The sequence below is a fragment of the Comamonas endophytica genome (assembly GCF_023634805.2).
Classification (GTDB): Bacteria; Pseudomonadota; Gammaproteobacteria; order Burkholderiales; family Burkholderiaceae_C; genus Comamonas; species Comamonas endophytica.
The window spans coordinates 344,873-401,691 of record NZ_CP106881.1 but is presented as its reverse complement, the minus strand read 5'-3'; the positions used below and the strand labels follow the sequence as shown (position 1 = coordinate 401,691).

Annotated in this window: 49 protein-coding genes and 2 tRNA genes (2 of these 51 running past the window's edge); 29 read left to right on the top strand and 22 right to left on the bottom strand. The window is 67.3% G+C overall.

Features of this window, described 5'->3' with window-relative positions; translation table 11 throughout:
• The 9 genes from M9799_RS01750 to M9799_RS01710 form a co-directional block, all read left to right on the top strand.
• Positions 1-2,755: the final stretch of a VCBS domain-containing protein gene (locus M9799_RS01750; RefSeq protein WP_263725581.1), read on the top strand. It extends 15,632 nt beyond the left edge of the window; the window shows 2,755 of its 18,387 coding nt (coding positions 15,633-18,387); the start codon falls outside the window, past its left edge; it ends in the stop codon at positions 2,753-2,755.
• 188 nt (positions 2,756-2,943) lie between these two features.
• Entirely contained in the window at positions 2,944-3,651 is a 708-nt protein-coding gene (locus tag M9799_RS01745) for a transglutaminase-like cysteine peptidase (protein WP_231042727.1), read from the top strand.
• 10 nt (positions 3,652-3,661) lie between these two features.
• Positions 3,662-5,638: a bifunctional diguanylate cyclase/phosphodiesterase gene (locus M9799_RS01740; protein ID WP_231042690.1), complete on the top strand. Its 1,977-nt coding sequence runs from the start codon at positions 3,662-3,664 to the stop codon at positions 5,636-5,638.
• 69 nt (positions 5,639-5,707) lie between these two features.
• Positions 5,708-5,784 (top strand) — tRNA-Val (locus tag M9799_RS01735).
• Between the two features lie 232 nt (positions 5,785-6,016).
• Complete coding sequence (locus M9799_RS01730) at positions 6,017-7,111, top strand: efflux RND transporter periplasmic adaptor subunit (protein WP_231042689.1); 1,095 nt, start codon at positions 6,017-6,019, stop codon at positions 7,109-7,111.
• Between the two features lie 15 nt (positions 7,112-7,126).
• A complete protein-coding gene (locus M9799_RS01725; protein ID WP_231042688.1) occupies positions 7,127-10,231 on the top strand; it encodes an efflux RND transporter permease subunit in 3,105 nt (1,034 codons plus the stop codon).
• A gap of 166 nt (positions 10,232-10,397) precedes the next feature.
• The gene (locus M9799_RS01720; protein WP_231042687.1) at positions 10,398-11,603 is read left to right on the top strand and encodes a TolC family protein; all 1,206 of its coding nucleotides are present in this window, start codon (positions 10,398-10,400) and stop codon (positions 11,601-11,603) included.
• A 36-nt stretch (positions 11,604-11,639) separates the two neighbouring features.
• Entirely contained in the window at positions 11,640-12,332 is a 693-nt protein-coding gene (locus tag M9799_RS01715) for a response regulator transcription factor (protein ID WP_184277816.1), read from the top strand.
• Entirely contained in the window at positions 12,329-13,729 is a 1,401-nt protein-coding gene (locus tag M9799_RS01710; protein WP_231042686.1) for a sensor histidine kinase, read from the top strand. Before M9799_RS01715 ends, M9799_RS01710 begins: the two co-directional genes overlap by 4 nt.
• Here M9799_RS01710 and M9799_RS01705 read toward each other — a convergent pair.
• Positions 13,701-14,036: a hypothetical protein gene (locus M9799_RS01705; protein ID WP_231042685.1), complete on the bottom strand. Its 336-nt coding sequence runs from the start codon at positions 14,034-14,036 to the stop codon at positions 13,701-13,703. The two genes, M9799_RS01710 and M9799_RS01705, sit on opposite strands and share 29 nt — an antisense overlap.
• Before the next feature lie 203 nt (positions 14,037-14,239).
• Here M9799_RS01705 and M9799_RS01700 point away from each other — a divergent pair, with 203 nt between their 5' ends.
• Positions 14,240-15,742 (top strand): aminotransferase-like domain-containing protein, encoded by a 1,503-nt coding sequence (locus M9799_RS01700; RefSeq protein ID WP_231042684.1) that lies wholly within the window; start codon positions 14,240-14,242, stop codon positions 15,740-15,742.
• 172 nt (positions 15,743-15,914) lie between these two features.
• On the opposite strand, the gene M9799_RS01695 is transcribed toward M9799_RS01700, so the two are convergent.
• A complete protein-coding gene (locus M9799_RS01695) occupies positions 15,915-16,697 on the bottom strand; it encodes an IclR family transcriptional regulator (RefSeq protein ID WP_231042683.1) in 783 nt (260 codons plus the stop codon).
• Between the two features lie 174 nt (positions 16,698-16,871).
• Between M9799_RS01695 and M9799_RS01690 the strand changes: the two genes are divergently transcribed.
• Genes M9799_RS01690 through M9799_RS01675 form a run of 4 tightly spaced genes read left to right on the top strand, consistent with a single transcriptional unit; the run spans position 16,872 to position 20,209 of the window.
• The gene (locus tag M9799_RS01690) at positions 16,872-17,873 is read left to right on the top strand and encodes a TRAP transporter substrate-binding protein (RefSeq protein ID WP_231042682.1); all 1,002 of its coding nucleotides are present in this window, start codon (positions 16,872-16,874) and stop codon (positions 17,871-17,873) included.
• A 14-nt stretch (positions 17,874-17,887) separates the two neighbouring features.
• Positions 17,888-18,331, top strand: coding sequence for a type II 3-dehydroquinate dehydratase (locus M9799_RS01685; RefSeq protein ID WP_231042681.1), 444 nt, complete (start codon positions 17,888-17,890; stop codon positions 18,329-18,331).
• Between the two features lie 25 nt (positions 18,332-18,356).
• Positions 18,357-18,932: a TRAP transporter small permease gene (locus M9799_RS01680; protein WP_231042680.1), complete on the top strand. Its 576-nt coding sequence runs from the start codon at positions 18,357-18,359 to the stop codon at positions 18,930-18,932.
• Positions 18,929-20,209, top strand: a complete 1,281-nt coding sequence (locus tag M9799_RS01675) for a TRAP transporter large permease (protein WP_231042679.1) — start codon at positions 18,929-18,931, stop codon at positions 20,207-20,209. The genes M9799_RS01680 and M9799_RS01675 overlap by 4 nt, the downstream gene beginning before the upstream one ends.
• A gap of 25 nt (positions 20,210-20,234) precedes the next feature.
• On the opposite strand, the gene gabT is transcribed toward M9799_RS01675, so the two are convergent.
• On the bottom strand, positions 20,235-21,506 hold the full coding sequence (gabT, locus tag M9799_RS01670) for a 4-aminobutyrate--2-oxoglutarate transaminase (protein WP_231042678.1): 1,272 nt from the start codon (positions 21,504-21,506) through the stop codon (positions 20,235-20,237).
• Between the two features lie 219 nt (positions 21,507-21,725).
• Here gabT and phaR point away from each other — a divergent pair, with 219 nt between their 5' ends.
• Positions 21,726-22,259 carry a polyhydroxyalkanoate synthesis repressor PhaR gene (phaR, locus tag M9799_RS01665; protein ID WP_231042677.1) on the top strand — a complete coding sequence of 178 codons (534 nt, stop codon included), beginning with the start codon at positions 21,726-21,728 and terminating at the stop codon, positions 22,257-22,259.
• 69 nt (positions 22,260-22,328) lie between these two features.
• On the opposite strand, the gene M9799_RS01660 is transcribed toward phaR, so the two are convergent.
• Positions 22,329-23,237 carry a LysR family transcriptional regulator gene (locus tag M9799_RS01660; RefSeq protein WP_231042676.1) on the bottom strand — a complete coding sequence of 303 codons (909 nt, stop codon included), beginning with the start codon at positions 23,235-23,237 and terminating at the stop codon, positions 22,329-22,331.
• Between the two features lie 70 nt (positions 23,238-23,307).
• Between M9799_RS01660 and M9799_RS01655 the strand changes: the two genes are divergently transcribed.
• A complete protein-coding gene (locus M9799_RS01655; protein WP_231042675.1) occupies positions 23,308-24,405 on the top strand; it encodes a mandelate racemase/muconate lactonizing enzyme family protein in 1,098 nt (365 codons plus the stop codon).
• Positions 24,406-24,434: 29 nt separating this feature from the next.
• The gene (locus M9799_RS01650; RefSeq protein WP_231042674.1) at positions 24,435-25,421 is read left to right on the top strand and encodes a tripartite tricarboxylate transporter substrate binding protein; all 987 of its coding nucleotides are present in this window, start codon (positions 24,435-24,437) and stop codon (positions 25,419-25,421) included.
• Between the two features lie 5 nt (positions 25,422-25,426).
• Here M9799_RS01650 and M9799_RS01645 read toward each other — a convergent pair whose 3' ends face one another.
• Positions 25,427-26,431: a LacI family DNA-binding transcriptional regulator gene (locus M9799_RS01645; RefSeq protein WP_377007040.1), complete on the bottom strand. Its 1,005-nt coding sequence runs from the start codon at positions 26,429-26,431 to the stop codon at positions 25,427-25,429.
• Positions 26,432-26,698: 267 nt separating this feature from the next.
• On the opposite strand from M9799_RS01645, the gene M9799_RS01640 reads away from it, so the two are divergent.
• The 4 genes from M9799_RS01640 (at position 26,699) to M9799_RS01625 (ending at position 31,062) form a co-directional block, all read left to right on the top strand.
• Entirely contained in the window at positions 26,699-27,679 is a 981-nt protein-coding gene (locus tag M9799_RS01640) for a Bug family tripartite tricarboxylate transporter substrate binding protein (protein WP_377007038.1), read from the top strand.
• 70 nt (positions 27,680-27,749) lie between these two features.
• Entirely contained in the window at positions 27,750-29,096 is a 1,347-nt protein-coding gene (gene gudD / locus M9799_RS01635; protein WP_231042672.1) for a glucarate dehydratase, read from the top strand.
• Between the two features lie 253 nt (positions 29,097-29,349).
• A complete protein-coding gene (locus tag M9799_RS01630) occupies positions 29,350-30,393 on the top strand; it encodes a methionine ABC transporter ATP-binding protein (RefSeq protein WP_231042671.1) in 1,044 nt (347 codons plus the stop codon).
• 3 nt (positions 30,394-30,396) lie between these two features.
• Complete coding sequence (locus M9799_RS01625; RefSeq protein WP_231042670.1) at positions 30,397-31,062, top strand: methionine ABC transporter permease; 666 nt, start codon at positions 30,397-30,399, stop codon at positions 31,060-31,062.
• Positions 31,063-31,128: 66 nt separating this feature from the next.
• Here M9799_RS01625 and M9799_RS01620 read toward each other — a convergent pair whose 3' ends face one another.
• The gene (locus M9799_RS01620) at positions 31,129-32,136 is read right to left on the bottom strand and encodes a bile acid:sodium symporter family protein (RefSeq protein WP_231042669.1); all 1,008 of its coding nucleotides are present in this window, start codon (positions 32,134-32,136) and stop codon (positions 31,129-31,131) included.
• A 112-nt stretch (positions 32,137-32,248) separates the two neighbouring features.
• Between M9799_RS01620 and M9799_RS01615 the strand changes: the two genes are divergently transcribed.
• Both M9799_RS01615 and M9799_RS01610 read left to right on the top strand, forming a co-directional pair.
• Entirely contained in the window at positions 32,249-33,184 is a 936-nt protein-coding gene (locus tag M9799_RS01615; protein ID WP_231042668.1) for a LysR family transcriptional regulator, read from the top strand.
• 97 nt (positions 33,185-33,281) lie between these two features.
• Positions 33,282-33,358: transfer RNA gene (locus M9799_RS01610), tRNA-Arg, on the top strand.
• Between the two features lie 11 nt (positions 33,359-33,369).
• On the opposite strand, the gene M9799_RS01605 is transcribed toward M9799_RS01610, so the two are convergent.
• From M9799_RS01605 to M9799_RS01595, 3 genes are all read right to left on the bottom strand, one after another.
• Positions 33,370-34,401 carry a patatin-like phospholipase family protein gene (locus tag M9799_RS01605; protein ID WP_231042667.1) on the bottom strand — a complete coding sequence of 344 codons (1,032 nt, stop codon included), beginning with the start codon at positions 34,399-34,401 and terminating at the stop codon, positions 33,370-33,372.
• 14 nt (positions 34,402-34,415) lie between these two features.
• Complete coding sequence (locus M9799_RS01600) at positions 34,416-36,200, bottom strand: M14 family metallopeptidase (RefSeq protein WP_231042666.1); 1,785 nt, start codon at positions 36,198-36,200, stop codon at positions 34,416-34,418.
• 166 nt (positions 36,201-36,366) lie between these two features.
• A complete protein-coding gene (locus tag M9799_RS01595; protein ID WP_231042665.1) occupies positions 36,367-38,190 on the bottom strand; it encodes a DEAD/DEAH box helicase in 1,824 nt (607 codons plus the stop codon).
• 253 nt (positions 38,191-38,443) lie between these two features.
• Between M9799_RS01595 and ettA the strand changes: the two genes are divergently transcribed.
• Positions 38,444-40,105, top strand: coding sequence for an energy-dependent translational throttle protein EttA (gene ettA / locus M9799_RS01590; RefSeq protein ID WP_231042664.1), 1,662 nt, complete (start codon positions 38,444-38,446; stop codon positions 40,103-40,105).
• Between the two features lie 102 nt (positions 40,106-40,207).
• On the opposite strand, the gene M9799_RS01585 is transcribed toward ettA, so the two are convergent.
• Complete coding sequence (locus M9799_RS01585) at positions 40,208-41,281, bottom strand: P1 family peptidase (protein ID WP_231042663.1); 1,074 nt, start codon at positions 41,279-41,281, stop codon at positions 40,208-40,210.
• Positions 41,282-41,360: 79 nt separating this feature from the next.
• Between M9799_RS01585 and rlmD the strand changes: the two genes are divergently transcribed.
• Positions 41,361-42,818, top strand: a complete 1,458-nt coding sequence (rlmD, locus tag M9799_RS01580) for a 23S rRNA (uracil(1939)-C(5))-methyltransferase RlmD (RefSeq protein WP_231042662.1) — start codon at positions 41,361-41,363, stop codon at positions 42,816-42,818.
• A gap of 45 nt (positions 42,819-42,863) precedes the next feature.
• Here the strand turns inward: rlmD and M9799_RS01575 are convergent, their stop codons facing one another.
• Together M9799_RS01575 and M9799_RS01570 are read right to left on the bottom strand one after the other, a co-directional pair.
• Positions 42,864-43,235, bottom strand: a complete 372-nt coding sequence (locus tag M9799_RS01575; RefSeq protein ID WP_231042661.1) for a hypothetical protein — start codon at positions 43,233-43,235, stop codon at positions 42,864-42,866.
• A 114-nt stretch (positions 43,236-43,349) separates the two neighbouring features.
• The gene (locus M9799_RS01570) at positions 43,350-44,042 is read right to left on the bottom strand and encodes a Bax inhibitor-1/YccA family protein (RefSeq protein WP_231042660.1); all 693 of its coding nucleotides are present in this window, start codon (positions 44,040-44,042) and stop codon (positions 43,350-43,352) included.
• Positions 44,043-44,230: 188 nt separating this feature from the next.
• Here M9799_RS01570 and M9799_RS01565 point away from each other — a divergent pair, with 188 nt between their 5' ends.
• Complete coding sequence (locus M9799_RS01565) at positions 44,231-44,638, top strand: GlcG/HbpS family heme-binding protein (RefSeq protein WP_231042659.1); 408 nt, start codon at positions 44,231-44,233, stop codon at positions 44,636-44,638.
• 255 nt (positions 44,639-44,893) lie between these two features.
• Here the strand turns inward: M9799_RS01565 and hemP are convergent, their stop codons facing one another.
• The 9 genes from hemP to M9799_RS01520 all read right to left on the bottom strand — a co-directional run bounded on the left by hemP (position 44,894) and on the right by M9799_RS01520 (position 52,261).
• Entirely contained in the window at positions 44,894-45,043 is a 150-nt protein-coding gene (gene hemP / locus M9799_RS01560) for a hemin uptake protein HemP (RefSeq protein WP_231042725.1), read from the bottom strand.
• A gap of 244 nt (positions 45,044-45,287) precedes the next feature.
• Entirely contained in the window at positions 45,288-45,698 is a 411-nt protein-coding gene (locus M9799_RS01555) for an ExbD/TolR family protein (protein ID WP_231042658.1), read from the bottom strand.
• A 2-nt stretch (positions 45,699-45,700) separates the two neighbouring features.
• Entirely contained in the window at positions 45,701-46,426 is a 726-nt protein-coding gene (locus tag M9799_RS01550; RefSeq protein ID WP_231042657.1) for a MotA/TolQ/ExbB proton channel family protein, read from the bottom strand.
• A 15-nt stretch (positions 46,427-46,441) separates the two neighbouring features.
• Positions 46,442-47,152: an energy transducer TonB gene (locus M9799_RS01545; RefSeq protein ID WP_231042656.1), complete on the bottom strand. Its 711-nt coding sequence runs from the start codon at positions 47,150-47,152 to the stop codon at positions 46,442-46,444.
• A 98-nt stretch (positions 47,153-47,250) separates the two neighbouring features.
• Positions 47,251-47,517, bottom strand: a complete 267-nt coding sequence (locus tag M9799_RS01540) for a (2Fe-2S)-binding protein (protein WP_175504295.1) — start codon at positions 47,515-47,517, stop codon at positions 47,251-47,253.
• Positions 47,518-47,640: 123 nt separating this feature from the next.
• The gene (locus M9799_RS01535) at positions 47,641-48,756 is read right to left on the bottom strand and encodes an alpha-hydroxy acid oxidase (RefSeq protein WP_231042655.1); all 1,116 of its coding nucleotides are present in this window, start codon (positions 48,754-48,756) and stop codon (positions 47,641-47,643) included.
• Between the two features lie 13 nt (positions 48,757-48,769).
• On the bottom strand, positions 48,770-49,459 hold the full coding sequence (locus M9799_RS01530) for a Fe2+-dependent dioxygenase (RefSeq protein WP_231042654.1): 690 nt from the start codon (positions 49,457-49,459) through the stop codon (positions 48,770-48,772).
• Positions 49,460-49,477: 18 nt separating this feature from the next.
• Complete coding sequence (locus tag M9799_RS01525; protein WP_231042653.1) at positions 49,478-51,712, bottom strand: TonB-dependent receptor; 2,235 nt, start codon at positions 51,710-51,712, stop codon at positions 49,478-49,480.
• A gap of 246 nt (positions 51,713-51,958) precedes the next feature.
• Positions 51,959-52,261, bottom strand: a complete 303-nt coding sequence (locus M9799_RS01520; protein WP_175504292.1) for an SWIB/MDM2 domain-containing protein — start codon at positions 52,259-52,261, stop codon at positions 51,959-51,961.
• Between the two features lie 466 nt (positions 52,262-52,727).
• Here M9799_RS01520 and rimO point away from each other — a divergent pair, with 466 nt between their 5' ends.
• The 3 genes from rimO (at position 52,728) to M9799_RS01505 (ending at position 56,475) form a co-directional block, all read left to right on the top strand.
• Positions 52,728-54,107: a 30S ribosomal protein S12 methylthiotransferase RimO gene (gene rimO / locus M9799_RS01515; protein WP_377007027.1), complete on the top strand. Its 1,380-nt coding sequence runs from the start codon at positions 52,728-52,730 to the stop codon at positions 54,105-54,107.
• 116 nt (positions 54,108-54,223) lie between these two features.
• Positions 54,224-55,540 (top strand): NTP/NDP exchange transporter, encoded by a 1,317-nt coding sequence (locus tag M9799_RS01510; protein WP_231042651.1) that lies wholly within the window; start codon positions 54,224-54,226, stop codon positions 55,538-55,540.
• Between the two features lie 29 nt (positions 55,541-55,569).
• Complete coding sequence (locus M9799_RS01505) at positions 55,570-56,475, top strand: aldo/keto reductase (RefSeq protein ID WP_231042724.1); 906 nt, start codon at positions 55,570-55,572, stop codon at positions 56,473-56,475.
• A gap of 59 nt (positions 56,476-56,534) precedes the next feature.
• Here M9799_RS01505 and efp read toward each other — a convergent pair whose 3' ends face one another.
• Positions 56,535-56,819, bottom strand: the 3' portion of a protein-coding gene (gene efp, locus M9799_RS01500; RefSeq protein ID WP_231042650.1) for an elongation factor P. It continues 270 nt past the right edge of the window; only the last 285 of its 555 coding nucleotides appear in the window; its start codon lies off the right edge, out of view; its stop codon occupies positions 56,535-56,537.

Sequence of the window (56,819 nt, the reverse complement as noted above, 5' to 3'; positions counted from 1 at the left end):
GAGCAGCTTCAAGGCCGGCGCCGCCTTCACCGGCAGCACCGCGGCGAATGGAGCGCAGCTGGGCGCGCTGGTATTCAACACCGACGGCACCTACAGCTACTCGGTGGACAACAGCAAGGTCCAATACCTGAAGGCCGGCCAGTCGGTGGTGGAAACCTACACCGTGACCAGCAAGGACAACTCGGCCACGACGACCATCACCATCACCATCAACGGCGCCAACGAAGCTCCGGTGGTGCAGGCCGTGACCGCGGCGACTCCGGAGGACACGATGGTGGCCGTCGCGCTGCGTGGCACCGATGCGGACGGCAACATCGTCAGCTTCCAGATCTCCAGCCTGCCCGACGCGCGCTATGGCCTGCTGTACAAGGATGCCGCCGGCAAGGTGCTGCTGACCACGCAGGACGTGATCGCCGCAAGCAACAATGGCGCCACGGTCTACTTCAAGCCGACGCCCGACTGGAGCGGAACGACGACCTTCGGCTACAGCGCGAAGGACAACGAGGGCCTGGTTTCCGCCAGCAACGCCACGGGCACCGTCACGGTGACACCAGTGGCCGACACGCCGGTGGTGAACCTCACGGTGGGCGCGGGCTCCAACCCGGTGACGACGGTGATCGATACCACGACGGTGACGGCCACCAACACCGGTCATACCGTGACCGCCACCAATGCCGATGGCACCAAGGGCGTGGTCAGTGTCGTCACAGGCACGAATCACGACGGTTTCGGCGTGAGCGGCAACGTGGCCAACAACGGCGGCGCGGCTTCCACAGAAGTGGCCGGCAACGGCACGGTCTCCGAATCGGTGACCGTGGCCTTCAAGGTGCCGGTGACCAAGATCACCGTGCAGTTCGCCTGGCTGGCGGCCACCGAGCAGGCGCGCTACCGGATGTACGACGAGGCCGGCAAGCTGATCAAGACGGACATCATCCAGGGCCGGACCGACACGGTGGAGGAGCAGTTCACGCTCACCACGCCAGTAGGATCGACCATCGGCAAGATCGTGTTCGATGCGCCGCGCAATGGCGACGACTATCTGGTCCACAAGGTGACGTACACGACGGCAACCACCTATCCGCTGACGATCACCGCCGATCCGCGCGACCTGGACTACTCCGAGTCGATCACCCGGGTCGTCGTCGAAGTGCCGGTGGGCGTGACGCTGTCCGCGGGCACACAGGTCGATGCCACCCACTGGTCGCTGCCATTGACCAGCACCGGCAGCTACTCGGTGAACGTGGATGCCACCACCAAGGCCGTCACCATTACCGGTCTGAACATGACCGTGCCGGAGAACGTCACGGTGGGCGAGCTGAAGGTGGTGGCCACGGCCGCCGATGGCAGCAGCACGGCGGATGCGTCCTTCACCTATCGCGACGTGCCGGTGGCCAGGGACGATAAGGCGACGGCAACGTTGACCTCGACGACCACTCCAGCGAAGCAGGACACCCTGGCGGCATTCTCCAGTGGTGAAACCACCGCCTGGCGTTTCAACAGCGGCACGACGGTGGACAAGGACACCGCCAGCTTGGCGACCCAGACGGTTCTTCGTTCGGATCAGGGCAAATGGCTGACCACGTCGCTACAAGGTACGACACTGGATGCCCAGAACAGCGCGTCGAAGCTGATCTTGACGGATAACGGTGGCTCCAGCTCGACTGATGCACAGGTAGTGACGCCGGTCTACACTCCGACGGTGCAGGGAACCACGCTCCAGTTCGACGTGGTCAACGCAAGCAATATCGGCGCATACGATTCAGCGACGTGGCAACTGGTCAGGAGCACCGATGGCGGAAACACATGGACTTCGGCGCAGGTCGGCTCCCTGACAGCCGGCTCGATGGTTACGGGGCCACTGGATGCGGGTTCAAGCTATCGAATCATCCTGACGGTCAATGACCGAACCAGCTTCAACGGCAACTTCAGCGTGGAGTTCGACAACTTCGTGGCCAATGTGCCCGCGACATCCGACATCGTCTGGTCCAGCGCGGCGCTCAATGGCTCGGTCTCGGACAACGACAGCTGGGGCACGCTGGGCAACACCTCGACGCTGGCGGTGAACGTCAACGGCGCGTGGGTCAATGCGTCGGCCGGGGGCACCACCGTGGCTGGCGACTACGGCACGCTGGTCCTCAAGAGCGATGGTTCCTACACCTACACGCCGACGGCCAGCGCCGCGGGCGCGGGCAAGGTCGATCACTTCGAGTACCGGCTGACCCAGGCGGATGGCGATACCGATACCGCCAACCTGGATATCACCATCAACGCGACCGGCCCAGGTGCCGTCACCGCTTCGGCGATGTCGCGGATGGCGAGCACCGTGGAAAGCGAGAATGCGCACGAAGTGCACAGCACGTCCGGCAACGACACGCTGATCGGCACCGCGGAAGACGACCTGTTCGTCTGGCACCAGGCCGATGCCGGCACCGCCGCGCGCCCGGCCGTCGATGTGGTGAAGAACTTCGACGCCGAGGGCAACGATGTGCTGGACCTGTCGGACCTGCTGCAGGGCGAGGAGGCATCGACCGATCTGAGCAAGTTCCTGCACCTCGAGACCCGCACCGAGGCCGATGGCACGACCATCGACACGGTGCTCAAGGTGTCGACCGCGGGCACGCTCGATGCGCATGGCAACGGCTTCAACCAGCAGATCCTGATCGAGGGCGTCGATCTGACCGGCGCAAGCCACGACCAGAACGCCATGATCAAGGACCTGATCGACCAGGGCAAGCTCAAGGTCGACCAGAGCTGATGCAGGCACGGGGCAGGGCGGTTGGCGACAACCGCCCCACGGGCCGCGACGGGCGCAGAAATTGCACCCGCAGGTCCATGCGATTGGTTACAGTGGGGCGCAATCCACGCCGCTGTTCCACAACTTCCATTGGCGCCCGTGCCATGCGCCGGGTGCCGGATTCCGAGGGTGCAGTTCATTTGAGCTCTCTGCCTTGTCCACCGCCGCCACGCCCGCCGCGCCTGTCGCGCCGCGCGTGGCTGGGCTATGGCGCGGCGGTGGCGGGGCTCGGGGCGCTGCGCCAGGGCAGGGATGCGCTGGCCTTCGATTTCGACACCGGCCGGCTGCAGGCCAGCATGCAGTCGCGCTATGGCGCCAAGGGCGCGCAGGCGCTGCGGCAGTGGCTGGAGATGCTGCAGCAGCAGGCGGGCAGGCCGCTTGCGCAGCAGCTTTCCGGCGTCAACCAGTTCTGGAACCGCGCAGTGGTGCAGGCCGAGGACAGCATGCTCTGGTCGCAGCCCGACTACTGGGCGACACCCGTGGAAACGCTGGGCCGGGGCGCGGGCGACTGCGAGGATTACGTGATCGGCAAGTATTTCTCGCTGCTGCGCGTGGGCGTGCCGGCGGAGCATCTGCGGCTGATCTACGTACGCGCGCGCATGGGCGGCATCGGCAGCACGCAGAGCATCGCGCACATGGTGCTGGGCCATTACGAAACGCCGTCCGCCGAGCCGCTGGTGCTGGACAGCATGGTGGACACCATCCTTCCCGCCAGCCAGCGCAAGGACCTGACCCCGGTGTTCAGCTTCAACGCGCAGGGCGTGTATGTCGCGGGGGCGCAGCCCTCGCCAGTGGACCGCATCACGCGCTGGCGCGACCTGCTGGCACGCATGCAGCAGGAAGGTTTTTTGCCATGAGAGGCACGAGATGTCATTGTTGAAACAACTTTTGATCAGTGTCACGGTGGCCATCCTGGCCATCCTGACCGGCACGCTGGCGTTCAGCATCGGCGCCGCGCGCGAGTATCTGGACGGGCAGCTGCAGTCGGAGAGCGACAACGCCGCAGCGTCGCTGGCGCTGTCACTGTCGCAGCCGGCCAACCAGGACCCGGTCACGCGCGAGCTCTTGATGACGGCGCTGTTCGACGGCGGGCAGTTCAAGCTGATCCGCCTGGTGTCCACGCGGGGCGAGACGCTGTTCGAGCGCATGCGCCCGGACCGCGCCCCCACTTCCGGGCATGTGCGGCTGCATGCGCCCCGGTGGTTCGAGGAACTGCTGCCCCTGCGCGAGCCACGCGTGCAGCGCGCCATCAGCGACGGCTGGACCCAGGTCGGACAACTGACGCTGGAAGTCGAGGACGGCTACGCGCGCGAGGCGCTGTGGCGCAGCAGCGTGCGCATGGCGACGCTGGTGCTGGCCGCCGGCGCCGCCTGGGCGCTGTTCGTCGTGCTGCTGCTGCGCTGGTTCCGCCGGCTGCTGCAGCGCGAGATCGAGGCCCAGGTGCTGGCGATCGACAGCGGCCGCGCCGCGCCCCCTGACGCCGAGGCCGACGACCGGCCCATGGTGGCGGAGCTGATGCCGGTGGTGCGCGCCATCGCCGCGACGCGCGAGCGGGTGCAGGCCACGGCCATGGAGCAGATGGCGCGCATCGAGTCGCTGGAGCTGGAAGTCAACTGCGATCCAGTGACGAAGCTGCCCAACCGCAAGTATTTCATCAACGAACTGCGGCGCGCGCTCAGCGGCGCGGACGCAGCGGTGGCGCACGGCCATGTGATGCTGATGCGCCAGCGCGACCTGCTGGCCATCAATGCCCACATGACGCGGGCCGGCGCCGATGCCTGGCTGTCCACCGTGAGCCAGCAGATGGGCCTGGTGCTGCAGGAGCATGCCGCGGACGGCGTGCAGCTCGCGCGCCTCAACGGCTCGGACTTCGTGGTGCTGATGCCCGCGCTGGCCGGGCCGCAGGCCATGTCGCTGGTGCAGCGCATCCGCGAGGTGCTGCTGTCGATGCGCGTGACGCTGGCCGGCGGCGAGTGGTGCCGCTGGAGCTTTGCGCTGACCGACTACTCGCCCTCGAGCTCGGTCACGGGCGTGCTCTCGCGTCTTGACTTCGGACTGATGCGCGCCGAGAGCTCGGGCCAGGCAGATGTCGAGTACGTTGCCTATGGCGACGATGAAGTGGTGTCGAATACCGCGGGCGAGACCCAATGGCGACAGATGCTGGACGCGGCATTGGCAGACGCAGGCGCGCTGTCGCTGGCCGTGCAGCCGGTGACGCTCCACGGGCGTGGCGGCACGTACCAGCGCCATGAATCCTCCCTGGCGCTGCGCACCCCGGCGGGCGAGACCCTGATGGGTTCTCTGATCCTGCCGGTGGCGGTGCGCCTGGGGCTGTCGGCCGAGTTCGACCTGCGCGCCGTGGCGCTGGGCCTGGGCTGGCTGGCACAGCAGCCCGAGGCCGCCCTGGTGATCCGCATTTCGCTGCCCTCGGTGGCCCGCGACGACTTCCTGCCGCGCCTGCGCGCGCTGCTGCAGGGGCCGCTCAGCACGGCGCAGCTGCAGGGGCTGTGCCTGGAGCTCGATGCCCATGGGCTGATCGCCTATCCGCAGGAGGTCGCCGAGTTCTGCAGCGCGATGGCCCTGGCCGGCGTGGGCGTGGGATTGCGCCGCCTGGACCAGCAGCCGATGGCGCTGTCGCAGCTGCACACGCTGGCGCTGCGCTACGTCAAGCTCACGGGCGACTTCTGCGAGCAGGCGCTGCAAAGCCCCGGCGCGCTGCATCTGCTGCAGGCCATGGTGCAGACGGCGCAGGCGCTCGGCATCGATGTGGTGGTCATGGATTCGGTGGACGCCGACACCGCGCGCATGCTGCATGCGCAGTCGGCGTTGACGGTTTCTTCCTGAAGCCGGCAAATAAATGCCGGGTTTCGCTGAAGTGGCGTTTTGAGCTGCTATACTTGCGGCTTCAACGACAGGCGCGTAGCTCAGCTGGTTAGAGCACCACCTTGACATGGTGGGGGTCGTTGGTTCGAGTCCAATCGCGCCTACCAGTTAACCATTGGTGCAAAGCCTTTCAAATCCAGGATTTGAAGGGCTTTTTTGTTTGTGTCCGCGCTTTGCGCGAGAACGGGGCACAGCGGCCGGGCAGGCGGGCAAAGCTTTCCGCACCTTACCAAACCGTCATATTGAGTTCATCCTACGCATGTAGGACGTTTCCTATCATCGCCTCAGATCACCCTGGTGCGGCCCCATGGCCCGCGCTGCTTCTGAGAAAGCCGAGATATGGTTACTTCCTCCCTTCCCGCTGCGCGCCACCGTGCCGCATGGCTGCTGGCAGGCGCGCTGTTTGCGGCGCCGGCATTCAGTGAACAGCTGGCCTCCGTCAAGGTTCCGCCCGCGGCGCTGCGCATGCTCGAGATCGCGCCCGTGCAGGCGCCCGAGGCCGGCCAGCTGCTCTGGTCGCCGGCGCGCCTCGAATACCCTTCGGGCCAGCTCGACAGCGTGGTCTCGCCCGCACAGGCACGCGTCACCGCCATCCATGTGCAGCCCGGCCAGGCCGTGAAGGCCGGCGCGCCGCTGGCGACGCTGGTCAGCGCCGACGCGCTGCGCATGCGCCATGAAGTCAGCGCCGCGCAGCTGGCCGCCGAAACCAGCCGCGCCGAACTGCAGCGCCAGCAGGACATGGTCGCGCGCGGCGTGGGCACCGAGAACGAGTTGCGCCTGGCCCAGGCGCGCAACAAGGAAGCGGCGCAGGAGCTGGCACGCGCGCGCGGCACCGCGGCGCTGCTGGGCTCCGATGGCGGCGACCGCATCGTCCTGCGCGCGCCGCACGCCGGTGTCGTGGCCCAGCACCAGGCCAGCATGGGCCAGCTGGCCGAGGCCGGCGCACTGCTGTTCGCCATCGGCAATCCGCAGGCGCTGGGCGTCGTGGCCGAAGTGTTCGAGGCCGATCTGCCGTTGCTCAAGACCGGCGTGGCCGCGCAGGTCCAGCTGCCGACGGGTTCGGCGCCGGTCACGGCGCGCGTGCAGCAGGTCGGCGCGGTGGTGAACGCCGAGTCGCGCCGCGCTCCGGTGCAGCTGGCGCTGACCGACAAGCAGCTGCCCGAGGGCCTGCGCGCCGGCATGCAGGCGCGCGTGGGCATCACCATCGACGGCCCGGCGCAGATGCGCATACCGGTGGGCGCGGTGCTGATCCAGGGAGAAAACCGCAACGTGGTTTTCGTGCAGACGGCGGAGCAGGCCTTCGAGGCGCGCACGGTGCAGCTGGGCGCGCCGGTGCGCGGCTGGGTCCCGGTGATCTCGGGCCTCAAGAGCGGCGAGCGCATCGTGGTGCGCGGCGCGCTGCTGCTCGATGGCGCCGCCAGCCAGATGCTCTGAGGAACGGAAACGAGCATGCTGCGTTCATTGATTGATTTCGCCGTCCACCGGCGGCTGGTGGTGGTCTGTGCCACCATCTTCATCGCCATCTACGGCATCTATTCGTACCTGCAGACCGCGATCGAAGCCTACCCGGACGTGACCAACGTCCAGGTGGGCATCATCGCGCAGGCCCCGGGCCTCGCGCCCGAGGAGGTCGAGCGCCAGATCACCCAGCCGCTCGAGCGCCAGCTCAACGGCACGCCGGGGCTGGTCTCGCTGCGCTCGGAAAGCTACTTCGGCCTGTCGATGGTCAACATGGTCTTCGACGACCATGCCAAGAGCTTCACGGCGCGCGCCGAAGTCGCGCAGCGCCTGCCCCAGGCCGACCTGCCCGAGGGCGTGACGCCCGAGATGGCGCCCGACTACACGCCGCTGGGCAAGATCTACTACTACCGCCTCAACAGCGACCGGCACACGCTCGACCAGCTGCGCACCGAGCAGGAGTGGCACATCGTGCGCACGCTCAAGCAGGTGCAGGGCGTGGCCGATGTCGTGAGCATCGGGGGCTTCGTCAAGGAATACCATGTCGAGGTCGACCCGGACAAGCTCTACCGCCTGGGACTGTCGCTTGGCGACGTGACGCAGGCGCTGGAGAACTCCAACCGCAATGTCGGCGGCGGCCTGATGCGCCGCGGCGAGCAGTCGTTCATCATCCGGGGCATCGGCCTGCTGCGCACGCCGCAGGAGATCAAGAGCGTGATCGTGCAGCTGCGCGGCGGCGCGCCGGTCACCATCGGCGACGTGGCCAGCGTGATCCAGTCGCACACGCCGCGCCAGGGCTCGGTCGGCATGGACGGCGAGAACGACGTGGTGCAGGGCGTGGTGCTGCTCAAGCGCGGCGAGAACCCCTCGCTGGTGCTCGACGGCCTGCACGAGAAGGTGGAGCAGCTGAACAACGGCCTGCTGCCCGAAGGCATGCGCATGGAGGTCACCTATGACCGCTCCGACCTGGTCGGCCACACGCTGGCGACGGTGCAGCACAACCTGCTGTTCGGCGCGGCGCTGATCGTCGGCGTGCTGTGGCTGGTGCTGCGCAGCCTGCGCGGCTCGCTGATCGTCGCCACGGTGATTCCACTGTCGCTGCTGGTGGCCTTCATCGGCCTGCACTGGCTGGGCATGCCCGCCAACCTGATCTCCATGGGCGCGATCGACTTCGGCATCATGGTCGACGGGGCGGTGGTGCTGGCGGAGAACATCATCCGCAACGCGCGTCTGCGCAAGCCGCAAAACCAGCGCGAGATGCGCGCGATCATCATCGACTCGACGATTGCGGTGGCCAAGCCGACGCTGTTCGCCATGGCCATCGTGATCGCGGCGCTGATCCCGGTGTTCTCGCTGCAGAGCATCGAGGGCCGCATCTTCCGCCCGCTGGCCATGACCTACAGCTTCGCGCTGCTCGGCGCGCTGGTGTTCGCGCTGGGCCTGGTGCCGGCGCTGTGCGCGCTGCTGCTGAAACCCAAGCATGTGATGGCGCCCGAACCCGAGGTGTTCGAGCGCATGGACCACGGCTACCAGCACTGGATCGGGCGCACGCTCGACGGCATCGCACGCCAGCGCGCGGTGGTGGTGGGGGCGGTGGTGATCCTGCTGGTGGCGGGCCTGTCGGCCACGCGCCTGGGCACCGAGTTCCTGCCGCAGCTCGACGAGGGCGACGCCTACGTGCTGGTGCAGATGCCGCCGTCGATCTCGCTGGAAAAGGGCCAGGAGGTGCTGGCCGAGGTGCGCCAGATCCTGCGCCAGTTCCCCGAGGTGACTTCGGTCAGCACCGAGCAGGGCCGGCCCGAATCGGGCACCGACAACGAGACGCTGAACATGGCCAAGGCGCTGATCCGCCTCAAGCCGCTGAAGGAATGGCGCAAGGAGCTCACCAAGCCCGAGCTGATCGAGCAGATGCGCGCGCAGCTGGCGGTGATCCCCGGCGTGGCCTTCAACTTCTCGCAGCCGATCCGCGACAGCGTCGAGGAGTCGACTTCGGGCGCGCGCGGGCAGGTGGTGCTCAAGGTGTTCGGCCCCGAGATCGACCAGCTGCGCGCCATCCTGATGCAGACCATGGACCAGGTGCGGCCCATCGAGGGCGTGGTGGACCTGGACCTTTACCGCGACGCGCCCGCGCCGCAGCTGCATGTCGAATTCGACCGCACGGCGCTGGCGCGCCAGGGGATTGCCATGGAAACCGCGCAGAAGACACTGGAGCTGGCGCTGGCCGGCGAGGTGGCAACGACGCTCTGGGAAGGCGAGCACTCGGTGCCGGTGCGCGTGCGCCTGCCCTATGTGAACCGCATGGATGAAGCCAGCATGCGCGAGATCGCCATCCCCACGCCCAATGGCGGTTCGGTGCCGCTGCATTCCGTGGGCCAGGTCAGCGTGAAGATCGGCAACGCCTCGATCTTCCGCGAGAACAACAGCCGCTACATGGCGCTGAAGTTCAACGTCGAGGGCCGCGACATCGGCTCGGTGGTGAAGGACACGCTGGCCGCGTTCAAGGCCAACGTCCAGGTGCCCGCAGGCTACCAGGCGGTCTGGGGCGGCGAGTGGGAAAACCAACAGCGCGCCTCGCAGCGCCTGCAGGTGGTGGTGCCGCTGTCGCTGCTGATCGTGTTCGGCCTGCTGTTCGGCGCGCTGGGCCAGGCGCGCAGCTCCTGCATCATCTTGCTGTGCGCGCCCTTTGCCATGGTCGGCGGCATCGCCGCGCTGCACATCACCGGCATCGAGCTGTCGATCAGCGCGGCCATTGGCTTCATCGCGCTGCTGGGCCAGGTGGCGCTGGTCGGGCTGCTGGTGGTGTCGGCGGTGGAAGCGCTGCGCCGCGAAGGCATGCCGCTGCGCCAGGCCCTGGTGCAGGGCACGGCCGAGCGCATGCGCTCGGTGCTGCTGGTGGCGACACTGGCGCTGCTGGGCCTGCTGCCGATGGCGCTGTCCACCGGCGTGGGCAGCGAGACCCAGCGCCCCTTTGCCTCGGTGATCGTCGGCGGCATGCTAGTGCTGCCCGTCGTTGCCCTCGTGCTGCTGCCGGTGCTCTACGCCTGGCTCGGCCCCAAGACCCTGAAGAAACCGGATGAGTTGGATGAAAGCCATTAAGTCTATTGCGGCGCCCATGCTTACGGCTGCGGTGGCCCTTGTGAGCAGTGCTGCCTGCCTGGCAGCAGCTCCGAGCGCACCACAGGTCGCGACAAAACCGTTCGTCCTGAGCCCAGAGCCTGTCGAAGGGTCGAAGGATGAAGGGCCCGTCCTCCATTCCACACCCGTGGCTGCAACGCAGGCGAGCGCTTCACAGCTCCCCGGCTCCCTGGCCCTGGCTGAATACCTGTCCCTGGTCCGTACCCACCATCCGACCCTGCGCGCGATGCAACTGCGCCAGCGCATGGAGCAGGCCGATGTGAAGACCGCATCGACCTGGGCCAACCCCAGCCTGCACTACAGCAGCAAGTTCGATGAAAGGGAGCTGGGCATCGAGCAGCCGCTGCCGATCTTCGGGCAGATCGGCATGCGCACCGAGGCCGCGCGCCTGGCCGCCGCCTCGGGCGCGGCCGAGCGGGCGGCGCAGGCCCAGGAGATCCTCGGCCAGGCCGCCCAGCGCTTTGCGCAACTGCTGGTGGAGCAGCAGAAGCTGGCCGCCCGCCAGCAGGCGATGGCGCACCTGGAACAGGCTGCCAAGGTGGTGCAGGGGCAGATCGAGCTGGGTGCGCGCAGCCGCTACGATGGGGCGCGCATGGAACTGCAGCGCGCGCAGTTCCAGGTGCAGCTCGAGCAGCAACAGGCGCAGACGCAGGCCGCACGCGCCGCGCTGGCCGAGCTGCTGGCCGTGCCATCGTGGTCGCCACAGGCGGTGGGCAGCCTGCTGCCGGCGCAGGCCGCGGCGCAGGAGTCCAACCTTGAGGCCCTGTGGCTGCAGGCCCAGCCGCGCCTGCCTGCGCTGCAGGCCGCGCATGCCCGCGTGGTACAGGCCGAGCAGTTCACGCGCCAGCAGGCGCGCGAGGCGCTGCCCACGCCCACGGTGGGCGTGACCCGGGTGCGCGGGCGGCAGGACTCCTACGGCTACAACCAGGTCGGCGTTTCCATCGAACTGCCGCTGTTCGACCGCAAGCAGGGTGCCATCGAGCGCGCGCAACTCGAGTACACGCAGGCGCTGCTGGAAGAAGACACCGCGCAGCAACTCGCCCGCCAGCAGCTGCAGCAGGCGCTGAACCAGCGCGATCTGCTGCGCCGCGCGCTGCGCAACTTCGAGTCCCGCGGCCTGAGCCAGCTGGCGCCGCTGCGCCAGATGGCGCAGGACTCCTACCGGTTGGGCCAGAGCTCGATCCTGGAATGGCTCGATGCCATGGAGTCGGTGTCGACGCACGAGCAGGAGTACCTCGACCTGACGCTGCAGGCCTGGCAGGCGCAGTGGGCGCTCGATGCCGCGCGCGGCCAATTGCCGTTGGCCGACTGCCTGCCCGCAGCCTGTTTATAGTCGCAGCTTCAGACGCTTCAGCCGCCCGACTTGCCGATGCCGCGCTTTCTCATCATCGAAGACGACTCCCAGAACGCCCGCTTCCTGGCCGAGGGCATGCGCGAGCTGCAGGCCGAGGTCTGCGTCTGCCCCGACGGGGTGCAGGGGCTGACCCAGGCCGTGACCGGCCACTGGGATGCGATCGTGCTCGACCGCATGCTGCCCGACGGCTTCGACGGCCTGAAGATCCTGCAGGCGCTGCGCGGCATGGGCAACACCACGCCGGTGCTGGTGCTGAGCGCGCTGTCGGCCACTGACGAGCGCGTGCGCTGCCTCAAGGCCGGCTGCGACGATTACCTCACCAAGCCCTTCGCGTTCTCGGAACTGCAGGCGCGGCTGGAGGCGCTGCTGCGCCGCGTGCAGTCGGCGGCGCCGGCGCCGGTGCTGGAAGTCGGCGATCTGCGCCTGGACCTGCTGAGCCGCCATGCCGAGCGCGGCGGGCGCACGCTGATGCTGCAGCCGCGCGAGTTCCGGCTGCTGGCGTTCCTGGCGCGCCATGTGGACCAGACCGTCACGCGCACCATGCTGCTGGAGTCGGTGTGGGACTACCGCTTCGATCCGCAGACCAATGTGATCGACGTGCACATCAGCCGGCTGCGCAACAAGGTGGACAAGGGCTTCGAGCAGCCGCTGATCCACACCGTGCGCGGGGTCGGCTATTGCCTGTCCACTCAGCCGCCCGCGCCATGAGCCTGCGTCCCTGGAGCTCGATGGCGTTCCGCCTGGCGCTGGTCTATGGCGGCCTGCTGCTGCTGACGATGGTCGTGGTGCTCACCATCTTCTATGTGCAGATGGTCTCGGTGTTCAGCCAGCGCATGGACCAGGAAGCCAAGATGGACCTGCAGCGCCTGGAGCAGCACGCGCAGGAGCATGGCGAGCAATCGCTGCGCCAGGAGATCGATCGCCTGCTCAGCGACGGTGTCGACAGCCAGACCGAGATCGCGATCCTCACCGATGCCCGGAACAACTTCCTCGCCGGAAATGCGCGCATCCTGCCGCGGCGCACGCTGAGCACCTTCGGCATGCGGGAGCTGCGGCTCGAGCGCCAGGGCCGCACCATGACCGGCCGCGTCGCCGTCGCCCAGCTGCCCAGCGGCAACTTGCTGATCGTCGGCAGCGACATGGATGCACTGGAGGACATCGAGGAGCGCTTCATGCGCGCCAGCCTGACGGCGGTGGTGATCGTGCTGGTCCTGGCGGTCTCGGGCAGCGTGGCCTTCAGGCGCCTGGTCGACGACCGCGCGGCCAGCATCCGCCAGACCATGCTGCAGGTGGCGAACGGCGATCTGGGGCAGCGCATTCCCCTGGCCGGCGGCGACGACGAGTTCACGCGCCTGGGCCGCGACATCAACCGCATGCTCGACCAGATCGAGCTGCTGATGGACGGCGTGCGCCATGTCTCGAACACCATCGCGCACAACCTGCGCACGCCGCTCACGCGCGTGCTGCTGCAGCTGCGCAGCGCGCGCCACCTGGGCGGGCAGGAGCAGCAGCGGCTTCTCGAGCATCTGGAGCAGGAGGTGCAGGGCCTGGGCACGGTGTTCGACAAGCTGCTGCAGATCGCCGAACTGGAGTCGGGCATGCGTCGCCAGGAGTTCTGCGCGGTGGACATTCCCGGCCTGCTGGCGGACATTGCCGATCTCTATGCCCCCGTGGCCGAGGAAAACGGCTGCACGCTGGAGCTCGACATCGAAGGCCTCCCCTGTGCCCTCGGCGATGGCGATCTGCTGGCCAACGCGCTGGCCAACCTGGTGGAAAACGCGCTCAAGTACGCCTGTTCGGAGGCTGGCGGCCATGTACGCATCGCCGCCCGGCAGCAGGGCGAGGTGGTCGAGTTGCGCCTGCAGGACAACGGCCCGGGCGTGCCGCCCGAGCGGCTGGCGCGCATCACCGACCGTTTCTACCGCGCCCACGAGCACCAGCCGGGCCACGGGTTGGGGCTGTCGAGCGTGCAGGCCATCGTGCAGCTGCACAACGGCAGCCTGCAGTTCGCCAATCTCGCGCCCGGCTTCGAGGTGCAGTTGCGGCTGCCGGCGGCGGCGCAGCGCGCGGCAGCGCTCATGCCCCCAGCGTCCGCCGGCCTTTGAACCAGGCGCCCATGCGGGCACGCCAAGGGGCCGCGGGCGGGGCCGGTAACGGCAATGCCGCAGGGGCCGGGGTGCAGCGCATCCGGGCCGGGGCGTTCACTGCCGTGATGTGAACCAGCAGCGCCGCGGGCGCGCGCCAGCTCTGGCCCGCGTGCAGCCGCAGCGCCAGCCCGGGCAGGGCCTCTATCCCGGCCACCGCCGAGGTCTGCAGTTGCAGCGTGCCATCGGCGCAGAACAGTTCGTCGCCCGCAGCAAGCGCGCGGGCCTGGGTCTGGCCGGCGGCCAGCATGAAGGAGCAGGGGAGCATGGAAGGACTCGGAGCAGGGCTGTTATGGTGCCTCCAGCGTAGGCCGCATGCTCCTTGCGCAACAGGCACAGCGGGGTGCCCTGTGGACCGCAGCAGCGCGGATTGCGCGGCGCTGTTCCGGTGCGATTTCCCGTTCCCTGTATCTGTTGCAGAACAGTGGGCGCAGGCATGATGCGGGGCCCGCAGCCGCTTCGCCCTGTTCCATGCCGACCCGCTCCAGCTCCCTCTCCGACAGGCCCCTGCCGCTCTACCAGCGCCTTGCGGCCCAGTACATCCATGCCATGGACGTGGGCGCGCTGCGCGTCGGCGAGCGCATGCCATCGGTGCGCGAGCTGATGCGCCGGCACGGCGTGAGCCTGTCCACGGCACTGCAGATGCTGCGGCATCTGGAGGCCGCGGGCCATCTCGAGGCACGCCAGCGCGTGGGCTATTTCGTCTGCCATGCGCGCGGCGGTGCGCTGGCTCCGCCGAGCGAGCCGGACCTGAGCCAGCCCGTCAAGGGCGTCGATCCGGCGCATTTCATCGGCATCAACGCGCATATCTCGCTGCTGCTCGATCAGGGCCGCCAGGCGCGAGTGCACAGCGATATGGGCAGCTGCACCCCGCCGGCAGCGCTATTCGACCACAACCATCTGAACCGGATCGTGGCCAAGCTGCTGCGCGAGGATCCCACGCTGCTGGTGCATGGCCGCTCGCTGCTCGCCAACCAGGGCAACCATCCCGACTTCCAGCAGGCCATGGCGCGCCACGCGCTGGCTTCGGGGGTGCGCATCGCGCCCGCCGATGTGCTGGCCACCACCGGCAACTCCGAAGCCGTGAGCCTGGCGCTGGCCGCCGTGGCCTCTCCTGGCGACATGGTGGCGGTGGAGTCGCCCACCTACTACGGCCTGCTGCAGGTGGTGGAGTCGCTGCAACTGCAGACCTTGGAGATTCCCTGCAGTCCGCGCACGGGGATTTCCATCGAGGCGCTGGAGCTGGCGTTCCAGACCCAGCCGCGGCTCAAGGCCGTCGTGGTCGTTCCCGAGCTGCAGATGCCGCTGGGCGCGCGCATGCCCGATGCGCACAAGGCGCGGCTGGTGGCATTGTGCGCGGCGCATGGTGCGGCGTTGATCGAGGACGACTCCTACGGCCTGTTCGTCGAAAGCGAGCAGCCCGTCAAGCCGCTCAAGGCCTGGGACAGCGCGGGCCAGGTGATGTATTGCCAGGCTTTCAACAAGAGCCTTGCGCCCGGCCTGCGCCAGGGCTGGATGAACGGCGGGCGCTGGCATGGACGGGTGCAGATGCTGAAGTTCGCGCAAAGCCGCAATACGCAGACGCTGGGGCAACTGATCGTCGCGCAGGTGCTGGGCTCGTCCACGCACCAACGCGGCCTGGTGAAGCTCAGGCAGCAGCTGAGACGCCAGCGCGAGGGAATGGCGGCGCTGGTGGCGCGTTACTTCCCCATAGGCACGCGCCTTGGTTTGCCGCCCGGGGGCTTGTGCTTGTGGCTGGAACTACCCGAGGGGTTTTCCAGCGCGGCGCTGTTCCACGAGGCGTTGGCCAAGGGCATTCGCATCGCGCCGGGCAGCATGTTCTCGAATTCGGGGCGCTACGAGCACTGCCTGCGCCTGGCGTGCACGCATCCGGTCACGGCGGAAATGGAGGAGGTGTGCCGGGTGCTGGGGGAGATGGCTTGCGCGCAGCTGGGGCAGGGGGTGAGGGGGTGAGGGGGTGAGGGGGTGAGGGGGTGAGGGGGTGAGGGGGTGAGGGGGCGCCCATGGCTTGAGCGCGGGCCGTCCATCCTTCGACAGGCTCAGGACGAACGGTCAAAAACCGTTCGTCCTGAGCCTGTCGAACCATGGACGGCCCCACCTAAAAAACGGGAGCTGTACGTCCCCCTCACCCCCGATTCTTCAACAACGCCGACCCGCTGCTGGTCATCGCCAGCTCCTGCGTGGTCTCCAGCAGCGCCGTGCCCAGCGAATGCATGCGCTCCTCGGTCAGGCGGATCAGCGGGCCGGCGATGGTCACCACGCCGATCACCGGGCCATTGCCACGGCGGATCGGGGCGGCCATGGCGCTCATGCCGGGCGCGAACACCTCGACGATGCAGCTGTAGCCCTGGCGGCGCGTTTTTTCCAGATGCGCCAGCAGCGCCTTCACGGTGGTCGGCGCGTTCGGGCCGTAGTCCTCGGGCTGGCCGAAGCCCTGCTGCGACACCAGCGCCAGCGCCTGCTCGTCGCTCATGGTCGACAGCCAGGCATGGCCCGCGGCGCTGCACGACAGGTTGACCGACAGGCCCATGTCCGGGTCGTAGCGCAGCCCGCGCGTCGCGCCCTGCGACTTGGCGACGAAGGTCAGCGCGTCGCCATCGACCACGGCCAGGCGCACCAGTTCTCCCGATTCCACGGCCAGGCGGTCGAGCAGCGGCTGGGCGATGTCGACGATGCCGCTGGCGCTGAGGAAACCCAGCCCCAGCGAGACCAGCTTGATGGTCAGCATGTAGTTGCCCTGGCTGTGCTCCTGGCGCACATAGCCGCAGCGGCTCAGCTCGGCCAGCAGCCGGTGCGTGGCGCTCAGCGGCATCTCGAGTTCGGTGGCCAGCGCGGACAGCGCTTTTCCTTCCGGGTGGGCGGCCAGGTGTTCAAGGACTTTGAAACTGCGTTCCAGGATGTTGCTCATGGCAAGGACTTTCGTGGGCAGGCGGGTGCCATCTGCCGATCTTTGTACGTGAATTCGTAAGTAAATGATAAAGGGTTTCTACTGTGGAATCAGTTTCCACTTTTTCATTACCATCGCTTCCAGCCGCCGGACGCTTCACGTCCACGCCCTTGCATCCATCACTGGAGGTGTTTCATGCGCATTCCCGCCCGCCTTGCCCTGGCCGCTGGCCTGTCCTTTCTTCTTGCCTTGCCTGCCGCCGCGCAGCAAGAGCGCGTGATCCGTTTCGGTCACCTGAACAACGCCGACCATCCTGTGAGCTTTGGCGTCAAGCGCTTTGGCGAGATCCTGGCCGCCAAGAGCGGCGGCAAGATGAAGGTGATGGAATTCCCGGCCTCCCAGCTGGGCAACGAGATGCAGCAGCAGTCGGCCCTGCAGGGCGGCGTGCAGCAGATGTCGGCACCGGCCACGACCTCGCTGGCCGGCATCGTCAAGGAATTCGGCCTGGTCGATTTCCCCTTTGCCGTCGCCAACTACGCACAGGCCGACGCGCTGCTCGACGGCCCGCTGGGCCAGGCGCTGATCGCCAAGCTGCCGGAAAAAGGCCTGGTCGCATTGGGCTACTGGGACCTGGGCTTCCGCAACGTCACCAACAGCAAGCGTGCCATCACCAAGCCCGAGGACTTCGACGGCCTGAAGCTGCGCGTCATCCCCAACCCGGTGTTCCTCGACACCTTCAAGGCCTTCAAGGCCAACCCCGTGCCGATGCCCTTTGCCGAGCTCTATGGCGCACTGGAGGCACGCGCCGTCGACGGCCAGGAGAACCCCTTTGCCGTGATCCTGTCGAACAAGTTCTACGAAGTGCAGAAGTTCGTCAGCGCCACCAACCACGTCTACGCGGCCAACATCGTGCTGGTCAGCAAGAAGTTCTGGGACCAGCTCACGCCGGCCGAGCAGAAGATGATGAACGAGGCCGCCGACGAGTCGCGCGCCTACCAGCGCCAGGTCAGCCGCGCGGCCGCGCAGAAGGCGGTGGGCGAGCTGCAGGCCAAGGGGCTGCAATACAACGAAGTCTCGCCCGCCGAGCAAAAGCGCATGCAGCAGATCGCCAAGCCGGTGGTCGACCGCTTTGCCGCCACCTACGACCCCGCCATCGTCAAGCTCTACAACGACGAGCTGGCCCGCATCCGCAAGTGAACCCGTCAGCAGCCATGAAAATTCTTGTTCTCAACGGTCCCAACCTGAACCTCTTCGGTCGGCGCGAACCGCATATCTACGGCACCACGACACTGGCGCAGATCAACGCGCGGCTGCAAAAGCTCGCCGAGGAGCTGGACGTGACGCTGGAGACCATCCAGTCGAACCACGAAGGCGCGCTGATCGACTTTCTGCACGCCAACATCGACAGCGCGCAGGGCGCGCTGGTGAACCCCGCCGGGCTCACGCAGCACGGCGTGCCGCTGCACGACGCGATCAAGGCCATGCCCTTCCCGGTGATCGAGGTGCACATGTCGAACATCGCGGCGCGCGAGGCCTGGCGCGTGCACTCGATCATCTCGCCGGCGGTGAAGGCCACGGTGCAGGGCTTCGGTCCGCACTCCTATCTCGCCGCGCTGCGCGCGCTGGTCGAGAGCCTGCGCGAAGCCAAGGCATGACGCGCCGCCCCGGAAGGACCATGACATGAATCGCTGGATCGACCGGGCCTGCCGCGGCCTCGAAGCGGTGATTGCCGCGATGCTGGCGCTGATGGTGGTGCTGGTGTTCGGCAACGTGGTGCTGCGCTACCTGTTCAACTCGGGCATCACGGTGTCCGAGGAGGTGTCGCGCTGGCTTTTCATCTGGATGACCTTCCTGGGCGCCATCGTCGCGCTGCGCGAGCACGGCCACCTCGGGGTGGACATGGTGGTGCAGCGGCTGCCGGCCTGGGCCAAGAAGATCTGCCTGGCGCTGGGCCATGCGCTGATGCTGTTCATCCTGTGGCTGCTGCTGCAGGGCAGCCTGGCGCAGGCGCGCATCAACTGGGACGTCACGGCGCCGACCACCGGCATGTCGATGGCCATCGTCTACCTCTCCTGCGTGGTGTTCGCGGTCTGCGCCGGCTTCCTGCTGCTGCTGGACCTGTGGCGGCTGCTGACCGGGCGGATGGATGAAGCCGAACTGGTGATGGTGCAGGAATCGGAAGAAGCGGTGCAGTTGCAGCAGATCCTGGCGGCCGAGGCCACCAATGCCGGCGCGCATCGGAAAGGCGAAAAATGACGATTTTCGTATTTGTCGGAGCCCTGCTCCTGGCGATGGCCATGGGCATCCCGATCGCGTTCTCGCTGCTGGCCAGCGGCGTGGCGCTGATGTGGCACCTGGACCTGTTTGACCCGCAGATCCTGGCGCAGAACCTGATTGGCGGCGCCGACAGCTTCCCGCTGCTGGCCGTGCCCTTCTTCATGCTCGCCGGCGAGATCATGAACGTCGGCGGCCTCTCCAAGCGCATCGTGGATTTCGCGCTGGCGCTGGTCGGCCACGTCAAGGGCGGGCTGGGCTATGTGACCATCATGGCCGGCTGCCTGCTGTCGGCGCTGTCGGGCTCGGCCGTGGCCGATGCCGCCGCGCTCACCGCGCTGCTGCTGCCGATGATGACGCGCGCCGGCCACGACAAGGCGCGCGCCGGCGGGCTGATTGCCGCCACCGGCGTGATCGGCCCGGTGATCCCGCCCAGCATCGGCCTGGTGATCTTCGGCGTCGCCGCCAATGTCTCGATCTCCAAGCTGTTCCTGGCGGCCATCGTGCCCGGGCTGCTGATCGGCGGCGCGCTGTGGGTCACCTGGGCCTGGCTGGTGCGCAGCGAGAAGATCGTGCCGCCGCCGCGCAAGTCCCGCGCCGAGATCCTGCACGCGGCGCGCAAGGCCCTCTGGGCGCTGCTGTTGCCGGTGATCATCCTGGTGGGCCTGCGCATGGGCGTGTTCACCCCCACGGAGGCCGCGGTGGTGGCGGCGGTCTATGCGCTGTTCGTCTCGGCCGTCATCTACCGCGAGATCACCTGGGCCAAGCTCTACGGCATCTTCGTGGCCGCGGCCAAGACCAGCGCCATCGTCATGTTCCTGATCGCCGCGGCCATGGTCAGCGCCTGGCTGATCACGGTGGCCGATCTGCCCTCGAAGGTCGTCGCGCTGCTGCAGCCTTTCATGGACAGCAAGATCCTGCTGATGATGGCGATCATGGTGCTGGTGATGCTGGTGGGCACGGCAATGGACATGACGCCCACCATCCTGATCCTCACGCCGGTGCTGATGCCCGTCGTGAACGCAGCGGGCATCGATCCGGTCTACTTCGGCGTGATGTTCATCATCAACAACTCCATCGGCCTGGTCACGCCGCCGGTGGGCACGGTGCTCAACGTGGTGGCGGGGGTGGGCCGCATGTCGATGGACGACGTGACGCGCGGCGTGATCCCGTTCATGCTGGCGCAGTTCGCGATCATGTTCGCCATGGTGCTGTTCCCCTGGCTGGTCACCGGGCCGGCGAAGTTCTTCTACCGCTAGGGTGCGGCGGGGTGCAGCGGCCGGGTCAATCCCGGCCCAGCACCTTGTCGAGGATGTCCAGCGCGCGTTCGAACAGCGCCTCCTCGATGGTCAGGGGGTAGAGAAAGCGCAGCACGTTGCCATGCACCCCGCAGGGCAGCAGCAGCAGCCCCTGCGACATGGCGGCCTGCACCACGCCATTGACGCGCTCGGCATCGGGCGCGTGGGAGCCGGGTTGGCTGAACTCCACCGCCACCATCGAGCCCAGGCCGCGCACCTCTGCCATGCCCGCATCGCGCTCCTGCAGCGCCCGCAGCCGCGCCATCAGCCGCGCCCCCAGGTGTTCGGCACGCGCGCACAACTGCTGCTCGTCGATGATGTCCAGCACCGCATGCGCCGCGGCCACCGACAGCGGGTTGGCCGCATAGGTGCTGCCCAGCGCGCCGGGCGGGGGCGCATCCATCACCTCCGCGCGGCCCGTGACGCCCGACAGCGGCATGCCGCCGCCCAGGCTCTTGGCCATGCAGATCAGGTCGGCCTGCACGCCATGGTGCTCCATGGCAAACCAGCGGCCGGTGCGGCCGAAACCGCTTTGCACCTCGTCGGCGATCAGCAGGATGCCATGCGCATCGCATTGCGCGCGCAGCGCTTCGAGCAGCGCCGGCGGCGCGGGGTAGAAGCCGCCTTCGCCCTGCACCGGCTCGATGACGATCGCGGCCACGCGCTGCGGATCCACATCGGCCTTGAACAGCCGCGTGAGCGCATTCAGCGTGTCGTTCACGCCCACACCCAGCGTCGGCGCGGGAAAAGGCAGGTGGTACACCTCGGGCAGCATGCTGCCGAAGCCGGCCTTGTAGGGCACCACCTTGCCGGTCAGCGACAGCCCCAGCAGCGTGCGCCCGTGGAAGGCGCCGCTGAACGCGATCAGCGCCGAGCGGCCCGTGGCGTAGCGTGCGATCTTCACCGCGTTCTCCACGGCTTCGACGCCGGTGGTGAACAGCGCCGTCTTGGCCGGTTTCGCGACCGGTGCCAGCGCATTGAGGCGTTCGGCCAATGCGATGGCGTTCTCGTAAGGCACGACCTGGAACGCGGTATGCGTGAAGCGCAGCAGCTGCTGGCGGATGGCCCCCACCACCCGGGGATGGCGGTGTCCGGTGTTGAGCACGGCGATGCCGGCGGCGAAATCGATGTATTGCCGGCCCTCGGCATCGGTCAGCAAGGCGTTGTCGGCCTGCGCGGCGTGGAAGTGGCTGAGCACGCCGATGCCGCGCGGCATGGCGGCGGTGCGGCGCTGCGTGAGTTCGGTGTTGGTGTTCATCGCTGCGGTCCATAACCCGGGCCGCTGCATGCGGCCCCTGCTGCGATGGTGCCGAGTGGGCGCGGGGCAGGGCTGTAGGCGACTGTACCGACGCATTGCGGATGCAAGACCATGCGCTGCGCGGGCGCACGCTCAGGGTAAGCTCTGCGCGGCGGCGGCGAGGCTGTGTCTAAAATCCATGTTGCAGTGCAGCGGGCGCCATGCCCATAGGAGTCAGCCGTGCAAGAGAACCAGACATCGACCGCCGCGGCCAAGGCCCGGACGCGCGTCATCAAGAAATACCCCAACCGCCGGCTCTACGACACCGACACCTCCACCTACATCACGCTGTCCGAGGTCAAGGCGCTGGTCATGGCGAGCGAACCCCTGGTCGTGCGCGACGCCAAGACCGGCGACGACCTCACGCGCAGCATCCTGCTGCAGATCATCCTCGAGGAAGAAGCCGGCGGCGCCCCGATGTTCACCGAGGCCGTGCTGGCCAACATCATCCGCTTCTACGGGCACGCCATGCAGGGCAGCATGGGGGCGAGCCTGGAGCGCAACGTGCAGATGTTCAGCGACTTCCAGGCGCGCATGGCCGAGCAGGGCGCCACGCCGGAGATGTGGAGCCAGTTCCTGCGCCTGCAGCCCACGCTGATGCAGGGCATGGTCAGCAGCTATCTCGGCCAGTCGCAGGCGATGTTCACGCAGATGCAGGAGCAGATGCACAAGCAGACCGCGCAGATGCTGGATGCGATGGGCTTGAAACGTTAGCCCACGCTGGCTCGCTGCGCGTAGCTGCGCTGCCCGAAGGGGGCAAAGCCCCCCAGCGTTCGCGCACCGTTACGCGCCAGCCACCACCCCCAGCCCGCGCACTGCCTCGCGCAGTGCATCGCGCAGGCACAGGCTGGGCCCTTCCAGCGGCCGGTCGCGCGGGCTTACCAGCGACAGCGCGGCATCATGCATGGTCAGCAGATGGCGCGCCACCAGCCCCATGCGCTGCGCATAGCGCGCACCCAGCGATTCCACCACCGCCACGCCCAGCTGCTGGCCCGCGAGCTCGCAGGCGGTGAAGGACTGCGCGACTTCCAGCAACGGGCGGTAGTCCAGCCCCTGGCCCTCGAAGGCCCGCTGCGTGGCCAGGCCTGCGGGCAGGGCGGGCGACAGCGCGATCAGGCCGAGCGCCGCCACCTGCGCCAGCGTAACTGACCGCGCCTCGGCCAGCGGATGGTCCGGGTGGAAGATGGCAAACAGGCTCACCGCGGCCAGCGCTTCCTTGTGCACCCGCTCATTGGGCGCCGAGGCGCCGATCACGATACCCAGGTCGATGCGGTGGTCGACGGCCATCTCGATGATCTCCAGCCCCGAGCCAGCGCGCACCGTGAAGGTCACATGCGGATAGGCGCGTCGCACGCCAAGCAGCGCCTGGGGCAGCAGCATCGAGGCCGCGACGGCCACCGCGCCCACGCTGAGCCGGTCCGAGGCGCCGCGGCGGATGTCGCTGGCCAGCCGGTCCACCGACTCCATGCCCGACAGCGCATTGAGCACCTCGGGAATCAGCGCGCGCCCCTGGCTCGTCAGATGCAGGCGCCGGTGCTCGCGGCTGAACAGCGCGAAGCCCAGGCGCGTTTCCATGTCCTTGAGCAGCGCGCTGGCCGCAGGCTGGGTCATGTGGATGGAGTGGGCCGCGGCCGTCACGGTGCCCTGTTGGTACATCGCGCGCAGCAGCAGCAGTTCCCGGCGGCTCAACATATCGAATTCATATGGAATGAGTGTTTTTAGCTATTTGACCATAGGCTACGGCGCGCGAAGAATAGGCGCCATGTCATCCAACACCATCGCTTCCGTCACCTGCATTCCCATGCGCCTGCCGTTCCACCACTGGAGCGATCCGCCGCTGTTTGCCGGCCGCCCGCGCAACAAGCTCGACAGCGCGCTGGTGCGTGTAGAGACCGAGGATGGCACCGTGGCCTGGGGCGAGTCCTATTGCGTGGAGCCACGCGCGCTGCAGGCCATCTTCGAGACGCTGATCGCACCCCTGGCCTGCGGCCGGCGGGCCGACGACGTGGCGCTGCTGCCTTCCATGCAGCGCACGCTGCACAACCTGGGCCGCTCCGGGCCCGTGGTGCATGCGCTTGCAGGCCTGGACATCGCCCTCTGGGACCTGCGCGCCAAGCGCGCCGGCGTGCCCCTGCACGAGCTGCTGGGCGGCAAGCGCCGCGACCGGGTGCGCGTCTATGCCTCGCTGCTGCAGTACTACGCCGATGCCACCTTGCTCGAGCAGGTGAGCCAGCGCGCGCTGGCCGAGGGCTACACCGAGATCAAGCTGCACGAGCGCACCGCGCCGGCGCTGGCCGCGGTGCGCCGGGCCGTGGGTCCAGATATTCCGGTCATGGTCGACACCAATTGCGCCTGGCTGCCGCACGAGGCCGAAGCGGCGATCACCGAAATGCTGCCCTACGAGCCGTTCTGGATCGAGGAGCCGATCTGGCCTCCTGAGAACGACCACGCGCTGGCAGAGCTGCGCCAGCGCGTGCCCGTGCCGCTGGCGGTGGGCGAGAACGCCAGCTGCGCGCTGGCGCTGCAGCGCATGGTGGAAAGCGCCTGCGTGCAGTACGTGCAGCCCAGCGTGATCAAGCTGGGCCTCACGGCCGCCTGGGACATCGCGCGGGCCTGCGAAGGTACGGGCGTGACCTGCGCTCCGCAGGTCGCGTTCTTCGGGCCGGGTTTCCTGGCCAGCCTGCACCTGATTGCCGCGCAGCAGGCCGAGGTGTCGATCGAGCGCCTGTATGTGGAACTGGCCCATGTGCCCTATGGCCGCAGCGTGCCCATCGAGCGCGGCTGGCTGCAGGTGCCGGACGGCCCGGGCCTGGGCGCCGACCCCGAAGCCGCGCTGGCCCAGGGCAACTTCGCGCATTGAGCGCCACGGAATTCAAAGAGGAGACAAGCATGCACAAAAACCGCCGCACTTTCATCCAGCAGGCAGCCGCGCTTGCGCTGGGCAGCGCCTCGCCCTGGGTTTTGGCCAACAGCGGCAGCTACCCGGACAAGACCGTGCGCATCATCGTTCCCTATCCCGCAGGCGCCGCCACCGACACGCTGGGCCGCCTCGCGGGCCAGGCGCTGCAGCAGGCGCTGGGCCAGGCCTTCATCGCCGACAACAAGGGCGGCGGCGGCACGACCATCGGCACGCGCGCGCTGGCCCAGGCCGAGCCCGATGGCTACACGCTGGGCATGGTCGACAGCACTTTCACCATCAATCCCGGGTTGCTCGGCGCACGCCTGAACTACGACACGCAAAGGGACTTCACGCCGATCACGCTGATCGCCAGCGCGCAGTTCGTGCTGGTGACCCATCCCTCGGTTGCGGCCAGGGACCTGGCGGGCTTCATTGCCAAGGCCAAGGCCGAGCCGGACACGCTGGCCTACGGCTCGGCAGGGGTGGGCAGCGGCCCGCACCTGGCGGGCGAGCAGCTGGCGCAGCAAGCCGGCCTGAAAGTCGTGCACGTGCCCTACAAGGGCGGCGGCACCGTCATCACCGACCTGCTGGGCGGCCAGGTGCAGTTCGCGTTTGCCACGGTGCCAACGCTGGCCGAGCACATCAAGGCCGGCAAGCTGCGCGCGCTGGCGGTGACGGGCCCCAGGCGCTCGGCGCTGCTGCCCGAGGTACCAACCTTTGCCGAAGCCGGGCTGCCCGGGGTCGACATCATGCCGATCTTCGGGCTGGTGGCGCCCAGGGGCATCCCCGCGGCCGCGGTCGACAGGATCAGCCGGGCCTTGCGCGCATCGATCCGCCAGGGCGAGATGCAGGCACGGCTCAAGGCCATGGGTTTCGAGCCCGTGGGCAGCACGCCGGCCGAGTTCGCGCAGCGCATCCAGAGCGAAACCGCGAAGTGGACCGAAGTCATACGCAAGGGCAATATCCGGCCGGAGTGAGCGCCTCAGGTGCTGTCCCTGACCACCAGGTGAAAGCCCACATCGACGATCGGGCTGTCGACGGGGCGCCCCTCGGCGCGCGCCATCGTCAGCTCGGCCGCGATCTCGCCGATGCGCGTGCCGTCCAGCCGCACGGTGGTCAACGCCGGCTGTGCATCCTGCGCGAAGCTCTGGTCCCCCATGCCGACGATGGCCAGCTGCTTCGGCACCTGCAATCCCTGGTGCTGGGCCTCGATCAGCGCGCCCAGCGCCAGGCTGTCCGAGCTGCAGAACACGCCGGAGATATCCGCCGCGTCCTGCAGCAGCGCGGCCAGGCCCTTGCGTCCCGCACCCAGGGTGCTGGGCGCGCGGGTGTAGAAGCATCGGGCCGACAGCGCGCCCAGGGCGTTGGAGCGGCGGATGAAGGCCTCGGCGCGCGCCCGCGCACGTGCATCGTCGCCGGTGATGATCGCCACGTGCCGGTGCCCGCGCGCATGCAGGAAGTCGGCCACCGATTCGCCAATGGCCACGTGCGAGAAGCCGACCAGCATGTCGACCGGGTCGTCGGTGAAGTCCCAGGTCTCCACGACAGGAATGCGCGAGGCGAGCAGGGCGCTGCGCGCGCCTGCGGACGATACCTTGCCGACCAGCACGATGCCGTCCGGGCGGCGCTGGATCAGCGCCCTGATCAGCTCCTCCTCCTCGCGCGTCGCGTCGTATCCCGCCTGGCCGATCATCAGCTGGTAGCCGCTGCGCTTGAGCGACTCGGCCAGCGACTCCACCAGCTCCTGGAACACCGGCCCGACCAGCGTGGGCAGCAGCGCCGCCACCATGCGCGCTCGCGCCATGCGCAGGCCGCTGGCCATGGCATTGGGCACATAGCCAAGCGCATCGACCGCGTGGCGCACCCGCTCCAAAGTTTCCGGCGCCACCTTCCCGGGCGCGTTGAGCACGCGCGATACCGTCATCGCGGAAACGCCCGCGAGCTGGGCGACGTCTTGCACGGTGGCGGGCTTCTTGGACAAGTTCATTCCTGTTGAGGGCGGATGCATAGGGCAGCGGCGGCACGATGTCGTGAGCATCGCGAGGCGAGGCGCTGGCGCGATTGTAGGTAGTTCACCGCGGCTCCCATTTTCTGGCGCTGCCCTGCGGAATGCGCCAGGGCAAGGGTTAACACCGATTCGAACGGGAATGTTCACGTTAACAATCAGAAGATGGCGATTTGTTAACGATACCTGTCATTTTTAAAACGCCGCAGCGATGCTTTGTATACGCTTGGGCACACCTGGGAGACACGCATGAAAGCTATCAAGACCGCAGCCACAGCCCTTTGCCTGGCGCTTGCCGGCATGGGTCTGGCAACCCCCGCATTCGCCTGGCCCGACAAGTCCGTCAACGTGATCGTGCCGTTCCCTGCAGGCGGTGCCACCGACACCATTGCACGCGCCGTGAGCAACCATCTGGGCACGCAGTTCAAGCAGACCTTCGTAGTGGAAAACAAGGCCGGCGCCACTGGCAGCATCGGCGCCGCCCAGGTGGCCCGCGCGCCTGCCGATGGCTACACGCTGCTCGTGTCCTCGCTGGCGCCCTTTGTCGTGGCGCCGCATCTGATGAAAGGCCTGCCCTACGATCCGCTCAAGGACTTCAGCTATCTCACCATTGCCGTGCAGACCCCCAATGTACTGGTGGTGAACCCCCATCTGGCGCCCAAGGTCAACAACCTGCAGGATGTCGTTGCGATGCTGAAAGCGCGGCCTGGCCAGGTGAGCTTTGCCACGTCGGGCGCCGGCTCGTCGGACCACCTCACGGCCGAGCTGTTCTGGCAAAAGAGCGGCACCAAGGGCCTGCATGTGCCCTACAAGGGCGGCGCGCCGGCTATCACCGATCTGCTGGGCGGCCAGGTGGACATGTCCTTCCAGAACGTGAACTCGGTCTTCCAGCACATCAAGGCCGGCAAGCTCAAGGCCATCGCCGTGACCGGCACCAGGCGCTCGCCCGTGCTGCCTGACGTGCCCACCACGGCGGAAGCTGGAATCCAGGGTGTGGAGGTCTATTCCTGGCAAGGCATTGCCGCGCCGAAGAACCTGCCCGCGGACGTCAAGGCCCAGCTGCACGGTGGCCTCATGAAGGCCTTGCGCGACCCGGCGCTGACCAAGCAGTTCACCGATGTCGGCCTGGAAGTGGTGGCCAACAGCCCCGAGGAGTTCACCCAGTTCCAGGCCAAGGAATACGCGCGCTGGAAGCAGGTGATCGAGACCGGCGGCATCACCGCCAACTGATCCTGCGCCTGCTGCACACTATGGCCTGGACCCGCTCCAGGCCGATTCACTTTTTCGGAATTCGTTTGATATGGCTCTCTCGCACGCTAGTACTTCCTCTCCCACGGTCACCGAACTGCGCGTCATTCCCGTCGCCGGCCATGACAGCATGCTAATGAATCTGAGCGGAGCGCACGCGCCGTTCTTCACGCGCAACCTGCTGGTGCTCACCGACAGCGCCGGCAACACCGGCGTCGGCGAGGTGCCCGGCGGCGAGAAGATCCGCCAGACGCTGGAAGACGCGCGCGCGCTGATCGTTGGCCAGCCCGTGGGCAACTACAACGCCGTGCTCAACGCGATGCGCACCACGTTCGAGAGCCGCGACAGCGGCGGCCGCGGACTGCAGACCTTTGACCTGCGCATCGCGATCCACGCCGTCACGGCCGCGGAATCGGCGCTGCTGGATCTGCTGGGGCAGCACCTGGGCGTGCCGGTCGCGGCGCTGCTGGGCGAAGGCGTGCAGCGCACTTCGGTGCAGATGCTGGGCTACCTGTTCTATGTGGGCGACCGTTCGCTGACGGATCTGCCCTACCAGACGGACCCAGGCGCTTCGGACGACTGGCTGCGTCTGCGCCATGAAAAGGCCATGACGCCCGAAGCCATCGTGCGCCTGGCCGAAGCCGCCCATGCGCGCTATGGCTTCGAGGACTTCAAGCTCAAGGGCGGCGTGCTGCGCGGCGAGGAAGAGGTCGAAGCCATCCGCGCGCTGCACGAGCGCTTCCCGAAGGCGCGCGTGACGCTCGATCCGAACGGCGGCTGGCTTCTCAAGGACGCGATCCGCCTGATGCGCGACATGCATGGCGTGCTGGCCTATGCCGAAGACCCCTGCGGCGCCGAAGGCGGTTTCTCCGGCCGCGAGGTGATGGCCGAATTCCGCCGCGCCACGGGCTTGCCCACCGCCACCAACATGGTCGCCACCGACTGGCGCCAGATGGCGCATTCGCTGTCGCTGCAGTCCGTGGACATTCCGCTGGCCGACCCGCATTTCTGGACCATGGCCGGCTCGGTGCGCGTGGCCCAGCTGTGCCAGGCCTTCGGCCTGACCTGGGGTTCGCACTCCAACAACCATTTCGACATCTCGCTGGCCATGTTCACCCATGTGGGCGCGGCCGCTCCCGGCCGCGTCACGGCCATCGACACCCACTGGATCTGGCAGGACGGCCAGTACCTCACCAAGAACCCGCTGCAGATCGAGAACGGCTACATCGAGCTGCCCCAGCGCGGCGGCCTGGGCATCGAGCTCGACATGGAAGCCGTGGAACGTGCCCACCAGCTGTATCTGCAGCATGGGCTGGGCGCGCGCGACGATGCGATGGCCATGCAGTATCTGGTGCCGAACTGGCAGTTCGACAACAAACGCCCCTGCATGGTCCGTTGAACTCCGGCGCCTGCGCGCAAGGGGGCGCCGCAAACACCTGCCCGGGGCGCCAGGAGGCGTGCGCAGGGCCATAGGCACGCTGCCTGCCGTCTGTCACAATTTGAGGCATAGTTTAGGGTTTGCACCGACTGGCGAGAGACGCCATTCCGGTTGAATTTGATCGCCTGCGCAGGTCTCCTGCGCGGGCGCTTTTCCTTTTCCTCAATGCGCGCAGATGCAGGCCCGGGGCCGGCTGCTGCGCCAAAGCTTATTCATGATCGACATTCGGGGGCTATCCCAGATCTACCAGGGCCCGAGCGGCCCGGTCGAGGCCTTGCGCGGCATCGACCTGCACATCCAGCCGGGCGAGGTGTTCGGCATCATCGGGCGCAGCGGCGCGGGCAAGAGCTCGCTGGTGCGCTGCATCAACCTGCTCAACCGTCCCACCCATGGCAAGGTCATCGTCAACGGCCGCGACCTGACGAAACTCAATGACGCCGAACTGCGCGCCGCGCGCCGCGACATCGGCATGGTGTTCCAGCATTTCAACCTCCTGTCCTCGCGCACGGTGTTCGACAACGCGGCGCTGCCGCTCGAACTCGTCGGCATGTCCAAGCAGGAAATCCGCGAGCGCGTCGAGCCGCTGCTCGAGCTGGTGGGCCTCACCGCGCTGCGCGACCGCTACCCGGCGCAGATCTCGGGCGGGCAAAAACAGCGCGTGGGCATTGCGCGTGCGCTGGCCAGCAACCCCAAGGTGCTGCTGAGCGACGAGGCGACCTCGGCGCTCGACCCCGAAACCACGCGCTCCATCCTGGAGCTGCTGCGCAAGGTCAACCGCGAGCTGGGCCTGACGGTGGTGCTGATCACGCACCAGATGCAGGTCATCAAGCAGATCGCCGACCGCGTGGCGGTCATCGACGCCGGCCGCATCGCGGAGATCGGCCCGGTGCTCGATGTGTTCACGCGGCCGCAGCAGCCCATCACCAAGAGCCTGATCGACGAGATCGTGCCCCAGGAGCTGCCCGCCAGCGTGCTGGCGCGCGTGCGCACGCTGGCGGAGGGCCTCGATGGCGGCGCGGGCCAGCTGCTGCGCCTGTCGTACGCGGGCGAGAGCGCCTACCAGCCGATCCTGTCGCAGATGATCCGCGACTTCGGCCTGGACCTGAGCATCCTGCATGGCCAGATCGACGAGATCCAGGAGCAGACCTTCGGCTCGCTGGCGGTGTTTGCGAGCGGCGATGCCGCGCAGCTCCAGGCCGCCATTGCGCACCTGCGCGCCGCGGGCGTCCAGGTGGAATCCGTGCAGATCGAGGGGTGAGCGATGTTCGAGAATTTTTCTGAAATGATGCTGGAGCTGTTTGCCGTCTCGCTCTGGGAGACCATGGTCATGGTCGGCATCTCCGGCTTGGTCGGCGGCCTGCTGGGCATTCCGCTGGGCGTGTTCCTGCGCCTCACGGACCGCGGCGGCGTGCTGGAGAACGGCCCGCTGAACAAGACCGTGGGCTGGATCGTCAACGCCGTGCGCTCCACGCCCTTCATCATCCTGCTGGTGGCGATCATTCCGCTGACGCGGCTGATCACCGGCTCGTCGATCGGCACCTTCGCCGCCGTCGTGCCGCTGACGCTGGCCGCCGCGCCTTTCGTCGCGCGCCTGGTCGAGACGGCATTGCGCGAAGTCGACCACGGCCTGGTCGAAGCCGCGCAGGCCATGGGCGCCACCACCAGCCAGATCGTCTGGAAGGTGCTGCTGCCCGAGGCGCTGCCGGGCATCGTCGCCGGCCTGACCATCAGCTTCGTGAGCCTGACCGGCTACTCGGCCATGGCCGGCGCCATCGGCGGCGGCGGCCTGGGCGACCTGGGCATCCGCTATGGCTACCAGCGCTTCCTGCCCGACGTGATGCTGGCGGTGGTGATCGTGCTGATCTTCTTCGTGCAGGCCATCCAGAGCCTGGGCGACTGGGCGGTGCGCCGCCTGAGCCACCGCTGAACGAGCGCGCCGGCGCCATGGAAAAAGGGAGGCCGCGGCCTCCCTTTTTGCTTTTGGCCTTGCGGATCAGGCCTTTGCCGGAGCCGCGCCTTCGGCGGGCAGCGCCGCATCCTGGGGGCGTTGCGCATAGCGGCCTGCCACCCAGGCCGAGACCATCAGCTGCAGCGGATGGAAGATCATCAGCGGCAGCACGATGCCGCCCATGACGCTGGGCGCGAACAGCACCTTGGCCATCGGCACGCCGCTGACCAGGCTCTTTTGCGCGCCGCAGAACACGATGGTGATCTCGTCTTCCTTGGAAAAGCCAAAGCGCCGCGCGAGCCAGGCGCTCAGGCCCATGGAGATCGCCAGCAGCAGCGCGCAGACCAGCACCAGCGCGGCCAGCGCCGCCAGCGGAATGCGGCTCCACAGACCGGCCACGACGGAGGCGCTGAAGGCCGAATACACCACCAGCAGGATCGAGCTCTGGTCCAGGCCCTTGAGTCGCTTGGCGTGGCGCGTCAGGAAGGGCGAGACCCAGGGCCGCAGGAAGTGGCCCAGCGCGAAGGGCAGCAGCAGCTGCATGGCAATGCGGCCCATGGCCTGCAGCGGGTCGCTGCTGGTGGCGGTCTGCGACAGCAGCAGGCCGACCAGCAGCGGCGTGATGACGATCCCCATCAGCGTCGAGCCCGAGGCGCTGCAGATGGCGGCGGGCATGTTGCCGCGCGCGATGGCTGTCAGCGTCACGGCCGACTGCACGGTGGCGGGCAGGGTGCACAGGAACAGCACGCCCAGGTACAGGTCGGGCCCCAGCAGAGGAGCGAGCAGCGGGCGCAGGGCCCAGCCCAGCACCGGGAAGATGACGAAGGTGATGGCCGTGACTACCAGATGCAGGCGCCAGTGGCTGATGCCGGCCCAGATGGCCTGGCGCGAGAGCTTGGCGCCATGCAGGAAGAACAGGAAGAAGATCACGCCCACCGTGATGTATTCGAGCACGCGCGCGGCTTCGCCATACACGGGCAGGAAGCTGGACAGCAGTACGGTGCCCAGCAGCATCAGGGTGAAGTTGTCGGGAAGGAATCGGGGTCGGGCCATGCCAGGCTTTCAGGAGTTGCAATGCGCAGTGCGCGCGGTCAAGGCGCCGATTGGAATGCATCTGCATTCAAAAGTGAAATGTATTTATTTGATTGTTCTATACTTTTCAGTCATGAATATCACCCTGCGCCAGCTGCGCGTGTTCCTCGCCGTGGCGCAACAGCAGAACTTCAGCCGTGCTGGCGAGGCCGTGGGCCTGACGCAGCCGGCCGTGAGCCGCAGCATCACCGACCTCGAGCAGCAGCTCGGCCTGCAGTTGCTGCACCGCAGCACGCGCGAGGTGGAGCTGAGCGACGCGGGCCGCATGCTGCAGGGGCGGGTGGGGCGCGTGCTCGAGGAACTGGATGCGGCGCTGCTGGAAGTGCGCGGCCTGGCGACGCAGCCGCACGGCCGGGTGCGCGTGGCCAGCAGCCCCACGCTGTCCGCGCATCTGATGCCCGAATGCATCGCGCGCTGCGCGCAGCAGCACCCGGGCCTGCAGCTGCAGCTGCTCGACCGCATCCAGCAGGGTGCGCTCGACAGCGTGCGCGCGGGCGAGGTCGACTTCGGCGTGGTCATCGAGCCCACCGATCCCGAGGACCTGCATTGCGAGGCCATTCTCTCGGAGCCGTTCTGCCTGGTCTGTCCCGCGGACCACGCGCTGGCGCGGCTGCCCGCGGTGCAATGGCGCGATCTGGCCGGCCATCCGCTGGTATTGCTCGACCATGCCTCGGGCAGCCGCCGGCTTATCGACCGCGTGCTCGAGCAATATGCGCCCGACTGCCAGGTGGTTCAGGAGGTGGGCCACACCACGACCATCTTCAGCATGGTGCAGGCCGGGCTGGGCGTGGCGGTGGTGCCGCGGCTGGCGGTGTCGGAGCAGGGCCTGGCCGGTGCAGGCCTGGTGCACCGTCTGCTGCTTCCCGCCGTGGAGCGGCAGATCATGCTCGTGCACCGGCGCCACCGCCGGCTCGCGCCCGTGGTGCAGCGCGTATGGGACCTGGTGCGCAATGTGGCCCAGGCACGAGCCAGCGAGCTGCCCCGGAGCGAGGCGCCGGCGCGCACCTGAGAGGCTTGCAGCGGCGTTTTGGCCGGGGAGGGCGGCGGCGCGGGTATGATATGGCCCCTGGACGGTGACTTCATGCACTGCGCCAATCAAAAACGTGGTGGCGTTAGCTCAGTTGGATAGAGCAACAGCCTTCTAAGCTGTGGGTCACTGGTTCGATTCCAGTACGCCGCACCACTTCACCTCCCTCACGGCGGCGTGCAGGGATCGCCCAAGCCCACCATTCCCGAGATCTTCTGCAGCCGGCTGCGGTTCTCCAGGCATGCCTGGTATTGCGCCTCGGCGGCTTTTCGCTGGGCCGCCTGCGCCGCCTGCGCGCGCTCGGCCTGCAGCTGCGCGACCCGCGCGCGGATCTGCGGCATGGCGGCCAGTGCCGCCTTCTCGCCTTCCAGGATCGCGCTGGCGCGCTGCGTGAAGTCGGCCGCGCCGATGTCCAGCACCTTGGGACGGATGACGATGTCGGCGCGCGCCAGTTCCGCCTGCCCGAGCTTCTGGCCCATGATGTCTATCGACTGACCCAGCGTGCCCAGCATGTCGGACGGTGACTGGCCGCGCGGACGGCTCGAGATATCGACGGCGACCACCAGATCGGCGCCCAGCTGGCGCGCCGCGTCCACCGGCACCGGGCTGACCACGCCGCCATCGACATAGTGGTATTTGCCGATGCCCACCGGCTGGAATACGCCGGGAACGCTGCTCGACGCGCGCACCGCCTGGCCGGTATTGCCGCGCCCGAACACCGTGCGCTCGCCGTCTTCCAGCCGCGTCGCAACGGCCACAAAGGGCTTCGCCAGCTTTTCCAGCGGCCGCCGCTGCACCTGCTCGTTCACATAGTCCTCGAGCTTCTGGCCCTTGACCAGGCCCCCCGAGGAGAACTGCAGGTCGCGGATGCTGGCTTCATCCAGGCCCACGGCCTTTTCCTGCAGCGCGAACGCATCCATGCCGCTCGCATACAGCGCGCCCACCACGCTGCCGGCGCTGGTGCCCGCCACGAAGGCCGGCGTGAGGCCGTTGGCTTCCAGCATCTTGATCACACCGATATGTGCAAAGCCCTTGGCCGCGCCGCCGCCCAGCGCCAGCCCGATGCTCACACGCGCGGGCGCGGGCACCGGCGCGGAGACAGGGGCCGCTGCGGTCTCGGTCTTGGGCGCGCTGCCGCAGGCGGCCAGCCCGGCCAGCGCAAGGCATGCCAGCGGACGCACGAAGGATTTCACAAGCATTCAGCGATTTCCGTTCATTCCTCGAAGACCAGCGCCGGCTTCGCCATGACGCGGGCCACATCCCCCAGGTTGCCGATCAGATGGTGGGCAAAGAAGCTGAAGTCCGTATCGGGCTCGAGCGCGGCCGCCGCCAGATGCGCCGCGGGCTGGTTCATCGGTACGTAGTAGCTGCCAGGCCCGGCCTCGATGCCGCCGCGCGTGGGGATGACCTGCACGCGGCGCACCGTGCCGCCAGCCGGCATCGCGGCATTGGGCGAGGGCGTGAAATTGTCGGCGATCAGCGGCGCGCCTTCGGCCACGCGCAGCACCTGCACTCCCAGCTGTTCCAGGCGCTCGGCTGCCTGCGTGGCTTCCGCGGCAAGCCAGTAGCCGCAGGGGCGCACGCGCGAGGCCAGCGGGCGCAGCGCCAGCGAAGAGTTCCAGTCGACGCGCACCGTGTAGTCGGCGCCGGTCTCGGGTTGCAGCATGACGACTTCGCGCTGCTCCGGGGTCTGCTGCGCCTGCACCAGCATCTGCTGGCGGCAGGCCATCGAGGCGATGTCGCGGCGCACGAAGGACTGCACCTGCGCCAGCTCCGAAGCACGGTCGGCCGTGCTGCGCAGCGCGCTGCTGATGGCCACGACCTGGCCATGCACGCGCCGCTGCAGCTGGGCGCGGCCGATGCCCACGCCGCGCGTGCGCACCGTCAGGCCCAGCGCATTGCGCAGCGCGTTGGAATTGCTCAGTGTGTCGGGCGCGATCGAGCCCATGGACATCACCATCGACTGGGGATCGGTGGCCGTGGTCGCATACCAGTCGCTGCTCAGCTGCGCATCCCTCAGCGCGGCGCTCATCGGCTCCTGCACCCATTCGCGCGCGGCCTTGGTGATGATCTCGTGCTGATTGGCGGTGCCTGCGTACTGCAGCTGCACGTCGGGGCGCTGCAGCGCCTGGTATTTCTTCAGGTAGGGGCCGGCCGCATCGAACTCACCCGCATCGACCACCACCGTCGGGCGGTAGTCGCGCACCAGCGCGGCGATGGCCCGGGCTTCGGGCGTGCGCAGCAGCAGGTGGTCGTGCGTCATTTCGATGCCGTTGGCGGTGCTGCGCTGCCCGCTGGCGGCGCCATCGGGATTGGCGCGCGGCACCACGACGACGTTGATGCGCGCCAGCAGCGGCTCGAGCAGGCCGCCGGGCGCGAGCTCGCGCGCCACGACCAGCAGCGCCTCGCTGCCCGCGGGCTCGTCGCCGCGCTGCTGCGCCACCAGCAGCACCGTGGGGCGGTCGAGCGCGTCCAGCGCGCGCGGCTCGATGCTGCCGGCGCGCGTGGCCACCAGCGCATGGATGGTCTCGCCGCGCTGCGAGGTGCCGGCCGTGACCAGGCCCAGCAGCGTGCCGCTGCCCAGTGACTTGCTGGCGATATCGCGCAGCCACTGGCCGATCTCGCTCTGGGTGGTGAAGGTGCTGCGGCCGGTCTCGAGCCCGGGCGTTTCATAGCGCACCGAAGGCTCGGGAAAGCGTGCGGCGACCCCGGCGCTGTAGGGCAAGGGTTCCGCCGGGCGCACTGCCGCCTGCGCAGCGACCGGGGACTGTTCCGGCACCGGTGTGATGGTGGGGGAAGCGATGGGCGCAGGCACGGGAGAGGGCACGGGGGCGCGGGCAGGAACGTGGCTGCCGATCGCCGTGCCGGGCCAGGGAGGAAGCGGGGTACTGCTGCAAGCCGCCAGCAGCGCGGCCATGGCGATGGCCGAGAGACGCAAGGTCCAGCCGAACTGCGGAGCGCCGTTCGACCGGCCGGAAAAAGCGGGGTGCGGTTGCATGTGAGGAGGCCTTTGTGTTCGCAAAGCCGCCCGCGTGGGCGGACATCTGAGGTGCACGGATGGTACCCGCTCAAGCCCTGCGATTTTGTCAGCGCAGACCGTTTTCCCTGCAACCGCACAGGGGAGGGGCGCGGCGGCATGTCAGCCACGCCCCGGCGCGCCGGACTCAGCGGTTGAAGCCGCCGCGGCCGCCGCCATTGCGGCCACCGCCGCCGAAGCCACCGCCACCGCCGCTGCGCCCGCCGCCAAAGCCACCGCTGCCACCGCCGCCACCGCCGCTGCGGAAACCGCCGCCGCGGCGGCCGCGATCGGCCATGCTGTCGACGCTGGTGCGCATGGGGTCGGGCTGGCCGCCGGCCGAGCTGCCACGCGGGGTCACCGGGCGGCCCAGCTGGGTACCCAGGTGCGCATTGGCGCGTGGGGGCTGGTCGTCGAAGCGGGACGCGCCGCCTTCGCGTGCCGGACGCGGGCTGCGGTGCTCGTCATGGCGTTCGCCGCCAAAGCCTTGCCCGCCCTGGCGCGGACCCGCACCGCGGGGACCCGCGCCACGGCCACCGGCGCCACGCGGGCCGTTGGCGTTGCGCGCGCCATTGCCGGGGCCACGGCCTTCGCCGTTGCCCTGCGCGGCACCGCGGCCCTTGCCGCCACCATTGCCCCGGGGGCCGTCGCCCTGGGGCTTGCCGCCGCGTTCGCCCGCGGCGGGCTTGTTGGCGCGGATGCGTTCCATCATCTCGGTGCGCGCGGCCTTGGCGGCCGCCTGCATCACGTCACGGCTGGGCGGCTTGCCCGCGCCGCCCCAGATGGTCTGGCGGCCCATGGCGATGGGCTCGGCCTTCTCGCCTTCCTCGGGGCCGAAGCCCTCGAGCACCTGCACCGGAATCTCCTGCTTGGTGAAGCGCTCGATGTCCATCATGAAGCCTTCCTCGTCCATGCAGACCATGCTCACGGCATGGCCCTCGCGGCCGGCGCGGCCCGTGCGGCCGATGCGGTGCACGTAGTCTTCGGAGACGTTGGGGATTTCGTAGTTGACAACGTGGGGCAGCTCGTCGATGTCGATGCCGCGCGCCGCGATGTCGGTGGCCACGAGCGCGCGGATGTCGCCGCTCTTGAAGCCGGCCAGCGCCTGGGTGCGCGCGCTCTGGCTCTTGTTGCCGTGCAGCGCCATGGCGCTGACGCCGTTCTTGGTGAGGAACTCGGCCACGTTGTTGGCGCCGAACTTGGTGCGCGTGAACACCAGGACCTGGCTCCAGTCATGCTCCTGAATGATGTGCAGCAGCGCCTGCTTCTTCTTGCCGCGGCCCACGGGGTGGATGACCTGCGTGATGCGCTGCACCGTCGTGTTGCTGGGCGTGACCTGGATGCTCTGCGGGTTCTTCAGCAGCGAGTTGGCGAGTTCGCGGATCTCGTCGCTGAACGTGGCGGAGAACAGCAGGCTCTGCTTGTTCTTCGGCACCAGGGCCAAGACCTTCTTCACGTCATGGATGAAACCCATGTCCAGCATGCGGTCGGCTTCGTCCAGGATCAGGATCTGCACGGTGGACAGATCGAGGAAGCCCTGCTGCTGCAGGTCCAGCAGGCGGCCCGGCGTGGCCACCAGGATGTCGACGCCGCGCTTGATGCGGTCGATCTGCGGGTTCATGCCCACGCCGCCGAAGATCACGGTGGAACTGATGCCATCGAGATACTTCGAATAGGCGCGCACCGACTCCTCCACCTGCGCCGCGAGTTCGCGCGTCGGCGTGAGAATCAGCGCCCGCACGCCCTTGTTGCCGAACTTGCTGGTCGCGCTGTCGCTATCGATCAGGCGATTGAGCATGGGCAGCGCAAACGCGGCGGTCTTGCCGGTGCCGGTCTGCGCGCCGGCCAGCAGGTCCTGGCCCTGCAGCACGGCCGGAATGGCCTTGGCCTGGATGGGCGTGGGCGTGTCGTAGCCCTGCTCGAGCACAGCCTTCAGGATGGCGGGAGCCAGATTCAGTTCTTCAAATGTCATGTGGTCAGGTGCGCCCATCCTGGGCGCGAGGGGTATCAGCCTGTCATGGCAACCTTGGGCGGTTGCCGCCAGTCCTAGGCGGATGAGGTTCAAAGATGGGAGCCCGGCACTGCGTCCATTGTCCCCAGCTGGAATGCTGATGTTGCGGGCAACTGGAGCCCGCAACTGGGGGGTATTGTCGCATGCGCCGATAATCATGGTTGGCGTGCAACGATTTTGTTGCCCAGTTTTTGAAGAATCCACAGACAAATCCATGGCCCAATACGTTTTTTCGATGAACCATGTCACCAAGACCGTGCCGCCCAAGCGGCAGATCTTGAAGGACGTTTCTCTCAGCTTTTTCCCGGGCGCAAAGATTGGCGTGCTGGGCCTCAACGGCTCCGGAAAGTCCTCCCTGCTGAAGATCATGGCAGGTGTGGACAAGGAGATCGAAGGCGAAGCCATCCCCATGGCCGGCCTGTCCATCGGCTACCTGCCCCAGGAGCCCCAGCTCAACCCCGAGCACACCGTGCGCGAAGCCGTCGAGGAAGCGTTGGCCGACGTCAACCGCGCGCGCCAGCGCCTGGATGAAATCTACGCCGCCTACGCCGAGGAAGATGCCGACTTCGACGCGCTGGCCACCGAGCAGGGCGAGATGGAAGCCATCATTGCCGCGGCCGGCACCGACTCCGAGCACCAGCTGGAGATCGCCGCCGACGCGCTGCGCCTGCCGGCCTGGGACGCCGTGATCGGCAAGCTCTCGGGCGGCGAGAAGCGCCGCGTGGCGCTGTGCAAGCTGCTGCTGTCCAAGCCCGACATGCTGCTGCTCGACGAACCCACCAACCACCTGGATGCCGAATCCGTGGACTGGCTCGAGCAGTACCTGCACCGCTTCACCGGCACCGTCGTGGCCATCACCCACGACCGCTACTTCCTCGACAACGCCGCCGAGTGGATCCTGGAACTGGACCGCGGCCATGGCATTCCCTACAAGGGCAACTACTCCGAGTGGCTGATCCAGAAGGGCAACCGCCTCGAAGCCGAGCACAAGGGCGAGGAAGCCCGTGCCAAGGCCCTGAAGAAGGAACTGGAGTGGGTGCGCCAGAACTCCAAGGGCCGCCAGGCCAAGTCCAAGGCGCGTATCGCGCGCTTCGAGGAGCTGAGCGACTACGAATACCAGCAGCGCAACGAAACGCAGGAAATCTTCATTCCTGTGGCCGAGCGCCTGGGCAGCAAGGTCATCGAGTTCAGCAACGTCACCAAGAGCTTCGGCGACCGCGTGCTGATCGACAACCTGAGCATGAACATTCCCGCCGGCGCGATCGTCGGCATCATCGGCCCGAACGGCGCGGGTAAATCCACGCTGTTCAAGCTGATCGCCGGCAAGGAGCAGCCCGACAGCGGCACGGTGGACATCGGCCAGACCGTCAAGATGGCCTTCGTCGACCAGTCGCGCGACGCGCTGGCCGACGAGAAGACCGTCTGGGAGGACATCTCCGGCGGTCTCGACATCATCAACGTCGGCAAGTTCCAGATGGCTTCGCGCGCGTACGCGGGCCGCTTCAACTTCAACGGCCAGGACCAGCAGAAGAAGGTCGGCAACCTCTCCGGCGGTGAACGCGGCCGCCTGCACCTGGCCAAGACGCTGATCCAGGGCGGCAACGTGCTGCTGCTCGACGAGCCCTCGAACGACCTGGACGTGGAAACCCTGCGCGCGCTGGAAGACGCGCTGCTGGAATACGCGGGCACCGTCATGGTCATCTCCCACGACCGCTGGTTCCTCGACCGCATCGCGACGCACATCCTGGCCGCCGAAGGCGACTCGCAGTGGGTGTTCTTCGATGGCAACTACCAGGAATATGAGGCGGACAAGAAGCGCCGGTTGGGTGAAGAGGGGGCCAAGCCGAAGCGGATGCGTTTTAAAGCGTTGAAGTAATCCGGCAGTCTGCGCCAGCGCAGGCTCACGGTTAAGAAAAGCAGGCTCCTTTATGGGGCCTGTTTGCATTCCTGGCGCCGGCCGCTTCACCCTTCGACAGGCTCAGGGCGAACGGTTTCCAAATCGTTCGTGGTGAGCTTGTCGAACCATGGACGTCCTGTCATCAAGATCGCAAGCAGAAGGCAGCCACAGTCCCTCGGCCGTGGTGATCCCCCGCGCACAAAGCACCGCCCGCACCGTTGCCACCGCCGTTACCTGCGCCGCCATCGCCGCCAGCGTGATCATCCCCAAGGTCCGGCCCGAAGCCCCGGTTCCCAGCGTGAACAGCGTATCCCCATCCGACATCGTATGCACCGGATTGATCGCCCGCGCCAGCCCGTCGTGCGACACCACGGCCAGGCGGTGCGCCTGGGCCTTGTTGATCTGCGCATCGGTGGCAATCACGCCGATCGTGGTGTTGGTGCCCGCAAGCACCGGCTGCGGCAGCTCGCCGCACAGCAGCGCGCGCCGCGTATCGCGCAGCTGCCGGCCATCCGCGGTGCGCGCGCCGGCAAGCAGCTGTCCGGTTTCGGGCTCCAGCACATCGCCCAGCGCATTGCAGGCCACCAGCGCGCCCACGGTGATGCCGTCGACCGTCACCGAGGCAGTGCCTATGCCCCCCTTCATCGCATGCTCCATGCCAAACACCTTGCCAACGCTGGCGCCGGTGCCCGCGCCCACATTGCCTTCGGCGGGCGCCGCGCGGCTGGCCGCGGCGCAGGCCGCATGGCCGGCTGCGGCGTCGGGCCGGATGCGCGCCTCGCCCACGCCCAGATCGAACAGCACCGCGGCCGGCACCAGCGGCAGGCGCGCATAGCGCACATCGAGGCCCACCTCCTGCTCCTCGAGCCAGCGCACCGCGCCGCTGGCCGCGTCGAGCCCCCAGGCGCTGCCGCCGCACAGCATCACCGCATGCACCCGCTCGACCAGGTTCGTCGGGTGCAGCAGATCGGTCTCGCGCGTGCCGGGTGCGGCGCCGCGCACATCGACCCCGCCCACGGCGCCCGCGCGCGCGATCACCACGCTGCAGCCCGTGGGCCGGCGCGTGTCCGTGTAATGCCCGGCTTCGATACCCTGAACACGCGTGATGCTGCCTGCGGACCGAGCAAGCCGCGCCGGCAAGATGGATGGAGACATGGCGCCATTATGGCCATCCCCCGGCGCCAAAGGCCCCGTGCCGCGCTTGCCCTGGCGGGGTTCGGAGACAATCTCGCCCATGAGTGACCTGAGCGAAAACAATCCCCCCGCGATCCTCCCCGATACCGCCTCCTCGCTGCCCCCGGGCTGGCTCGACGTCGAGTCCATGAACATGGATGCCCAGGGCGTGGCGCGCCAGCCCGACGGCAAGGTGGTGTTCATCGACGGCGCGCTGCCCACCGAATGGGTCAGCGCCAACGTGCACCGCAAGAAGAACAACTGGGAGTCCGGCACCCTGACGGCGGTGCATCGCGAGTCGTCGCAGCGCGTCAAGCCCGGCTGCCCGCATTTCGGCCTGCACGACGGCGCCTGTGGCGGCTGCAAGATGCAGCACCTGAACGTCTCGGCCCAGGTGGCCGTCAAGCAGCGCGTGCTGGAAGACAACCTCTGGCACCTCGGCAAGGTCAAGCCCGAGATGGTGCTGCGCCCGATCGAGGGCCCGGCCTGGGGCTACCGCTACCGCGCGCGCCTTTCGGTGCGCTACGTGATCAAGAAGCAGAAGGTGCTGGTTGGCTTCCACGAGCGCAAGAGCCGTTACATCGCCGACATGGAAGTCTGCCCGGTGCTGCCCAAGCATGTCAGCGACATGCTGCTGCCGATGCGCGCGCTGATCGCCTCCATGGATGCGCGCGAGACCTGCCCGCAGATCGAGGTGGCTTGCGGCGACGACGTCACGGCGCTGGTGCTGCGCCACCTCGAGCCGCTGTCCGAGGCCGACCAGGCGCGGCTGCGCGCATTCGCGGCCGAGCAGAACGTCCAGTGGTGGCTGCAGTCCAAGGGCCCGGACACCGTGCAGCTGATGGATCCGCCGACCCGGCAGTTGGCCTACGCGTTGCCCGAATTCGGCATCACCATGCCGTTCAAGCCCACCGACTTCACCCAGGTCAATCCGCACATCAACCGCGTGATGGTGACGCGCGCGCTGCGCCTGCTCGACGTGCACAAGGACGAACGCGTGATCGACTGGTTCTGCGGCCTGGGCAATTTCACGCTGCCGCTGGCGACCCAGGCGCGCGAGGTGCTGGGCATCGAAGGCAGCGAGACGCTGGTCGCGCGATCGCGCGAGAATTTCGCCGCCAACCAGGCGCAACGCCAGCCCGGCGCTGCGCTCGCGCCCACCGATTTCGTCGCGCGCAACCTGTTCGACATGACGCCCGAGATGCTGATTGCCGATGGCGTGGCCGACAAATGGCTGGTCGATCCGCCGCGCGAAGGCGCCTTCGCGCTGGCGCAGGCGCTGGCCGCCATCCACCAGGCGCGCATCGGCGCCGAGGACGCGCTGCCGCTGCCCGAGGGCAGCGAGGCCTGGCAGCCGCCCAAGCGCATCGTCTATGTGAGCTGCAACCCGGCCACGCTGGCACGCGATGCGGGCCTGCTGGTCAACCGCGCAGGCTACCGCTGCCTGAGCGCGGGCGTGATCAACATGTTCCCGCACACGGCGCATGTCGAGAGCATGGCGGTGTTCGAGCGGGAGTGAGTTTCACCCCGCCAGTCCTGCCGCAGCAGGGCTGGCAAAGCTTGCTCAACCGCGGCTGCGTGCGGCCGACGGCCGCAGTTCCGTCTCGATATCGTCGTCCTTGGCGGCGGCGCGCGCGGGCTTGTCGCGCTGCGTGATCACCGAGGGCACGCCCTCGATCTTGTTCTCGCGCATGTACTGGTCCATTTCCTTCCAGCCGGCAAACACCAGTGCCTTGGTGGCCTTCGGATTGAGCACATAGCAGTCCTCGAGCCCGCGCATCGCATGGCGGCAGGCGCTGCCCACGGCCTTGGCTTCGCTCTCGCGCGCCAGCGCCTGGGGCGTGGGGCCGAGGCCGGGAATATTGCAGCCGGCAAGCAGCAGCAGGGGAAGTGCAAGAAATGCGGACCGCATGGAGGTGAGGGCGTATTTGGACATGTCCCACGCATTATCGGCAGCTTGAATGGCAAATTGAGGACGAATTTCCACAAGCGCCATGAAACGCCCATGAAAAAAGGCCCCTGAGGGCCTTTTCGTTATACAGCAGGGCGCTTATTCGCGCTCGCCACCCATGATGCCCAGCAGCGACAGCATGAACTGGAACACGTTGAACAGGTCCAGGTACAGGGCCAGCGTGGCGCTGATGTAGTTGGTCTCGCCGCCGTCCAGGATGCGCTTGAGGTCGTACAGCATGTAGGCGCTGAAGATGCCGATGCCGGCCACCGAGATGACCATCATGCCGACGGTCGAGCCGACGAAGATGTTGACCACGATGCCCACCAGCAGCACCATTGCGCCGACAAACAGCCACTTGCCCATGCCCGACAGGTCGCGCTTGATCACGCTGGCCAGGCTGGCCATCACGAAGAACACGCCGGCCGTGCCGGCAAAAGCCGTCATGATCAGCTGGGAACCGTTGCTGAAGCCCAGCACCGAGCCGATGAGGCGTGAGAGCATCAGACCCATGAAGAACGTGAAGGCCAGCAGCACCGGCACGCCAGCCGCCGAATGCTTGGTCTTCTCGATGGCAAACATGAAGCCGAAGGCGCCGGCCATGAACACGACGAGGCCGACCACGCCGCCCAGCGATGCCGTGATGCCCGTGGCAACGCCTACCCAGGCGCCGAGTACCGTCGGCAGCAGGCTCAGGGCGAGCAGCCAATAGGTATTGCGCAAGACATTGTTGCGCTGTTGCTGCGAGACACCGTAGCCCGCAGAGCCCAGTGTGGTGACTTGTTCATTCATTCGGACGCTCTCCTTGTTGCATGCACGATTGCATAGTCCATTCTAGGTGGCGGCGCCAATCGGCTATTGCAATACCCGGTTGCGATCAATTGGTTTTGGTTGTGGATCTTTTGCGCAGGAAGTGCACAGTTGGCATCGCTTTGCCCGTTATGCTGCTTGTTTTCGCCAAAACCAAACGGAGCCCTTGCATGAAGACCAAGCACGAACTCGAACTCGCCGACGTGAAAGCCATTGCCGCCGCGGCAGAAGCCGAAGCCCTGAAGAACAAATGGGCGGTGAGCATTGCCATCGTCGACGATGGCGGTCATCTGCTGTGGCTCCAGCGCCTGGACGGCGCCGCCGCGATCTCCGCGCAGATCGCTCCCGCCAAGGCCAACACCTCGGCGCTGGGCCGCCGCGACTCCAAGGTCTACGAGGACATCATCAACGGCGGCCGCACTGCGTTCCTGAGCGCGCCGGCGCTGCAGGGCCTGCTCGAAGGCGGCGTGGCCATCGTCAAGGACGGCCAGGTGATCGGCGCCGTCGGCGTCAGCGGCGTGAAGTCGAATGAGGACGCACAGATCGCCCGCGCCGGCATTGCCGCGATTGGCCTTTGAATTTCGCTGAGCGGTAAACCGTTTGTCCTGAGCTTGCCCGGGCGGCCCCGTCGTAGGATGAGCGGCCTGCGCTCAGGTGGGGCCACCAGCCTTCTCTTGGTCCCGATCCCAAAGCAAAAGCCGGTCCATCGACCGGCTTTTTGCCTATCAAAGCGTGGAAAAAAAGCCTGGCTACGCGGACAGACGCCCGTTGGCTGGCAAAACGACCCGTATTGGCATCGCTGCCAAGGAGTCGCCCCACGATGAAACAGTGAATTACTTGGTGAGGATCAGCTTGCCCAGCTTGGTGGCCTGCAGGCGATAGGGCATGCCGTTGTGCAGGATGGTCACGGACTTGCGCCCCTGCAGCAGCTCGGTGCTGTTCATGCCCAGCGCGCTCTCGGCGCGCTCCAGGGGTTGCGACATCTGGACGGAAAGCTGGCTGGCTTGGCCTGTGCGGGGCAGGGAAAGGGTAGCGGGCATGGGTAGGTCCTCAAGTCAATGTGTTTGCTAATGATATTGATTCTCAATCAGCTGTCAATCATTTGCCTTTCGACTTTTGTAAATAAATGCCACCCACGGGTTCCATCTACCGCGAAAGAAAAAGCCCTGCCTCCTGGATCGGAGGGCAGGGCCTTGGGCCACGCAAGCCGGCAGCGGCTGGTGGGGCTTATTGATTAGGCTCGGTAACGAAGCCGATCTTGCGCACGCCTGCGCGCTGGGCGGCCGCCATGGCCTGGGCCACGCGCTCGTAGCGCACGTTCCTGTCGCCGCGGATATGCAGGTCCGGCTGCGGATCCTTGGCGCCTTCGGCCTGCAGCCGGGCCACGAGCGCCTCGTCGCTGATGGGCTGCTCGTTCCAGTGGTACTGGCCCTGGGCATCGATGCTCAGGTTGACGGTCTGCGGCTTGATGTTCTCCGGCTGGTTGGTGGCCTGCGGCAGATCGACATTCACCGAATGCTTCATCACCGGAATGGTGATGATGAAAATGATCAGCAGCACCAGCATGACGTCGACCAGCGGCGTCATGTTGATCTCGTTCATCACCTCATCGGAATCGTCCTGGGTTCCAAATGCCATGCTCAGGCACCTTTCTTCAGCGGCAGCACCTTGGCCGGCTCGCCCTCGCCCTGCACGTTGACGCGGGCGCCGGTCACGAAGTAGGCGTGCAGGTCATGCGCGAAGCTGTTGAGGTTGTTGAGGATCGACTTGTTGCCGCGCACCAGTGCGTTGTAGCCCAGCACCGCGGGAATGGCCACGGCCAGGCCCAGCGCCGTCATGATCAGCGCCTCGCCGATGGGGCCGGCCACCTTGTCAATGGTGGACTGGCCGGTGGCGCCGATGGCGACCAGCGCGTGGTAGATGCCCCAGACGGTGCCGAACAGGCCGATGAAGGGCGAGGTGGAGCCGATCGAAGCCAGGATGGCCAGGCCGCCCTGCAGGCGGGCGGTGAACTCGTCGATGCAGTTGCGCAGCGAACGGGTGACCCAGTCGCTGATGTCCAGCGTGTCATGCAGATGCGCGCTGCTCTTGCGGTGGTGGGCCGTGGCTTCGCGGCCCTCGAGCGCCAGGTGGCGGAAGGGGTTGGTGGGATCGGTGCCGAGCTTGTCCAGGCCGGCGCCGAAGTCCTCGCTGTGCCAGAAATCATGCGAGGCGCGCGCCAGCTTGCGGTACTTGAAGATGTCCAGCGCCTTGAGGATGATCACGATCCACGAGACGAGCGACATGCCGATGAGGATGACGGCGATGGCGCGGGTGACGAAGTCCCCCTGGGTCCAGACGTTGGCAATGCCGAAATGGGAATCCATGAATACTCCTGAAAATTATTCGAGAACAAAATTGATGGGCACGATGTTCCACATGGCTTCTGGAACACCATTGCGCTTGCCGGGCACGAAGCGCCAGCGCTTGACGGATTCGACGGCCTGCTGGTCCAGGCGCTCGAAGCCGCTGGACTCGCGGATCTCGATGGTCTGCGGCCGGCCCTCGGCATCGATGAACACGCGCAGCACCACCTTGCCCTGCTCGCCCATGCGCCGGCTGATGGATGGATAGCTGGGCTTGGGGTTGTTCAGATAGGCCGCATTGCTCGACGGCAGCTGGATCACCGGTGGCGCAGGCGGTGCGGGAGGTGCCGGGGGCGCCGGCGGGGCTGGAGGAGCGGGCGGCGCAGGCGGTGCCGGCGGCGCCTCGACCACGGGCGCCGGCTCGGGATCGATCGCTCCCACGGGCGCTTCGGGGCGCGGCACCGGGTCGGCGACGGCCTTGGGCATCGGCGCCTTGCGCACCACGGGCTTGGGCTGCGGCTTCGGCGGCGGTGGCGGAGGAGGGGGCGGAGGCGGCGGCGCCTCGGGGGCGGGCGGGGCGATGAACTCGGCCAGTACCTCGGCCGGGACCACGATTTCCACGGCCTTGCGCATCAGGCCGCTTTGCAGGGCCCAGATGCCGGCCACATGCAGCGCCACCACGGAGCCGGCAATGACGATATTGCGGCTCATCCCTCCGGGAGGGGCAAATCTATCAGACTGGGACATATACGAGAGGTGGGTTCAGCGCGCGCTGCACCCGGGGGCTGCAGGCAAAAGCCAGGCTCACTGATGGAAGATCCACCAGGAGCATCCAATGACAAGTATCAGGCTGCCGAGCAGAACGCAGAAGAGGGCCATGCTTTGCTTTCCAAGATATTGTTGGCAAGCTGGATCGGCTGGGTGGCATTCTGTATCAACGCCACGGCTCCCGAGGCACTGCACTGCGCGACCACGTCGCGCGCGCAGCTCTCGCAGCGCCCGCATTGGGTGGCAACGCCGAGTTCGAACTGGATTTCGTCAAAACTCATGCCCGCATGCGCGTGGCGTGCGATTTCGCGGTCAGAAACCCGGCGGCAAACACAGACGATCATGGCAACAGGCAGTGGTGGCTGGCTAGAGAAGGGATGGCGATGATTATAAATGAGAACTCATCGCATTCGCAATCCTGAATTCAGCCTGAAGGTTTCAAGGGCTTTAGCGAGCGCCCTCGATCATCAAGTGTCGAGCAGCTCGGGCGTGGCGTCGGCCAGGGTGGCGCAGCCCGTCAGCGCCATGGCGACTTCCAATTCGTCACGCAAAAGCCGCAGCACATGCGCAACACCTGCGGCTCCGGCATTGGCCAGTCCCCAGACGATGGGACGGCCGACCATCACCGCGCTGGCGCCCAGAGCCATGGCCTTGAGCACATCGGTGCCGCGGCGAATGCCGCCGTCGACCAGCACTGGCAGCGTATGGCCCGCGGACCTCAACGCCTTGGCCACCCGCGCCAGCGCCACGGCCGTGGGCGGCGCGCTGTCCAGGGTGCGGCCCCCATGGTTGGAGACGATGATGCCGGCGGCTTGCAGGCATGCGGCCTGCAGCGCATCCTTGGGGTGCATGATGCCCTTGAGCAGCACCGGCAGCCGCGTCTCGCCCTGCAGCCAGGCAAGATCGTCCCAGGTCGGCGCATGGCGCAGCAGCCCGGCGCACAGCGCGCCATCGGTGGGGAGGGGGGCGCTTGCCAGTCCCTGGAGGTTGACCGCGGAAATACCCGCGGGCAGACGAAAGCCCGCGCGGCGCTCGCGGTCGCGCACGCCCGAGACGGGCGCATCCACGGTCAGCACCAGGGCTTCGTAGCCGGCGCTCTCCACGCGCTGCAGCAGCTCGCGCGTGAAACCCCGGTCATGCTGCAGGTAGAGCTGGAACCACAGCGGCCCGCGTCCGGCGGTGCCGAGCACGGCGCGTGCCGGCAGCTCCAGGGGCAGGCTGGCCTGGGTGCTCAGCGTGAACCCTGCGCCCAGAGCCGCTGCCGCATAAGCGCTCGCCAGCTCGCCATCGGCATGGGCCAGGCGCTGAAAAGCCATGGGCGCGACCAGCAGAGGGTGCGCATATTCCTGGCCCAGCAACTGGGTCCGGGTATGCCCCTCGGCCAACGGGCGCAGCACGCGCGGCCACAGCGCCAAGGCGTCCCAGGCGTTGTGGTTGGCCTGCAGGCAGCGCTCGTCGGCGGCGCCGCCGCTGAAATAGGCCCAGGCCTTGGCGTCAAGCACTTCGGCGGCGCGCCGCTCGTGGTCGCCAAGGCTGACGATTTCGGGCGCCACCGTCTGCAGGGCGGGGAGGGGAGATGCCATCGCGGGGCCGGGCTCAGACGTCGGCCCAGAGCCGCAGCAGGTTGTGGTAGGTGCCGGTGAGCTGCACCATGCTGGGGTGCTTGTCGCCGACTTCGGCGCGCAGTTTGAGCAGCGCCATGTCCATGTCGAACAGCATCTGCCGCTGCTCGGTGCTGCGCACCATACTCTCGACCCAGAAGAAGCTCGCGATGCGCGCGCCGCGCGTCACGGGCGCGACCTGGTGCACGGTGCTGCCGGGGTAGAGGATCATGTCGCCGGCTGGCAGCTTGATGCGGCGCTCGCCCAGCGGCTCCTGGATCAGCAACTCGCCGCCGTCGTATTCCTCGGGCGCGCTCAGGAACAGCGTGCAGGAGATGTCGCTGCGCACCCACTGCGCCGGATTGTGCGAATGCAGCACGGCGCCGTCGATGTGCGCACCGTAGAAATTGGTGCCGCCGCTGTAGCGGTTGAATAGCGGATTGAAGATGCGCTTGGGCAGGGCCGCCGAGAAAAACAGCGGATCCCGACTCAGCGCGGCCCGAACCTGGGCCTGCAACTGCTGCGAGGCATCGCTGCCCTGCGCCAGTTGCTGGTTGTGCTTGAAGGCCTGGGCCTGCCCGCCCGCGCTGGCCCTGCCATCCACCCAGGGCGCGCCGTCTGCGAGCAACTGGCGCGCGGCCTGGACTTCGTCCGGAGTGAAAACCTGTTTCAGGTGCAGGAGCATGGCGGGCAGAGGGCAGGATCAGAAGCGGGTCTTGACGGTCAGCTGCACGGCGCGCGCAGCGCCCGCGGTGTAGAAGCCGCGGTACAGCGAATCGGCATACAGCTTGTCGCTGACGTTGGTGACGTTCAGCTTGAGCGAGGTCTTCTGGTCGAAAGTGTACTCAGCCATCGCATCGATAGTGGCAAAGCCGCTGGACATCAGCGCGCGCGAACCTTCGGGGCTTTGCTTGTCGCGGTAGGTCAGGCCCGCGCCCAGGCGCAGCTTGGGAGTCACGGCATAGGTAGACCAGATGCTGCCGCTGTGCTTGGGGCTCAGGGCAGGGCGGTCGCCCTGGATCTGCGCGCCGCCAATGGTGAATGCAACGCTGCTCCGGTCGATCTTCGCCTCGGGGATCCAGGTGTGGTTGAAGAAGATGTCCCACTGCGGCGTGATGTGGCCCGCGAGGTTGAATTCCATGCCTGCAGCGTGGCGCTTGCCGGACAGCACATAGTTAGTGACGTCGTCCGGGTCGGTGTTGCGCTCGTTGAACTTCTCGCTGTAGAACGCGGCCACGCCCAGCAGCGCGCGGCGCTCGAACAGCTCCCACTTGCCGCCGATTTCCAGATTGCGGCTCTTCTCCGGCGCGGTGTTTGCCAGCGATGCGGTGCCGCCCGAGGTCGCGCTGGCCGCATTGATGCCGCCGAACTGGTAGGTGTCGCCCGAAGTGTTGTACGAGGTGCCGAACGACACGTAGTACGAACTGAGCTCATCGGGCTGGAAGATCACGCCGACGCGCGGGCTCCACAGGCCTTCCGAAGTCGAGTCGCTCAATGCACCTGTGGCATTGCGGTAGCTGGCCTTGAACTGGTCGTAGCGCAGGCCGCCGACGAGCTTGACGGTCGAGGTCAGCGACATCGTGTCCTGCAGGTACAGGCCGATGTTCTGCGCCTTGAAGGTGTTGAACGCCACGGGCGCGCGGTTGTCCGGCGCCCAGGCGCCGTTGTCGGGCGTGCCGACCGAGGTCAGTAGGGCCGGGTTGGCGCCCGAGTTGCCCGCTGCGTTGGCATAGTTCGAATTGCGGTTCGCATCGTCGTGGTAGTAGTCGAGGCCGGCAATGATCTGGTGCTTGTTGCCGCCCCAGTTGAATTCATTGGTGTAGTCGCTTTGGAGCTGCGTCATCGTGCTTTCGCCGATGCGGCCCTTGGAGGTGCGCGTGAGCCGGGTGGCGTCGGTGATCTGGTCCAGCGAGGTGGGACGGGTACCCGAGAAGCCGATCACGCTGGCCAGCAGGTCGCGCTCGTACTTGCCGTGGCGCAGGCGCGTCTGCAGCTCGCCGCCATCGTCGAAGCGGTGGATATGGCCCAGCGTCAGGTATTTCGACGAAGTGTCGAGGTGGTCGCTGCTGAGTCCGTAGTAGTTCTTCGCCGGCAATGTGGGCACGATCCTGCCGTTACTGATGATCCAGGGCGAGTTATAGTTCGGGCGTCCCTTGATGTCGAGGTAGTACAGGCCCACAGAGAATTCATCGCGCGTGCCGATGCCCCAGGAAAAGGTCGGCGCAATGCCGCGCTTGTCCTGCTTGGCGCCGTAGTTGTCCGAGTCGTGGATCATGGCGTTGACGCGCAGCGCCGCGTTCTCGCCGGTCTTGAAGTTGAAGTCGCCCTGCGCGCGGTGGTATTTGCCGTTCCCCAGCGTGTAGGAGGCTTCGTGCTGGTCGATCAGCAGCGGCGCCTTGTTGACTTGGTTGACCACGCCGCCCGTCGAGCCCTTGCCGAACAGCATCGATGCCGAGCCCTTGAGCACTTCGATGCGGTCGTTGTTGAAGGTATCGCGCTCGTAGAGCGGCGCGTCCTTCATGCCGTCGACGTAAATATCGCCGGCCTGGCCGAGCGAAAAGCCGCGCAGGCGGACATCTTCCTCGCCGGTCTCGCCGGCCTGGAAGGTGACGCCCGCGGTGGTGCGCAGCACTTCGCGGAAGTCGTCCTGGTTGCGGTCGGCAAGCAGGCGCTCGGTGAACACCGTGACCGACTGCGGGATGTCCTTGATGTCCTGCTTGCCCTTGCCGACCGTGGTCTGCTTGATGAGCAGCGTGTCCTTGCCCTGCACCTCGGCGGCTTCGCGCACGGTCACCGTGCCCATCGTGGCTTCGGGCGCGGCGGGCGACTGGGCCCAGCTGCCGACGGAGGCGGCAAGCAGCATCGCTCCCAGGGGCAGCAGGGTTTTGTCGGAGGTCGACGTGGAAGGGGCGGCGGTGCCGGATTCGGCAGCCGCCATGGGCGCTGTGGTCTTCAAAATAATGCTCCGGGAATGGTATTGGGCCCTCTGGGAGAGCCACTTGATTTTTGGACCGGAGAGCATGGCGGATGATCCGTTTCGACTCCTGCCGGCCGGAGCGGATCATAAATATGAATAGGATTAATTCGCATTGCCACGTAGGTTTTAAGCAACGCTTTCGAGAAATTCAATCGCCGGCAGACAAAAAAAGCCGGCATCTGCCGGCTTCTCGTGGTGCGCGAAGAATTACTTCACGTGCTTGCCGATCAGGCCGGCCATCTCGAACATCGAGACCTGGGGCTTGCCGAAGACTTCCTTCAGCTTGGCGTCGGCGTTGATCATGCGCTTGTTGGACTCATCCTGCAGCTTGTTGGCCTTGATGTAGACCCACAGCTTGCTGATGACTTCCGTGCGTGGCAGCGGAGCCGAACCCACCACCGCGGCCAGGGCCGGGCTCGGTGTCAGCGGTTTCATGAAGGCGGCGTTGGGGGTGCGTTTCTTAGCGGGTGTCGCAGAAGCTGCGGCCGGTGCCTTCTTTGCAGTTGCCATGTTGCTTTTCCTAGTTGGTGAGAATTCTTGACCAATGCCAAGCGTGCGCTTCTTATCGGTTCAACAGATGCTAATGGGAAAAATTGTGCTTTCCTAGTAGCCTGGGTGCTTTTTTACCCTGATTTGTTGTACCTGTGCACTGTATACGCCCGTCCAGGCGGGTGGGAAGGCCATTTGCCCCAGGTTTTCCCGGGGAGCGGCCAGGGCAGGGGCGCCTCGATGCAGGGGTGCGAGGGGCAATGGCCCGGCATGCCGCCGGGTGTGCCGCCACAAGTTAGAATGCGCGCCACCGCGCCTTCATGCCTTCTGCCTCGCGCCAGCCGGGCTTCATGGCGCCATTGTCTTGAATGGCCGCGTGCCGCTGGCTTGCCGCCTCAGGCCGCGCGCTTCCACCGCCCGGGCCATTCCACAAGCATGCGCAGATTGCCCCCGATCAATCTGCTTGCCCACCAACAGGTTGAATAAATTGCAGCAAGCAAAAACTCCGAAAATCGGCTTCGCCAGCCTCGGGTGCCCGAAGGCGCTGACCGATTCCGAACTGATCCTCACGCAGCTGAGCGCCGAGGGCTATGAGACCGCCAAGACCTTCCAGGGCGCCGACCTGGTGATCGTCAACACCTGCGGCTTCATCGACGACGCCGTCAAGGAAAGCCTGGACACCATTGCCGAGGCGCTGGCCGAGAACGGCAAGGTCATCGTGACCGGCTGCCTGGGCGCGAAGTCCGGCAGCGATGGTGGCAACATGGTGCGCCAGATCCACCCCAGCGTGCTGGCCGTGACCGGTCCGCACGCGACGCAGGAGGTCATGGATGCGGTGCACACCCACCTGCCCAAGCCGCACGACCCCTTCATCGACCTGGTGCCGGGCGCGTTCGGCGAGGCCGGGCTCAAGCTCACGCCCAAGCACTACGCCTATCTGAAGATCAGCGAGGGCTGCAACCACCGCTGCACCTTCTGCATCATCCCCTCGATGCGCGGCGACCTGGTGTCGCGCCCGATCGGCGACGTGCTCAAGGAAGCCAAGGCGCTGTTCGAGGGCGGGGTCAAGGAACTGCTGGTCATCAGCCAGGACACCTCGGCCTATGGCGTCGATGTCAAGTACCGCACCGGCTTCTGGGACGGCAAGCCCGTGCGCACGCGCATGCTGGAGCTGGTGCAGGCCCTGGGCGAGCTGGCCGAGCCGCATGGCGCCTGGGTGCGCCTGCACTATGTCTATCCGTACCCCAGCGTCGACGAGATCATTCCGCTGATGGCTTCGGGACGCGTGCTGCCCTACCTCGACGTGCCGCTGCAGCACAGCCACCCGGACGTGCTCAAGCGCATGAAGCGCCCGGCCAGCGGCGAGAAGAACCTCGAGCGCATCCAGCGCTGGCGCGAGATGTGCCCCGACCTGATCATCCGCTCCACCTTCATTGCCGGCTTCCCGGGCGAGACCGAGGAGGAGTTCGAACACTTGCTGGACTTCATCCGCGCTGCCGAGATCGACCGCGCCGGCTGCTTTGCCTATAGCCCGGTCGAAGGCGCCATGGCCAACGACATTCCCGGCATGCTGCCGCTGGAAGTGCGCGAGGCGCGCCGCGCGCGCTTCATGGAAGTGGCGGAAGAGGTCTCGGCCAAGCGCCTGCGCCGGCGCATCGGCTCGACCATGCAGGTGCTGGTCGATTCCGCGCCCGCGCTGGGCCGCAAGGGCGGCGTGGGCCGCAGCTATGCCGACGCGCCCGAGATCGACGGCGTGGTGCATCTGCTGCCGCCGGAGAAGATCAGCAAGACCATGAAGACCGGCGAGTTCACGCGCGCGCGCATTGTCGGCACGCAGGGGCACGATCTGGTCGGCGTGCCGATCTGATTTCCTGCTCCAGCGGGCCTTGACGGGCCCTGCCTGCGAACCACCCCGAAAGCCGGATGAACCTCCGGCCACGGGGTGTTTTTCATGCTGCCGGCACTTTGGTTTATGGTCGCGCTGTGACCAGCCTCAACCAAGCCCTGCCATCGCGCCTGCACCGGCTCCTGAACCGCATGGTGGCCGTCGAAGCCCATGAAGTGCAGGCCACGCTGCTGGGCTTTGCCTGGTTTTGCTGCCTGCTCTCAGGCTATTACCTGCTCAGGCCGCTGCGCGACGCGCTGGGCGTGGTGGGCGGGCCCGAGGAGCTGCGCTGGCTGTTCACCGCGACCTTCGCCGCCATGCTGGCGCTGGTGCCGGTGTTCGGCTGGCTGGTGACGAAGTTTTCGCCGCGCCGCTTCGTGCCCTGGGTCTACCGTTTCTTTGCGTTGACGCTGCTGGCCTTCGGCGCGCTGCTGGCGCTGCACCTGGAGAGCGCCTGGCTGGCGCGCTGCTTCTTCGTGTGGGTCAGCGTGTTCAACCTGTTTGTGGTCAGCATCTTCTGGAGCGTGCTGGACGACTGCTTCAGCAGTGCGCAGGGCCGGCGTCTGTTTGGCTTCATTGCGGCCGGCGGCACGCTCGGCACGGTGCTCGGCCCGCTGCTGGCCGCCGCCGCCTCGACCCTGTTCGACCCAATGGTGCTGGCGCTTGCGGCGGCGCTGCTGCTGGAGCTGGCGCTGCGCTGCTTTCGCGGGATCTATCCGCACCACGAAGCCGGGCCGGTGGTCCCGGCGCATTCGCGCCCGCTGCGCGGGCAGGTCTGGGCCGGGCTGTCGCTGATTGCGCGCTCTCCCTATCTGCTGGGCATCTGCGCGTATCTGCTGCTGCATACCGCGGCGTCGACCTTCCTGTACTTCGAGCAGGCGCGCATCGTCGCGGATGCGCTGCCCGACACCGCATCGCGCACGCGCTGGTTTGCCGCCGTGGACCTGGGCGTCTCTTGCCTCGCGCTGGCGCTGCAGGTGCTGGTCACGGGGCGGCTGATGCGGCGCTTCGGGCTGGTGTTGTGCCTGGCGCTGCTGCCCCTGGTCAGCGTCGCGGCCTTTGGCGCGCTGGCGCTGGCGCCGACCTTGCTGGTGCTGGCGTGTGTCCAAGTGCTGCGGCGGGCGCTGGACTACGCCGTGGCCCGGCCTGCGCGCGAGGTGCTGTTCACCGTCGTGCGCCGCGAGGAGAAATACAAGGCCAAGAATGCCATCGAGACGCTGGTGTACCGCGGCGGCGATGCCGTGAGCGGCTGGCTGTCGTCGGCACTGTCCGCGCTGGGCGTAGGCGTGGGCGGCGTCGCGCTGCTGGCGATTCCGGTCGCCGCGGGATGGTGCGGCCTGTGCGTCTGGCTGGGTCGGCGGCAGGAGCAGCGCCAGGCGGTGGAAATCTCGACAACCCTTTCGGAGACAGCATGAGCCTCGATCACGAACCACGCGCCGTCGGCATGGACCGGGCGCAGTTCCTGCGAGCCGCGCTGGCAGCCTCGCTGGGCGCGGGCCTGCAGGGCGCGGCCGGCGCCGCAAGCGCGGGCAGGATGCGCAAGCGCAGGATCCCTTCGACCGGCGAAGAGCTGCCGGTCGTCGGCTGTGGCACCTGGGTGGGCTTCGGCCACGCGCCCGGCACGGCCGAATATGCACGGCTGCCGGCGGTGGTGGAGGCGCTGTTCGATGCCGGCGGCTCGGTGCTCGACAGCTCGCCGATGTACGGCCTGGCGGAGCGCACCACGGGAGAGATTCTCTCGAAGTCGAGCCGCCGCGGCCAGGCCTTTCTGGCGACCAAGGTCTGGACCACGGGGCGCGAGGCCGGAATCCGCCAGATGCAGGAGTCCATGGCGCTGCTGGGCACGCAGAAGCTCGATCTGATGCAGGTCCACAACCTGGTCGACTGGCAGACGCACCTGCAGACGCTCCGGGGCTGGAAATCCGAGGGGCGCGTGCGCTATGTGGGCATCACCCATTACACGCAGTCGGCCTTCCGCGAGGTCGAAGCGGTCATGCGCCGCGAGCCGCTCGATTTCCTGCAGATCAACTACGCGTTGGACGACCAGGGCGCGGCCGAGCGCCTGCTGCCCCTGGCGGCGGACAAGGGCATCGCGGTGCTGGTCAACCAGCCCTTTGGCGGCGGCGACCTGCTGCGCCAGCTGCGCGATCGGCCGCTGCCGGCATGGGCGCGCGAGATCGAATGCGGCAGCTGGGCCCAGGTGCTGCTGAAGTTCGTGCTCAGCCAGCCGGCTGTGACCTGCGTGATTCCAGGCACCAGCCGGGCGCAGCATATGGCGGACAACGCGGGGGCAGGGCAGGGGGTGATTCCCGACGCTGCGTTCTGGCGGCAGCGTTCCCTCGGTCTTTGACGTTCCAAAAACAAAAAGGCCCCTGCGGGCAGGGGCCTTGTTCCTAAGCAGCTGTCCGATCAGACGCGCTTGCGGTATTCGCCGGTACGCGTATCGATTTCGACCTTGTCGCCCTGGGCCACGAACAGCGGCACGGCCACTTCGAAACCGGTGGCGATCTTGGCGGGCTTGAGCACCTTGCCCGAAGTGTCGCCCTTGACGGCGGGTTCGGTCCAGGTGATTTCGCGCACGACGCTGGTGGGCAGTTCGACCGAGATGGCCTTGCCGTCATAGAACACCACTTCGACGGTCATGCCGTCTTCCAGGTAGTTCAGCGCGTCGCCCATGTTCTCGGCTTCGACTTC

What these genes read in the sequence shown, in the direction of transcription:
- M9799_RS01725 (WP_231042688.1), top strand. Translation starts at nt 7,127, where the DNA reads ATGCTGCGTTCATTGATTGATTTCGCCGTCCACCGGCGGCTGGTGGTG.
- M9799_RS01710 (WP_231042686.1), top strand. Translation starts at nt 12,329, where the DNA reads ATGAGCCTGCGTCCCTGGAGCTCGATGGCGTTCCGCCTGGCGCTGGTC.
- M9799_RS01630 (WP_231042671.1), top strand. Translation starts at nt 29,350, where the DNA reads ATGATCGACATTCGGGGGCTATCCCAGATCTACCAGGGCCCGAGCGGC.
- gudD (WP_231042672.1), top strand. Translation starts at nt 27,750, where the DNA reads ATGGCTCTCTCGCACGCTAGTACTTCCTCTCCCACGGTCACCGAACTG.
- M9799_RS01605 (WP_231042667.1), bottom strand. Translation starts at nt 34,401, where the DNA reads ATGCTTGTGAAATCCTTCGTGCGTCCGCTGGCATGCCTTGCGCTGGCC.
- M9799_RS01555 (WP_231042658.1), bottom strand. Translation starts at nt 45,698, where the DNA reads ATGGCATTTGGAACCCAGGACGATTCCGATGAGGTGATGAACGAGATC.
- M9799_RS01705 (WP_231042685.1), bottom strand. Translation starts at nt 14,036, where the DNA reads ATGCTCCCCTGCTCCTTCATGCTGGCCGCCGGCCAGACCCAGGCCCGC.
- M9799_RS01565 (WP_231042659.1), top strand. Translation starts at nt 44,231, where the DNA reads ATGAAGACCAAGCACGAACTCGAACTCGCCGACGTGAAAGCCATTGCC.
- M9799_RS01535 (WP_231042655.1), bottom strand. Translation starts at nt 48,756, where the DNA reads ATGGCATCTCCCCTCCCCGCCCTGCAGACGGTGGCGCCCGAAATCGTC.
- M9799_RS01505 (WP_231042724.1), top strand. Translation starts at nt 55,570, where the DNA reads ATGGACCGGGCGCAGTTCCTGCGAGCCGCGCTGGCAGCCTCGCTGGGC.
- M9799_RS01570 (WP_231042660.1), bottom strand. Translation starts at nt 44,042, where the DNA reads ATGAATGAACAAGTCACCACACTGGGCTCTGCGGGCTACGGTGTCTCG.
- M9799_RS01645 (WP_377007040.1), bottom strand. Translation starts at nt 26,431, where the DNA reads ATGAACTTGTCCAAGAAGCCCGCCACCGTGCAAGACGTCGCCCAGCTC.
- hemP (WP_231042725.1), bottom strand. Translation starts at nt 45,043, where the DNA reads ATGTCGCAACCCCTGGAGCGCGCCGAGAGCGCGCTGGGCATGAACAGC.
- M9799_RS01615 (WP_231042668.1), top strand. Translation starts at nt 32,249, where the DNA reads ATGAATATCACCCTGCGCCAGCTGCGCGTGTTCCTCGCCGTGGCGCAA.
- M9799_RS01690 (WP_231042682.1), top strand. Translation starts at nt 16,872, where the DNA reads ATGCGCATTCCCGCCCGCCTTGCCCTGGCCGCTGGCCTGTCCTTTCTT.
- M9799_RS01525 (WP_231042653.1), bottom strand. Translation starts at nt 51,712, where the DNA reads ATGGCGGCTGCCGAATCCGGCACCGCCGCCCCTTCCACGTCGACCTCC.
- M9799_RS01680 (WP_231042680.1), top strand. Translation starts at nt 18,357, where the DNA reads ATGAATCGCTGGATCGACCGGGCCTGCCGCGGCCTCGAAGCGGTGATT.
- M9799_RS01520 (WP_175504292.1), bottom strand. Translation starts at nt 52,261, where the DNA reads ATGGCAACTGCAAAGAAGGCACCGGCCGCAGCTTCTGCGACACCCGCT.
- M9799_RS01540 (WP_175504295.1), bottom strand. Translation starts at nt 47,517, where the DNA reads ATGATCGTCTGTGTTTGCCGCCGGGTTTCTGACCGCGAAATCGCACGC.
- M9799_RS01585 (WP_231042663.1), bottom strand. Translation starts at nt 41,281, where the DNA reads ATGTCTCCATCCATCTTGCCGGCGCGGCTTGCTCGGTCCGCAGGCAGC.
- M9799_RS01640 (WP_377007038.1), top strand. Translation starts at nt 26,699, where the DNA reads ATGAAAGCTATCAAGACCGCAGCCACAGCCCTTTGCCTGGCGCTTGCC.
- M9799_RS01685 (WP_231042681.1), top strand. Translation starts at nt 17,888, where the DNA reads ATGAAAATTCTTGTTCTCAACGGTCCCAACCTGAACCTCTTCGGTCGG.
- M9799_RS01550 (WP_231042657.1), bottom strand. Translation starts at nt 46,426, where the DNA reads ATGGATTCCCATTTCGGCATTGCCAACGTCTGGACCCAGGGGGACTTC.
- M9799_RS01660 (WP_231042676.1), bottom strand. Translation starts at nt 23,237, where the DNA reads ATGTTGAGCCGCCGGGAACTGCTGCTGCTGCGCGCGATGTACCAACAG.
- ettA (WP_231042664.1), top strand. Translation starts at nt 38,444, where the DNA reads ATGGCCCAATACGTTTTTTCGATGAACCATGTCACCAAGACCGTGCCG.
- M9799_RS01740 (WP_231042690.1), top strand. Translation starts at nt 3,662, where the DNA reads ATGTCATTGTTGAAACAACTTTTGATCAGTGTCACGGTGGCCATCCTG.
- rlmD (WP_231042662.1), top strand. Translation starts at nt 41,361, where the DNA reads ATGAGTGACCTGAGCGAAAACAATCCCCCCGCGATCCTCCCCGATACC.
- M9799_RS01715 (WP_184277816.1), top strand. Translation starts at nt 11,640, where the DNA reads ATGCCGCGCTTTCTCATCATCGAAGACGACTCCCAGAACGCCCGCTTC.
- M9799_RS01730 (WP_231042689.1), top strand. Translation starts at nt 6,017, where the DNA reads ATGGTTACTTCCTCCCTTCCCGCTGCGCGCCACCGTGCCGCATGGCTG.
- M9799_RS01700 (WP_231042684.1), top strand. Translation starts at nt 14,240, where the DNA reads ATGCCGACCCGCTCCAGCTCCCTCTCCGACAGGCCCCTGCCGCTCTAC.
- gabT (WP_231042678.1), bottom strand. Translation starts at nt 21,506, where the DNA reads ATGAACACCAACACCGAACTCACGCAGCGCCGCACCGCCGCCATGCCG.
- M9799_RS01650 (WP_231042674.1), top strand. Translation starts at nt 24,435, where the DNA reads ATGCACAAAAACCGCCGCACTTTCATCCAGCAGGCAGCCGCGCTTGCG.
- M9799_RS01675 (WP_231042679.1), top strand. Translation starts at nt 18,929, where the DNA reads ATGACGATTTTCGTATTTGTCGGAGCCCTGCTCCTGGCGATGGCCATG.
- M9799_RS01530 (WP_231042654.1), bottom strand. Translation starts at nt 49,459, where the DNA reads ATGCTCCTGCACCTGAAACAGGTTTTCACTCCGGACGAAGTCCAGGCC.
- M9799_RS01695 (WP_231042683.1), bottom strand. Translation starts at nt 16,697, where the DNA reads ATGAGCAACATCCTGGAACGCAGTTTCAAAGTCCTTGAACACCTGGCC.
- M9799_RS01595 (WP_231042665.1), bottom strand. Translation starts at nt 38,190, where the DNA reads ATGACATTTGAAGAACTGAATCTGGCTCCCGCCATCCTGAAGGCTGTG.
- M9799_RS01575 (WP_231042661.1), bottom strand. Translation starts at nt 43,235, where the DNA reads ATGTCCAAATACGCCCTCACCTCCATGCGGTCCGCATTTCTTGCACTT.
- M9799_RS01545 (WP_231042656.1), bottom strand. Translation starts at nt 47,152, where the DNA reads ATGTCCCAGTCTGATAGATTTGCCCCTCCCGGAGGGATGAGCCGCAAT.
- M9799_RS01625 (WP_231042670.1), top strand. Translation starts at nt 30,397, where the DNA reads ATGTTCGAGAATTTTTCTGAAATGATGCTGGAGCTGTTTGCCGTCTCG.
- M9799_RS01620 (WP_231042669.1), bottom strand. Translation starts at nt 32,136, where the DNA reads ATGGCCCGACCCCGATTCCTTCCCGACAACTTCACCCTGATGCTGCTG.
- M9799_RS01655 (WP_231042675.1), top strand. Translation starts at nt 23,308, where the DNA reads ATGTCATCCAACACCATCGCTTCCGTCACCTGCATTCCCATGCGCCTG.
- M9799_RS01600 (WP_231042666.1), bottom strand. Translation starts at nt 36,200, where the DNA reads ATGCAACCGCACCCCGCTTTTTCCGGCCGGTCGAACGGCGCTCCGCAG.